The sequence below is a fragment of the Pelagibius sp. genome (genome assembly GCF_028289705.1).
In the GTDB taxonomy this organism is placed as follows: Bacteria; Pseudomonadota; Alphaproteobacteria; order Kiloniellales; family Kiloniellaceae; genus Pelagibius.
In genome coordinates this window covers 1-55,323 of the sequence record NZ_JANQOI010000180.1, presented here as the reverse complement: position 1 = coordinate 55,323, position 55,323 = coordinate 1, and the positions used below count along the sequence as shown (strand labels likewise).

The window sequence follows — 55,323 nt, the reverse complement described above, 5'->3', positions numbered from 1 at the left end:
TTCGCTTTCAGCTTTCCAACCTGGCGCACCGCCTTGGCGGTCGCCTCGGCGAAGCGCTTTTTCTCTCGGGGCACCCGGTTGGCGGCGATCTGGTACTCGGGGACGTGGAGGTCCCCGGCTTCGCGGACATAGGCGGGGCCGATACCGACGCCGGGCGAGACGCCGAGCCCCTCGAAGACCTGTTCGCGGCCGCGCCGCCGGCTTTTGCTATCCGCCTTCATCGAATTTGTTGTCGACCAGACTGGCCAGCGCCTCCACGGCCTGGGCGGCGCCGCTGCCGGTCGCCTCGACGTCGATATCGCATCCGGGGCCGGCGGCCAGCATCATCAGACCCATGATCGAGCAGCCGGACACCCGGGTGTCGTTCTTGATCACCGTGACCTCGGCATCGAAGGTCTCCGCCAGCTTGACGAACTTGGCGGCCGCGCGGGCGTGCAGGCCCTTCTGATTCTGAATCGTCAGGCGGCGCGATACCATCGCCTCCGCCAATGCCCCTTCTTTTGTCTCGACCGGCTTGTCCATCAGTCCTTGTCCGAATCGAGAAGCTGCGAGGCGACGTTGATGTACTTGCGCCCGGCAAGCTGTGCCTGGGTCACCGCCTCGGCCAGACTCGCGGTGCTGCGCAGACCGGTCAGCTTGATCAGCATCGGCAGGTTGATGCCGGCGATCACCTCGACCCGGTCCTTGTCCAGCACCGAGATCGCCAGGTTCGACGGCGTGCCGCCGAACATATCCGTCAGCAGCACCACGCCGTCCCCCTGCTCGGCATCGGCGACCGCATCGATGATGTCTTGGCGGCGCTGCTCCATGTCGTCTTCCGGCCCGATGCAGATCGCCGCCACGTTCTCCTGCGGACCCACCACATGTTCCAGGGCCTGCACGAACTCAACGGCAAGGCGTCCATGGGTTACCAAGACCAGACCGATCATCCTCTACTCCCTGCCGACCCCCGCAGTATTGCCCTGCTGCTGTCGTCGTCCGCTGGCGGTTTTCTCTTTGGCGGCTTTCTTCTTATTGTCACGATAAGGACCCAAAGCAAAGCCGCCGGTCAATGACCTGTCTCAACCTTCGGTTTTTCATCGACCGCTGCCGCCGCGCGCCGGCGCTCATTTCCGGGCGGCCGAGCGCTGCGGATCGCGCGCAATATCGCGGTGGTCGAGGTGGACGGAACGCCCCTGCGCACCCAACCAGGCGGCAAGCCGCTCAGCCAGGAAAACCGAACGGTGCCGTCCGCCGGTGCAGCCGATGGCGATGGTCAGGTAGCTCTTGCCTTCACGCTCGTAGCGCGGCAGCAGCGGCGCCAGCATCTGTGTGAGGTGATCGAGAAAAGGTCCGAAGCCCGGATCGCGCCCGATGTAGTCGGCGACCGCCGCATCGCGGCCGGACAGCGGGCGCAGCTCCGGATCGTAGTGCGGGTTGGCCAGGAACCGCACGTCGAACACCAGATCCGCTTCGCGCGGCAACCCCTGGCGGAAGGAAAAGGAGGTGACGAAGACCGCCATCCCGCCGGCAGAGTCCAGGCCCACATGGCCCAGCAGCCAGGTGCGGAAGTCCGCCGGCGTCAGGTTCGAGGAATCGATCATCAGGTCGGCGCGCTCGCGCAAAGGCGCGAGCAGCCGGCGCTCCGCCACGATGCCGTCGGCCACCGGACGATCCTGGGCCAAGGGATGGCGCCGCCGGGTCTCGGTGAAACGCCGGCCGAGGACCTCGTCCTCGCAGTCGACGAACAGCAGGGTCGCGGCAAAGCGCGGGTCGACGGTGAGCGCATCGAGCCGTTCGAGCACCGGGCCGACGGCAAAGTCGCGGGTGCGGATGTCGACTCCCACGGCGATGGGGCGCTTCAGGCCGACCGCCCCCACCACCGCCTCGAGCAGGTTGAGGGGCAGATTGTCGATGGCCTCGTAGCCCTCGTCCTCCAGGATCCTCAGCGCCGTGGAGCGCCCCGCCCCCGACATGCCGGTCACCAGAACGAGACGCCGTGCGCCGCCGCTCTGAGTTTCGCTTTCGGACTGGGCCTGGATTTCGGTCTGGTCGCTCACGCTTTCCCCGCCTGCTGGTTCGCCAGCCCTCGCCGGGCCCTCGACAGCGTCGTCCGGCATTATAAGCGTGCCCAGGTCGCGCAGAGCAAGCTGCAGCCGTTCCGGCGCCGAAACGCTCGACGGATCGAGGGCAACAAGGGGGACCGGCAGACCGCAGAGCTCCCGCCAAGCGCGCTCGGGCAGCCGCTCGATCCGGTCCTGGGGCTGCAGTTCGGCCAGCAGCACCAGCGGTACCGGAGAGCGGAACGCCATCTCGACGATTCCCAGGCCGCGGACTTCAAGCTTGCCGGCGATGCTGTCGGGGGCGCGGGCGAAAAGCCGGCCGTCGCGCCGTTCCAACAGGGTCTGGTCGTCGCTGACCAGAACTGCGCCGCGGTCGATGAGCCGCAAAGCCAGGTCCGACTTGCCGGCGCCCGGCGGACCGAGCAGGGCGACTCCCCTGCCGTCCAACGCGACGGTCGTGGCATGCAGGTTCTCGGCCATGACCCGGCTGCCGCCCCCCGTCCGCCGCCTATTCGCCCGGCAGGGTGACGACGAAGCAGGCGCCGATCACCCCGCCGTCGGGATCGCGCCGGTTCTCCGCCCTGATGGTGCCGCCATGGGCCTCGATGATCTGTTTCGAGATGGATAGGCCGAGCCCGGAATGGGTGCCGAACTTCTCCCCCGCCGGGCGCTCCGAATAGAAGCGTTCGAAGACCGCCTCCAGCTTGCCGTCGGGAATTCCCGGCCCGTCGTCACAGATCGAAACCTTGATGTCGCCGCCCTGACGTTGAGCCGAGAGCCGGATCCTGCCGCGCGGCGGCGAGAAGGTGACGGCGTTGGCGATGAGATTGCGAAAGACCTGTCCCAAGCGGCCTTCCAGGCCCGGCACCTGCAGGTCCTGGTGTTCGAGCAGTTCCAGCGCGAAGCGCGGCGCCTCCTGGGACTCCACTGCCTCGTGCAAAGAAACGATCGCCCGCAGCATCTCGCCCACGTCGACCGGCTCGGTCTCCGCGCGGGACAGTTCGGCATCCAGGCGCGAGGCATCGGAAATGTCGCTGATCAGCCGGTCGAGGCGGTGCACGTCGTCCAGGATGATCGAGACCAGCCGGCGCTGCTGCTCCGGGTCCTCGACCCGGGCCACGGTCTCCACCGCGCTGCGCAGCGAGGTCAGCGGGTTCTTGATCTCGTGGGCGACGTCGGCGGCAAAGGCCTCGATGGCGTCCATGCGGTTCCACAGGGCCTCGGTCATCGACCGCAGCGCGCTGGAGAGGTCGCCGATCTCGTCGCCGCGGCGGCGGAAGTCCGGGATCTCGAACTGGCGGCCCTTGCCGTAGCGCACCAGGTCCGCCGCCTGGGCCAGCCGGCGGATCGGCCGGGCGATGGTGCCGGCCAGATAGAACGACAGCAGCACCGTCACGGCGAAGGCGACGCCGCAGACGATCAGGATGTCGCGGCGGCGGTCGTCCACCGCCGCGTCCACGTCGGCGCCGTCCTTGGACAGCATGAGCGCGCCCAGAACCTGGCGGTAGCGCTGCACCGGCACGGCGATGGAAAGCACCAGCCGGCCCTGGCGGTCGGCGCGCACCATGCCCGGGCTGTCGCCGGCGAGTGCCCCGGCGACCTCGGCATAGTGGGCAGCCTTCTGGACCCGCGCTTCCTGGTAAAGCGGAAAGTCGTCCTTGCCGGGCACCCATTTCAGCGCCATCTCGTAGAGCTGGCCGAGCAGACTGAGCCCGCCCTTCTCCGCCGGCGGCAGCGCCTGGACCTGCACCTGTCCGCCGGGCCCACCGAGCACGAAGCTGTCGGCCAGTAGCTCGCCGGAGCGCGCGAAGATCCGCGCCCGTACGCCGGTATCCACCAGCAGCACGCGCATCAGGTTGCGGGTGACCTCCGGCAGCAGTTCCTCGTCGCCCACCTGGGTGGCCACCACCGCGGTGCTGCCGAGGGAGAGGGAGAAGGCCCGGCCCTGGATGCGCAGGGCGTCCAGCTCTGCGGCGATCAGGCTCTGCCGGTATTGGTCGAGGTGCAGCAGGCCGAGGACCGGAATCAGCAGGACCAGTACGTTGATGGTCAGGATGCGCCGGGTCAGGGGGGAGCGCCAGCGCCGCCGGCGCCGCGGCACCGCCGCTTCGTCGGTCCGGCCTTCGGCAAGCCGGCGGGGTCGCTGCGCCGCCTCGCGACGGGCGCCGCCGAGCAGGGGGCCAAGGGCCCCGGGCTTCCCCTCGCTGCCGACCGTCATCGGCCTAGATCCGTCGCTGCGGTTCCCACATCGCCAGCCCTTCTTGCGCCGGTGAGAGCAAACCTAAGGCTCGCGGTAACGATAGCCGACGCCATAGAGCGTCTCGATCTGCTGGAAGCTGTCGTCGGCTTCGCGGAATTTCTTGCGCAGCCGCTTGATGTGGCTGTCGATGGTCCGGTCGTCGACATAGATGGATTCGCCGTAGGCCGCGTCCATCAACTGGTCCCGGTTCTTCACGTGGCCGGGTCGCTGCGCCAGAGCCTTCAGGATCAGGAACTCCGTCACCGTCAGGTTGATGCGTTCGCCTTTCCAGGCGCAGAGGTGGCGCGCCGGGTCCAGCACCAGGTCGCCGCGCTGGATGGAGGCCTCCGCCGTGGCGGCACCGGCGATGCCGTCTTCGCCGCCCTTCTCCCGCCGCAGCAGGGCGCGGATGCGCTCGATCAAGAGACGCTGGGAAAAGGGCTTGGTGATGTAGTCGTCCGCGCCCATGCGCAGTCCCAGGACCTCGTCGATCTCGTCGTCTTTCGAGGTGAGAAAGATGATCGGCAGGTTGGAGGCCTTGCGCAGATGCCCCAGGAGTTCCATGCCGTCCATGCGCGGCATCTTGATGTCGAGCACCGCGAGATCGACCGGATTGGCGGCGATGGCGCGCAGCGCCTCCGCCCCGTCGTTGTAGGTGCGCACCTTGAAACCCTCGGCTTCCAGCGCGATGGAGACCGAGGTCAGGATGTTCCGGTCATCGTCCACCAAGGCGATGGTGTCTTGCATGCGTCTGTTGCCCCGTCGTGTCCCGTCGTCCGGCCGGGCGGTCGCCGGACTGGGCATTAAATCAGATCTGGCGCCGGTTGCGCGATCTTCGCATTCACACCGGCGCCTGCGTCCGGTCTTTCCACTCGCGACCTTCGTTTCAGGTCATCCAAGCGCGCAGTGCCGAAGCCGCGCCGCGCGCGGTCCACCTAATCAGACCTCGGCGGCAACGGCAAACCACGTCGCCCCGAAGGGCCGGTTGGGGGGTGGAAAGGCAGGATCGAGACGTCGGTGATTCGCCGGGACCTTGCCCAGGGACTGTGGCGGTTTTGCGGCAAAGTGTGGAAACAATGGGACTACGGTCCTCAGTTGCCGCGCGCGGGCCCGGACCGCCGGCGCAGATTTTTTTCGCGCCTTCACCCCCGCGAAGCCAAGGCAAAGCCACCGTTTCAGTTGAATCGTTGATCCTCCAAGGCAAAGCATGAGAACAAATCTGGTGATGAACGGTTCCCTGGATGGAAAAATATTATATATATAGATGGCTGAGATATGTTCCCAAGTGGAGCGCCGATTGACAGACGGGCTATTCTACAAGACATTACTTTGCAATTGAGGATTGTAATTTTTTCGGTGTATTTGCCCCTCAAGAGTAGTTGCGGCCGAAGTATTGGGGCACGCCTTGGGGGTTCAGATGGCCGCGGGGGATACCGCCAGAGATCGGCTGCGTCGTGACATTGCGCGAAGACCTGCACAACACGCCCTACGATGCGCCGGTGCGGTGCACCGATCGCTCGTTCCTGGACCGTTGCCCGCCGCGCATTGCCGAGATCTTTCGTTACTGGGACGGGCTGCGCGGGGACCGGCGCATGCCGCGCCGGTCGGACTTCGATCCGGCCAGGGTGGTCCATCACCTGCCCAACATTCTGCTGGTGGATGTCGAGGGAAGCGACGACCGCGGATGGCCGGTCCTGCGCTATCGGGTGGTGGGTACGGAGGAATGCCTGCTGCGCGGCCAAGACCCGACCGGCAGACTGGTCAGCGACGCCTACTTCGGCCCGAGCCTGGAAAGCGTCATGTCCACCTATGGCATGGTCTACCGCGAAGGCAGCTTTCTCTACGAGCTGATCGAGTTCATGACCGACAATGGGCTCTGGCACAGCGAGTTCGGCCTGCTGATGCCGTTTTCAGAGGACGGCAGCAGCGTCAGCCAGATTCTGGTCTACTCCCAATCCAGCGACTTCGAAGCGGACGATTAGCTGGGTTGCGGCCTGCGTCGGGTCGGTTCCACCAATCCCTGGACACTTCTAACGTTCGTGCACAAGGGCCGGTGCGGCGGGCGGCACCGCTGCGCACCGCTCCTCGGCCTGTGCCAGATGGGAGGCGAAGGCGGCCAGAAGGCTGAGGAAGGTCGCCGCCAGCGCGGCAATCCACCAGCGTCTCGAACGTCTCATTGTTTTTTGTCCCCGGGTCTTTGTCCCGATATAGAAGGCGCGCGACCGAATCGCGCGCCCTCGGCTTGGGAGCCCCGGTTCAGAGGTCCCGGAACTCCCGATGCAACCGCGCCTCGGCGGAGGTTACGAAGGCCTCCATGGCGCGGACCCGCTGTTCCTGATCGCGGAACTTGTGACGCAGGCGGGAGAGCGACTCGCTCGGCTTCACCCGGACCTGGCGCCAGAACTCTTTTTCTTCTTCCGACTGATAGGTGAACTCAGGCGCCGGGTCGATGAGCAGTGTGGCCAGAAAATAGCAAACCAGGGTCGGGAAGGTGAACATGAAGAGCGAGATCAGGGCGATCAGCCGGACGATGAAGGTGCTGATCCCGAAGTAGTCGGCAATGCCGGCACAGACGCCGCTGATCTTACCCTTTGCCCGATTGCGGTAGAGGCGGCTGGGGCGCTGGGGCGGCGGGGTCTGCCCGCCGGGCCCACTCCCCGGGTGTCCACCGCCGGGCCCTTTGCCGTGATGGCCCCCTCTGGAATGGCCACCTCTGGGTCGACAGGGACCGCAGCTCATAGCTTCTTCCTCCAGTCCGTCACCTCCGCATCGAGGATGCGTTCCAGCGAATTGATCCGCTGCTCCATGCGTTCGGCGCTCTGCCAGAGCTCCTCCAGCAGTTGCTCCTCATCCGACGACAGCGATTTGGTCGCCCGCCAGCGGGTCGCATAGTGGGCGATGATCCAAATCGGTGCGACGACGGCGAGGAAGAGTATGACCGGTACTTCGAAATCCATGGTCCTTGGTCCCCCGCTGGCTTACTGGCCGTCCGCCGCGTCGCTCTCGCTGTCTCCGCCGCGGGCCGCCTTCTTCGCACCGGACTTGCCGATGCGGGCCTTGAGTGCCGCCAGCTCGTCTTCGATGGCGGACTCGGCGGCCAGTTCGGAAATCTCGTCGGCCAGGGACTTGCCACCGCGGCCCAGGTCATAGGCTTCGACCTGGCCCTCGGCCTCGTCCAGCTTCTTTTCGACCTGCTCGAAGCGGCTGAAGGCGTCCTCGACGCGGCCGTCATAGAGGGTGCGCCGCACCTTCAGGCGCGAGCCGGCGGTGTCGTGGCGGGCGGCCAGGGCCTGCTGCTTGGCCTTGGCCTCGCGCAGCTTGCTCTCCAGCTTGGCGATGTCGTCCTCGCCCTGGCGCAGCATGGCCTCCAGTTCGTCCAGCTCGTCCTGCAGCGCCTGCGCGGTCTCGGCGAGCTTGGCCTTTTCCAGGAGCGCGCCCTTGGCGAGATCCTCGCGGCCCTTGGTCAGCGCCAGCTCGGCCTTGTCTTCCCAGCTCTGCTGGGCTTCCTGCAGGCGCATCAGCCGGCGATTGATCTCCTTCTTCTCGGCGATGGTCTTGGCCGCCGTGCTGCGGACCTCGACCAGGGTGTCTTCCATCTCCTGGATCACCAGGCGGATGATCTTTTCCGGCTCCTCGGCGCGGTCGAGGATGGCGTTGAGGTTGGAATTGATGATGTCGGCGAGGCGGGAAAAAATACCCATGGTTCCGTCTTTCCTTGTTGCTGTCCGTCTTTGTCTCGGCTTGGGGTGTGCGCGACGCCGCGTTAGCTCAGGATGGCGCCGAGCAGCATGCCGGCGGCAAACATCATCCAGTGGTCGGCGGTGCGGGTGCGCAGATAGACGCAGGTGCGTTCGATCCAGTTGTCCTGGGATCGCGGTCTGTGGTCTTCGTGCATGTGGTTCATGGCAATCAGTCTCTGTCTCTCTGGGTTGGCCCGGCTCTCGGGGTTGTTCGGGTCGATGTGGTCCATCTCGCCCCTACCTTTGCAGGGACCGTGCCAAGTCCGCAAAACTCATCTATCTGATTGAAATACATAGAAATTTCGTAACAAGCCGGCAAACGCCAGTTGCCCTCCGAATGGTATTCAAAACCATTTATTGGTGAAATTTACCTTTTGTTAGCTATATTGAAGTGATGGCTCGACCCGACCTGCCGCCGTTGCTGGGCGAATCCACGGCCTTTCTCGCCCTGGCCGAACAGATCTCCCGCATCGCCCCGCTGGACCGCCCGGTGCTGGTGATCGGCGAGCGCGGCACCGGCAAGGAGCTGGTGGCCGCCCGGCTGCACTTCCTCTCCGCCCGCTGGGACGGGCCCTTGGTCCAGCTCAACTGTGCGGCCCTGGCCGAAAGTCTTCTGGAATCCGAGCTGTTCGGCCACGAGGCCGGGGCTTTCACCGGCGCCGTCAAACGCCGGCCCGGGCGCTTCGAGCTGGCCGACAGCGGCAGCCTGTTCCTCGACGAGATCGCCGCCGCCACCCCGGCGGTTCAGGAGAAGCTGTTGCGGGTCATCGAATACGGGCGCTTCGAGCGGGTCGGCGGCAACGCCACGCTGGACGTCGACGTGCGGGTGATCGGCGCCACCAACGAGGACCTGCCCGCCGCCGCGGCGGCGGGCCGCTTCCGCGCCGACCTGCTGGACCGCCTGGCCTTCGAGGTCATTACCCTGCCGCCGCTGCGGGCGCGGCGCGAGGACATCCCCCTTCTGGCCGGCCATTTCGGACGGGAGATGGCGACCGAACTGGCCTGCCCGGTGTTCCCGGGGTTCAGCGATGCCGCCCTGGAACACCTCCATGCGCACGACTGGCCCGGCAACGTGCGCGAACTGCGCAACGTGGTGGAGCGCTCGGTAGCCCGCGCCCTGGCCCAGGCGGAACCGGAGGACGCCCTCAGCCCCATCGACGCGGTGGCCATCGATCCCTTCGCCAGCCCCTATGCCCTGGCGCCGGCCCCGCGCGCCGGACAGCCGGTTGAACGGGCACCAGCGGAAGGGCCCGCTCAAACCATGAAAGCGCCAGCGCCGTCAGCCCTGGCCCTGCCGGAGCCCTCCGACCCCTACGACCTCAAAACAGCTTTGCTGCGCATCGAAGGTCGGCTGATCGAGGAGGCCTTGCGCAGCCAGCGCTTCAACCAGCGGGCCACCGCCAGGCATCTCGGCCTGACCTACGACCAGCTCCGCAACCGCCTGCGCAAGCACGGGCTGCTGAAGCGGAGTGAGCCCCCCATCGCATAGAGCGACGGGCTGTCAGCCGCTCTGTGCGTCTGTCTCGTCGAGAACCAGGGTGGAGCGGGCGCCCAGTTCCGCGGCGTGGCGCTCCAGCCAGGCAGCGGCGGCCTCCCGCCCGATGGACCTCAGCTCCTTGAAAAAGCCCCAGTCGGCGCGCTGTTTGCTGGAGACGTCCAGCGCCCTCATCGCTTCCCCGCCTTCCAGGAGGTGCAGGTTCAGGCCCCGCACCTTGCCGGCGAGGCCGCCGCGCCCCTGGCCGCGCCCGGCCATGCGCCCCATGTAACCGAGCGCTTCCAGCTCACGCATCAGCGGCGCATTGAACACGATCTGGCTGCGCCGGTTGTTGATCTGGCGGGCGCTCTGCGGCACCTCGTCGGTGGTCAGCGAATCGATCTGGATGATCATCACGTCGCGGCTGTCGCAGTGGAAGACCAGGGGAAAGATGGTCGGGTTGGCCATGAAGCCGCCGTCCCAGTAGTGGGCGCCGTCGATGGCCACCGCGCGATAGAGGTGCGGCAGGCAGGCGGAGGCCAGCAGCGTCTCCACCGTCATGTCCGGGTTCTCGAACAGCACGGCACGGCCCCGCTTCAGCTCGGTGGCGGAGACGAAAAGCCGCGGCGTCTCCGCGAGCTGAAGGGCTTCGAAGTCGATGACCTCCTCGAGCACCGCGCGCAGGGGATTGAGTCCCAGGGGGTTGAGCTGATAGGGCGAGAAGAGGCGGGTCATCATGTCCAGGGCCGGCGAAACGGCACTGGGCGGCCGGAATTCGCCCAGGCCGCTGACCCGCCGCCAGAGGGTCTCCAGGCTGTCCCGCGCGCCGCTGCGTCCGCCCTCCAGCCAACCTCCGGCCAGGGCGGCGGCATTCAGCGCACCGGCACTCGCGCCGCTCAGACCGTCGACCTCGAGCCAGTCCTCCTCCAGCAGGCGGTCCAAGGCGCCCCAGGTGAAGGCACCATGGGCGCCGCCGCCCTGCAGGGCGAAGGACAGGGACAAGCGGGCGCTTGGGGAGCGGCGACGGCGCGTGCGCCAGAGCGGGCCGGCCAGGGCCGAGTCGAGACGGGATACGCCGTTGCGTAATGCCATGATGCCTCCAGACAAGGTCCGGGGCATTCCCCACCAGAAGCGGTTTCTTGCCGACCGTATGGCGCTCATGCCCCACAACAAAGGGGCCCTGCGCGCGCCTCGCCAGTGTTCTAATTGTGATTTATGAACAAGAACTTAAGGCGATTCTGTGGCAGCCGATCAGGTCATTCATGTTGTGACGGCACCGGCCCGCTTCGACGCAAGGCGAACACACCCTAGAAATGATCGGCGCGGATCACCTCGACGTCGGAAAGCGTGATGACCGCGCTGTAGTCGCGCAGGAGTTCGCGGGCCGCGGCCATCACCTCGCGCGCTTTCTCCTCCCGGGCGATCACGATGATCAGGCGCTTGGAAAAGGCATCGCTGATCTCACCGCGATGCCAGCTCCCCTCGGCGCCCATGCCGGCCATGCAGGGCATGATGGTGTAGCCGCGCACGGCCTGATCCTCCAGCAGCGCCACGACGCGGCGCTGCAGCGGTGTTTCGACGATGATGTCCAGCCTCTTGCGGGGATGGGTTTCCATGGGTCTCGATCCTCGAACAGGCCCTAGGGCACCGACGATAACGCCGCGGCCGCGGAAAAGTAGAGCGGAATCCCCAGCGTCAGGTTGAAGGGGAAGGTGATTGCAAGGGACAGGGTGAGATAGATGCCGGGGCTGGCCTCGGGCACCGCAAGGCGCATCGAGGCGGGCACGGCAATGTAGGAGGCGCTGCCGGCGAGCAGCGCGAACAGCGCCATCTCGCCCATCCCCAGCCCCAGGGCCCAGCCCGCCGCGAGACCCAGGGACGCGCCGATCACCGGCATGGCGATGCCGAACATCAGCAGGCCGGGGGTCAGCTCCGTGGCGCCCCGCAGGCGCGTCGCGGCCACCAGCCCCATGTCCAGGAGGAACAGGCAGAGCACCCCCTTGAAGGGGGCGTCGACGAAGGGGGCGATCGTCTCGAAGCCCCGCGGTCCGGTGATCCAGCCGATCACGAAGGCGCCGATCAGCAGCACGACGCTGCCGTTGAGAAAGATCTCGCGCATCAGGTCACGGTCGATGAGGGCACGGCGCTCGGCTCTCGAGCGATTCCCGGCGCCGCCATTCATGCCGCGCCAGGCCAGCCAGATGCCGGTGACGATGGCGGGGGTTTCCATGATCGCCATCACCGCGACCATGTAGCCCTCGAAGCCGACCCCCATCAGGGTGAGGAATTCGGTGCCGGCCACGAAGGTGACCACGGAGATCGAGCCGTAGTGGGCCGCCACCGCCGCCGCATCGGCCTGACCGAGACGGGTGAAGGAGCGCAACAGGGCAAAGGCGATCAGCGGAATGACGAAGGAGAGCGCCGCCCCGGTCAGCAGCAGCGCCGCGATGGTCCAGTCGAGGCCCTGCTTGCTCAGCTCGACCCCGCCCTTGAAGCCGATGGCCAGCATCAGATAAAGCGCCATCGCCTTGGCCAAGGCCTCCGGCACCGAGAGGTCCGAGCGCAACAGCGCAGCGGCGAATCCCAGGGCGAAGAACAGGATGATCGGCGAGAGCAGGTTGTCGATGGCAAGGGGCAAGAGATCAGGCACGAAAGGGTATCCGGTCGCTTGGCGGAAGGGGACGCTGCCGGAAACAACGCAGCGATGTTCGATTTAGTCCATTCAACCCCGGAGACCAAGCCGCAAGCTGGCAACAGTTGCCCCAGAAAGGCCGCCGATTGGCGGCTGCATCGCCGGAAGCGATGCGCTAGCCTCTGGCCGGGCGCTCAGATCAGCCCGGCAATCGTCCGGGGAGCGACGCTTATTAGAGAATGCCAATAAACCCGTGGCCAAGTCTGCCGGGATAAACTATCTCTCAGCGGGTTCGTGGTCCGAAGACAGCAGGAAGACCCGGCGCCATAAGGGGCAGTTAACCAAGCCCGCCGCCGCAAAAGGGTCAAAGAGGGAAAACTCAACAGTGGGAGTTCATTCACTTGAACACAGTCGGCGCAGGTGTCAGCCGCCATGGCCTCGACCACCATGGCTTGGTGAATCTTCGAAACGTGTATTGGAACCAGGGCGTCTCGGCGCTCTACGCTGAAACCCTGCGGCGCGGCGAGGGCCGCCTGTCGGAGGGTGGCGCCCTGGTGGTGCAGACCGGCAAGCACACCGGCCGCTCGCCCAAGGACAAGTTCATCTGCCGCGAAGCCTCCAGCCAGGAGTCCATCTGGTGGGGGGATGTGAACATGGCCATGGACGAGGCCGGCTTCGAGCGCCTGCACCGCAAGGTCGCCGCCTACCTGCAGGGCCGCGATGTCTTCGTCCAGGACGTCTATGCCGGCGCCGACCCGGACTACCGCCTGGCGGTGCGGGTGGTGAGCGAATCGGCCTGGCACTCCCTCTTCGCCCGTAACATGTTCCTGCAGCCCGGAGGCGCGGAACTGGCCAACTTTCAGCCCGGCTTCACGGTGCTCCACGCACCCTTCTGCCACGCCGACCCGGAGGTCGACGGGACCAACAGCGAGTCCTTCATCGTCATCTCCTTCGCGCGGCGCCTGGTGCTGATCGGCGGCACGGTCTATGCCGGCGAGATCAAGAAATCGATCTTCTCCGTGCTGAACTACCTGCTGCCCGAGCGCGACGTCCTGCCGATGCATTGTTCGGCGAACATCGGCGCCGAGGGCGACACGGCGATCTTCTTCGGCCTGTCGGGCACCGGCAAGACGACGCTCTCCGCCGACGGCAGCCGCAGCCTGATCGGCGACGACGAGCACGGCTGGTCGCCCAGGGGCGTCTTCAACTTCGAGGGCGGCTGCTACGCCAAGGTGATTCGCCTGGACCGTGCCTCTGAGCCGGAGATCTATGCCACGACCGAGCGCTTCGGCACGGTGCTGGAAAACGTGGTGATGGACCCCGAGACCGGCCTGCTGGACCTCGACGACAACCGCCACACCGAGAACACCCGCGCCAGCTACCCCCTCGACTTCATTCCCAACGTCACCGCCAGCGGCGAAGGCGGCCACCCCAAGACCATCGTCATGCTGACCGCCGATGCCTTTGGCGTGCTGCCGCCGATCGCCAGCCTGACGCCGGAGCAGGCCATGTACCACTTCCTCTCCGGCTATACGGCCCGGGTGGCCGGCACGGAAAAGGGCATGGGCAACGAACCTTCGGCCACCTTCTCCACCTGCTTCGGCGCGCCCTTCATGCCGCGCCACCCCGCGGTCTACGCCAAGATGCTGGGCGACAAGATGGCCGCCACGGGCGCGCGCTGCTGGCTGGTCAACACCGGCTGGACCGGCGGCGCCTACGGCGTCGGCTCGCGCATGAAAATCGCCCACACCCGCGCCATGGTGCGCGCCGCCCTGGACGGGCGCCTCAGCGAAACGGTCATGGCCCGGCACCCGCAATTCGGGCTGGCCATGCCGGAGTCCTGTCCGGACGTGCCCGCCGAGGTGCTGAACCCGCGCAACACCTGGCCCGACAAGCGGGCCTACGACCTGACGGTGCGCGATCTCACCCAGCGCTTCGAGGCCAACTTCCGGCAGTTCGAGCCCTATGTCGGCGAGTCGGTGCGGGAGGCGGGGATTCGCGCCGCGGCCTGAACGGCACCGCCAGTCACCGCCCGCCGCTCAGCAAGGGGAGGCTGATCGGCGGGCTGCGTCCTTGCACCAGAATCGACTGTGGCGCTGGGACCTACCACTAACGCAATGGCCTCGGTGCCATTCAACGCAGTCTCCCCAGTATGGACCAACAGTCAGTTGGGGGCAGCGCGCCTATGACGGCGATCACAGCAGAGAGGGTTCTGGATTCGGCTCAGCGCCTCGTTCAGACCCGCGGCTTCAACGGCTTCAGCTACCGCGATATTGCCGAGGAGATCGGCATCAAGTCGGCGAGCATCCACTACTACTTCCCCAGCAAGAGCGATCTCGGCGTCGCCCTGGTCCAGCGTTACCGGGAACGCTTCGATGCCGAACTGCAAAGCATCACGACCCGCGACCAGGAGGCCTCGAAGCGGCTGAAGGCCTTCGTCGGTCTCTTCCGCCAGACATTGAACGACGAGCGGCTCTGCCTCTGCGGCATGCTGGGGGCCGAGAAGGACGGGCTGCCGCCAGCGGTGAGCCAGCAGGTCTGCGACTTCTTCGTGCTCTGCGAAAACTGGCTGACCAACGTGCTGAAGCGCGGCCGCAAGGACGGTGAGGTTGCCTTTCTCGGCAGTCCGCAGACCGTCGCCGATCAGTTCCTCTCGCTTCTGGAAGGGGCCATGGTGGTGGCCCGCAGCCTCAACGATCCCGGCCGCTTCGACAAAACCACCAACGCCTTCCTGCGGGTGCTGAAACCCTCCGACGAGGCCTGACCCGCATCGAAGCAGCGGTCACGCCAGGAAAGCCGGCAGACGCTCGAGGAACAACTCCACGTCGTCCTCATTGGTGAAGAGGTGGGCGGAGGCGCGGATGCGGCCGTTGTCGCCCCAGAGGAAGATATCTTCCGCTGCCGCCTTCCGCACCACCGCCGCCTCATCCGGGCAGGCAAAGGCGGCGTTGCCGGCGTGGTTCGCCGGGCCCGCCGGAGTCATGACGTCGAGACCGAGGTCGGTCATGCCGGCGATCATGCGTTCCGCCAAAGCGCGCGTGTGGGCGGCGATGGCGGCAATGCCGAAGCTTTCCAGATAGGCCAGGGATTCGCGCAGCAGATAGGCGCCGAGGTGGCCGGCGTTGCCGAACTCGACCCGCCGCGCGTCGTCCTTCAGGACATAATCGGCAGGCGTCTCGCCAGGCTCGGCCGCGGCCCAGCCGGCGCCGAAGGGCGTGAAGTCAGGCCGGCGCCGCCGGTTCCACACGACGATGCCGTCGTGGATGCCGAGCACGAACTTGTAGCAGCAGCTCACGACGAAGTCGCTGGCCCCGGCATCCACCGGCACCACCCCCAGGGCGTGGCTGACGTCCACCAGCAGCACGATGTCCGAGCCCTCCAGCCCGCGCGCGAGGGCAGCGATGTCGAAGTGCTGGCCGGTGAGCGCGTTCACCTGGCTGAGGTAGACCAGGCGGGTGCGTCCGTCGCAGGCGGCGAGCAGCTCACCGGGGTCGATCCACCAGCCCCGCGCCGGGACCAGCCGCACTGCCACCCCGCGCGCCTTGAGGCTCGCCAGCGCGTAGCGGCCGCTGGCGTAGTCCAGCGCCGGCACCACCACGCTGTCGCCGGGCCGCCAGTCGATGCCGGAGACGACGCGCATGATCCCCTCCGAAGCATTGCCGACGAAGCCGACATCGCCGGGCTCCGCCCGCAGCAGACGCGCCAGGTCCGCCCGCACGCGGTCGACCTCCGCCCAGTGGCGGTGGTAACCGTCGAAGCCGCCGGCCTTGTCGGCGGCGAAGCGCTCGAAGGCTTCGCGGTGCGCCTTCAGCAGGGGCGGCTCGCCGCCGGTCGCCAGATGCACCTTGCCCTCCAGGCCGATGAAATCGCTCTTCGGCGCGGGCAGGCTGCGGCTCGTGTCCTTGGGGTTCATCGCTCTCCGGCCAGATGAGGCTGTGGAGAGCAGCCTATCACGGGAGAGCACCCTACCAAGCGGGCGCGTTCAGAAGCAGCAGCCGTCGCCCAACTGAGACGGCGGGCAGGGCACCGTTCCGTAGGAACAGAAGACGCAGCAGTCGCCGGCCTTCGGCCGCAGGAGCACCCCGCAGCCCTTGCAGTCGTAGTACCACTGGCAGGCGTCGGTGGGCATGGTCTCGGTCTCGACATGCCCGCAGTGCGGACAGGTGAGGGTCGAGATCAGTTGGATGCGGCGCGTCTGCGTTTCCATAGGGCGTAAACCGTGAGGCCGACAAAAAAAGCCAAGGCCGGCAGCAGGATATAGTCGAGAACGCCGACCAGCGCCGACAGCCCCAGCGCACCAAGGACGACGACCAGCAACGGCGTGAAGCAGCACAGCGCGGCAACCACCGTTCCGATCACGCCGGTCTTGAGGAGGCTGTCTGCGCTCATAGCGCGATGCTACAATCTGAAGTCGCTCCAGATTCAAGCCAGATTCAAGAGAGACGTTATGGCCAGACAGTGTTCAGCCATCGGTATCGGGTCGCTTTCCGGGAAGACCGGCTGCGCCATCGAGACGATCCGCTACTACGAAAAGATCGGCCTGATGCCGCGGCCGCAGCGCAGCGCCGGCGGGCACCGCCTCTACGAAGCCGAAGATGTGAGGCGTCTTTCCTTCATCGTCCGCTGCCGCCGTCTGGGCTTCTCGACCGGGGAGGTTCGCCACCTGCTCAGCCTCAGCGATGCCGAGACCCCAAGCTGCCCTGAAGTACAGTCGGTCACCGAAGGGCACTTGGCCGAGGTGCGCCGCAAGATTGCCGAACTGCGGACGCTGGAAGACAGTCTGGCGCGCATGTTGGAGACCTGCCGCACGACACAGACACCCGGCTGCCCGGTGATCAAGGAACTCCTTGTCGACGCCTGAGTGAGGCGACGGGCGCTGCGCTTTGCCTAATGCGCCTCGGCCCAGTTGGCGCCGGTGCCGGCGTCGGCGACCAGGGGCACGGAGAGTTCGACGGCGGGGGCGCAGGCCTGTTCCATGACGGCGCGGACCACCGCCGAGGTTTCCTCGACCTCCGTCTCCGGCACCTCGAACAGCAACTCGTCGTGGACCTGCAGCAGCATCTTCGCGCCGAGCCCGGCCTTGGTGAGGGCCGGCGGCACGCGGATCATCGCCCGCTTAATGATGTCGGCAGCGGTGCCCTGGATCGGCGCGTTGATGGCCGCGCGCTCGGAGAAGCTGCGCCTGGCCGGGTTCTTGTCCTTGATGCCCGGGATGTGGATCTTGCGTCCGAAGAGGGTGGTGACGACGCCCTGCTCGCGGGCCAGCGTCTTGGTGCGGTCCATGTAGCCGCGGATGCCGGGATAGCGCTTGAAGTAGGCCTCGATATAGGCCCTGGCCTCGCCCTGGGGAATGCCCAGGTTCTGCGCCAGGCCGAAGGCCGAGATGCCGTAGATGATGCCGAAGTTGATGGCCTTGGCCTTGCGCCGGACCATGGGATCCATGCCTTCGACGGGAATGTCGAAGACCTGGGCGGCGGTGATGGCGTGGATGTCCTGGCCCTCATGGAAGGCCTGCTTCAAAGCGTCGACCTCGGCGATGTGGGCGGTCAGGCGCAGCTCGATCTGGCTGTAGTCCACCGACAGCAGCACGTGTCCCTTCTCGGCGACGAAGGCGGTGCGGATCTTGCGCCCCTCCTCGGTGCGGATCGGGATGTTCTGTAGGTTGGGATCGTTGGAGGAGAGCCGCCCGGTGGAGGCCACCGCCTGGGAGTAGGAGGTGTGGACGCGCCCCGTCTCCTCGTTGATCTGGGTTTGCAGAGCATCGGTGTAGGTGCTCTTCAGCTTGGCGAGCTGGCGCCAGTCCAGCACCCGCGCCGGCAGGTCGTGGCCCTGGGCCGCCAGGCCCTCCAGCACATCGGCGCCGGTGGCATAGGCGCCGGACTTGCCCTTCTTGCCGCCGGGCAGGCTCATCTCGTCGAAGAGGATCTCGCCGAGCTGCTTGGGTGAGCCGATGGTGAAGGGCCGGCCGGCCAGCTTGTGGATCTCCTCTTCCAGCTCGCCGATGCGCGTGGCGAAGTCGTTGGACATGCGCCTGAGGGTATCGCGGTCGGCCTTGATGCCGGTCAGTTCCATCTGCGCCAGCACCGGTACCAGGGGCCGCTCGATGGTCTCGTAGACCGTGGTCATGCGCTCGCTCACCAAGCGCGGCTTCAGGGACTGGTGCAGGCGCAGGGTGATGTCTGCGTCCTCGGCGGCATAGTCCAGCGCCTTGTCGAGGGGCACGTAGTCGAAGGTCACCTGGTTCTTGCCGGTCCCCGCCACCTCCTTGAACTTGATGGTCTGGTGGTCCAGGTGGATCTGCGCCAGATCGTCCAGTTTGTGGCCGTGCAGCCCGCCGTCCAGCACATAGGACAGCAGCATGGTGTCGTCGATGGGGGCGACCTGGATGCCCTGGCGGGCGAAGATCAGCATGTCGTACTTGATGTTCTGGCCGATCTTCAGAACGCCGGGGTCTTCGAGCAGCGGTTTCACCGCGGCGATGGCGTCTTTCAGGGGGATCTGTTTGGGCGCCTCGGCGTCGCCGCCCTCCAGGTCCAGGCCGCCGTCGCCCGGCGTTCCGCCCTTGTGGGCCAGCGGGATGTAGCAGGCCTTGCCCGCCTCGGTGGCCAGGGAGATGCCGACCAGTTCCGCGGCCACCGCATCCAGGGAGGTGGTTTCGGTATCGACCGCCAGCACCCCACGCTTCGGCGCCGCCGCCACCCAGCGCTCCAGCGCCGCAAGGTCCTGCACCAGCTCGTACTTGGCCTCGCCGGGGGGCGGCGCCTCGGGGGCCGCCTCCGCCGCCGCCTCGCCGCCCAGTTGGTCGGAGAGGCGGCGCAGCACGGAGCGGAACTCATAGCGCTCCAGAAAGGCGCGCAGGGTCTCCGGCTCCGGCTCCTGCAGGCCGAAACCGTCCAGCCCCTCCTCGACCGGGGCATAGCGCTCCAGGGTGACGAGTCGCTTGGAGATGCGCGCCATCTCTTGGTTGTTTCGTAACTTTCCCAGGAGAGAACTCTTCGCTCTTCCTAGGAGGCGCCCACGAAGCACCAAGTTGGCAAACTCAACGCCACTCGCGGCAAAGTCTTCGATAACCTCTGTCTTCGCCTTCGGATTCTCTGCTCCTTGACCTTTCGGTCTGGAAAGGCCGAGCTTGTCAAATAAGATTCGCCCGACCTGCTCGGCAGAGCCGAGTTTCACTGGCTCACCCGCCAACTCATCGGCCTGGGTCTGAACCACTTTCAGTCGTTCAACGACTTCGCCGTCGGTCAGGTTCAGGATTGCGTCAAGATCACCAAACTCCTGAACAAGCTGAATTGCTATTTTCTCACCAATCCCCGCAACGCCTGGAACATTGTCAATGTTGTCGCCTGCAATCGCCTGCACATCCACGACTCTCTCAGGTGCAACTCCAAATCTCTCTCTAACACCACTCTGGTCGATGGCCTTGTCCTTCATCGGGTCCAGCATGGCGATGCCGCCGTCGACAAGCTGCATCAGGTCCTTGTCGGAGGAGACGATGGTCACCTCGGCGCCGGCATCCTTGGCCTGGCGCGCGTAGGTGGCGATCAGGTCGTCGGCCTCGTAGCCCTCCATCTCGATGCAGGGCAGGTTGAAGGCCTTGGTCGCCTCGCGGATCGCCGCGAACTGGGGAACCAGATCCTCCGGCGGGTCCGGGCGCTGCGCCTTGTAGTCGCCGTAGATCTCGTTGCGGAAGGACTTGGAGGACTTGTCGAAGATCACCGCCAGGGCGTCCGCCTCGCTGTCCCGCAGCAGCTTGATCAGCATGTTGGTGAAGCCGAAGGTCGCGTTGGTCGGCGTGCCGTCGGCGGTGCTGCGCGGCGGAATGGCGAAATAGGCCCGGAAGATATAACCGGAGCCGTCGACCAGATAGAGGTGCTTGTAAGGGAGGGACGTCATCCCGGCGAGCATGCCGGAGGGCTCTGCCTGAGTCGAGGGCTGAAACCGCGCCCCCGAGGGGCCGCTGACAGACCCCTGACGGTCCGCCCCGGCTACTCCGCCGCGGTATCCTGCTTCAACACGAAACGGCGACCGCAGTAGGGGCAGTCGATCTGGCCCTTGCCCTCCATGTTGAGGAAAATGAGCGGGTGGCCGAGGGCACCCTTGCCGCCGTCGCAGGCAACCTGCTCGCTGTCCACGGTGATGATTTCAGGCGGCTCCATGGGCTTCACTCCAAAAGGCGTCTTGCAGGCGATGATAGCGCCGCGGGCGCAGGGTTCAATCCCCCTTGGTCCGCGGTTCCGCCGGCAAAGCCCAGGTTCACGCGATCTCGCTGCGGAAGTCCTCGAACTTGCCGCTGGGGCCGCGGGGGATTTCCCGGTGGTAGGTGATGGCGATGGCGAAGGGGTGGCCGCTGCGTTCGCGGAACCAGCCGCGCACCCGCTCTTCCTCCGCCGCCGTCAGGCTGCGCTCGGCGACCATCCTGATCTCGATGTCCCGCACCGTCTTCTGCACGATCTGGAACTGCCGGATCACCGGGATCTCGGTGTAGTACATGTCGCCCAGCAGGGCCCAGGCCTTGCGCCCGTCGGGATAGACCAGGACGTTGCGCACCCGCCCGAGAATGCGCCGCAGCACCGGCAGGCCGCGCCCGCAGGGGCAGGGCTCGCCCGGTTCCGCCAGGTCGCCCACCGCATAGCGGAACATCGGCATGGCGAAGTTGTGCAGGGAGGTCACCACCACCTTGCCGATCTCGCCAGGTCTGCAGGGCCGGCCATCGTCGTCCAGCACCTCCAGCAGGACCGATTCCGACTGCACATGATAGGAGCCCTCCTCGGCACACTGGAAGGCGAGGTAGCCGTTCTCCTGGGTGCTGTAGAGATCGGCGATGGGCAGGTCCCAGACCTCCCGGCAGAGGTCGCGGATTTCCGGGCTCAGCAGTTCGGAGAGGGTGCGCACCTCGCGGATGCTGGGATAGCGCAAGCCCTTGCGCTTGCAGTACAGCAGCAGCTCGCGCAGCGCCGAGGGATAGGTGAGCAGGTAGTCCGGCTGCTGGCGGCCCAGCCATTCCGCCTGGTCTTCGATCTTGGTGCCGATGTGCAGGACGGCGCTGGGCCCGGAGGTGAAGACGTCCTTGGTGGAGCGGCCCCAGTTCTTGGCTTTGGCGCCGTCTGGGTATTCGGCCGTCCCGCTGGGAAAGGAGCGGATGGCCGCCAGCTTGCCGCTGAAGTCGCGGCGGTGCCAGAGATGCTCCCGCAGGGTCATGGCATCCCAGAGGAACTGCACCAGACGGGTGCCCTTGGCCTTGATCGGCCGGCCCGTCGATCCGCTGGTGGAGATCTCGTAGGTCTGCCCGTGGCGCTGCGGGATCTCGCTGCTGAACAGGCTCTCGCCGGCGTCCTGCACCTCGGCGCGGCTCAGCACCGGAACCGCGGCCCAGATCTCCTCGGTCAGCGGATGCCCGGGCACGAAGCCGGCCTGCGCCAGGCGGTCGCGGTAGTAGGGCACCGTGCGGTAGGCATGGGTCATCAGGGCGCCGGCCTGGTTGAGCTGCTGGCGGCGCATCGCCTCGGGGGGCCACCACTGGCTCTGGTCGAGCTGCTGCAGCATGGCGCTCATCAGCGCCGCCTCCGGGCCCGGCAGCGCCGGCCAGGCAACGGACTGATGGGCGCTGGGCAGGGGCCGGTAGAGGGGCGGCGGGGCAACCATGAACCCCGGATAACAGAGGTGCGGTCGCCAGGTAAAGCCCGGGGGCGCCGTACTCCCGGTTCCTACGCCTTTCGGGCTGCGCCACTGCCCCCTCATTGACCCCCTCTGATTGACCACCGGGGAGAGCGGGTGCTACCCATGGCCGCCGCAGCAAGATCGGCGACGAGCCGCGCGGACCCGGCCCCGCGGCGCGCCTAAGGAAAGGCAGCCATGAACAGCGAGTCCCCCAGAGCCGAGCCGGCCGCCCGGCCGGCGCCCGAGAGCGCCGCGGCCGGCCTGTCGGGGCTGCCCGCCGCCCAGCCGGAGCAGGCGGTCTCGGTGACGGGGCTGACCAAGACCTACAAGGCCGCCGGCAAGGCGCCGGCCAAGCTGGCCCTCAGCGACGTCGACCTGGACATCCCCCGCGGCTCCCTCTTCGGCCTGCTGGGCCCCAACGGCGCCGGCAAGTCGACCCTGATCAACATCCTGGCGGGGCTGGTGAACAAGAGCTCCGGCAGCGCCGCGGTCTGGGGCTACGACATCGACCGCGACACCCGCCAGGCGCGCGCCGCCATCGGCGTGGTGCCGCAGGAACTGAACATCGACCCGTTCTTCACGCCGCTGGAGCTGCTGGAGCTGCAGGCCGGGCTCTACGGTGTGCCGCCCGCCGAGCGGCGCAGCCGCGAAATCCTGGCGGCCATGGGCCTGGCCGACAAGGAAAAGGCCTATGCCCGCACGCTTTCCGGCGGCATGCGCCGGCGCCTCATGGTGGCCAAGGCCATGGTGCACCAGCCGCCGGTGCTGGTGCTCGACGAGCCCACGGCCGGCGTCGACATCGAGCTGCGCCAGCAGCTCTGGGCCAATGTGCGCGAGCTGAACCGCGCCGGCACCACGGTGCTGCTGACCACCCACTACCTGGAAGAGGCCGAGGAGCTCTGCGACCGCATCGCCATCATCAACCACGGCAAGGTGATCGCCTGCGACCGCACCGAGAGCCTTCTGGCCCGCCTCGACAACAAGGCCCTCACCCTGATCTTCGACCGCGACCTGCCCGGCATCCCGGAAACGCTGACGGCCTTCAACCCGGAACAGACCGGCCCGCGGCGCCTGTTGTTCCACTACCACGCCAGCGACAGCCCGGTGCCCCAGATCCTCGATGCGGTCTGCGGCGCCGGCCTCTCGGTGATCGACATGTCCACCGAGGAGACCGACCTGGAGGACATCTTCCTGCAGCTCACCCGCGGCGCCCACGACCGGGAGGACAGCGACAGCCAGGGCGGCCATGAGGCGAGCGCGTAGTCCCGTCCGCCTTCTGGTCCTCAGCCTGCTGCTTCTGGCCGGCGCCTGCGCGCCGCGGCTGGCGCCGCCGGGCCCAGGCTTCGACAGTCCGGCGCGCCAGGGCCTGGAAGTCGCCGGGCCGCAGTTCACCGCCGAACATTTCATCACCGCCGACGCCACGGCGCTGCCGCTGAAGTCCTGGCAGCCGCCGGCGGGCGAGGCGCCCCACGGTGTGGTGCTGGCCCTCCACGGCTTCAACGATTACTCCAACGCCTTTTCCGCCTCCGGCCCCGCCCTCGCCGAGCAGGGCCTGCTGGTCTACGCCTACGACCAGCGCGGCTTCGGCGCAGCGCCCCATAGCGGGCTCTGGGCCGGTGTGGACCGCCTGACCGGCGACCTCGGCGACGCGGCGGCGCTCCTCAGGGCGCGCCATCCGGAGCTGCCGCTGTTCCTGCTGGGCGAATCCATGGGCGGTGCGGTGGTTCTGGCGGCGCTCGCCGGGCCGAACCCGCCGCAGCCCGCGGGGGTGATCCTGTCATCGCCTGCGGTCTGGGCCCGCACCACCATGCCGCTGGGCCAGCGCGTCGCCCTCTGGCTCGGCGCCCGGCTGATCCCCTGGGCCCGCTTCAGCGGCCGCGGCCTGGGCATCCAGGCCTCCGACAACATCGAGATGCTGCGCGGCCTCGGCCGCGACCCCCTGTTCATCAAGGAAACCCGGGTCGATGCGGTCTTCGGCCTGGTGAACCTGATGGATGCGGCCTACGAGGCGGCCCCGCGGATCGAGACCGACGCGTTGCTGCTCTACGGCGAGAAGGACGAGGTCGTGCCCGCCGATCCGACCTATGCCTTCTGGGGCCGCCTGCCGCCCGAGGCCGCCGCCCGCCAGCGCCGCGCCCTCTATACCGAGGGCTGGCACATGCTGCTGCGCGACCTCCAGGCCCAGGTGGTGATCGACGACATCGCCGCCTGGACCCGCGACCGCGCCGCCCCCCTGCCCTCCCAGGCCGAAGCCTACGCCGCCGAGGTGCTGGCGGGACTGGCGGCGGAAGGCGAGAAGGAAACCGCCGCCACAAAGCCCGAAGACTGCGCCGAGGTGGCCTGCTGAACCGCGCCTTGCGGGCGAAAAGGCCCCGTGCAAAGGGCTTTGCGCCGAGTCACGCAATGCAGTATGGTCGCCGCGCTCTTAAGAGCCCTTCCTCAAGCGGGACCCGTAGCTCAGCTGGATAGAGCGCTGCCCTCCGAAGGCAGAGGTCACAGGTTCGAATCCTGTCGGGTCCGCCACCCTACGCTCTTCGAGCTTCGGGCGGCTTACGCCAGGACACCGCGCGAAGTCGCTAGAGCTGGGCGTGTCCTCCGAAGCCGCGGCGAAGGGAGACTATCGTCGCTATGTGGTACACCTAGTTGCAACAGTCGATCAGCGGCGACATTTGTGTTGGGCTGACGGTCGATCTTCGGCGAAGAGTGACGTTCCATAAGAGGGGCTAAGTGAGGCTGACAATGACGCACTTGCCGTTGGACCTGAGACCAATCTTTTGTTTTTAGATCGAGGGGAATACGCACCAACTCGAGAAGTGCTTCAAGACGGGTTCGAGAGAAGTACTCACCAACAAGCTTCTTGATGATGCTCACAGCGCTCGGTTCGAATCTCGCCGTCTCCACCATACTCCAAGGCGCAATACTGTCTCTCGCGACACTCCATGACGGCAGTTTCCTTGCCGAATGAGGGAGTTTCCGAAGCCGCTGGATTTAATCCGCTATCCGGTCGCGATAAGTCATCCAACCAAACCGCCCAGACCACCGCCGCCAACTCATAAAGATCATAAGCTATCCTCAAGCTCGCGATGGGGCTGCGCAGGATGCCGACTTAACGTTCCGAGCACGGCGTCCTCCGGATTCAAACTGTTCAGCCCGGCTATGACGTTTTTGTTGGTCTACCGGCCTTCACGGTTAAGTGCTTAAGGAAATGGCCTCCTTGGCACAAAAACGTTACCACCCAATACCCATTTCTACGAAGATTACCGCATCGATGCTATAGGAATGTGGATACGGGATTGACAGGTGCTGAAAAATATGGCTTCTAGAACTGGTTGCGACACACAACATACTAAAATTAGTATTAACATAGCATTATAGTGGGCTCCCTTTAGGGAGCCTTTTTTCGTTCGGAGAACTGAAATGCCGAAACGTGAGGGCGACAGGTTCAGAATTGATATCATTTGGTTGTTGGCTTCCGTTGCCTCAATTGGAGCTATTACCTCAATAATCCTCTCCTACACGGGGAAATTCACTGGCGTTTCAGGGCTCTTCAGTGACCTATTGATCTTCATTGCCACTGTTCTAGTGTCCTATTTGATTACTAATAACAACGAGCGCGCACGGTTCGAGAAGGAAATGCAGAGACTCGCAAATTTTTCGGGACGTCGAGTGGATTTGACAACGGCGAATATCGAAGCGCTTAGCAACGAACTTCCAGAAATTGAAGATCTTCGCGAAATGCACAGGCTTGTTGCGTTCACATTGAAGAATTTAGCAGCCGACTCTGGCACCTCGCTGAAAGAAATCGAAGAAATGGGTTACGTGAAGAGTGATGAGCCGACCGAGATGGCTCGCCCACAGATAAATGTGCCCAGACGCAATGAAGCCCTCTTAGAACAAGCAAACAAGTCATCTGGCATCGATACAGAAGTATCATTCAATTGCATGAGTTGTGGAATCGTGAATTCCACAAACCTAAGAGAAGCACCAGGAACAACTAAAGCTGTAGAATGCAAAAACTGTGGTACGGATCTCAACGTTCATCGCCTAGGGGACGGAAGTACAAAGGTTGTTAACCGATGGTCCAATAGATCATCTGGGGTCGGCAGATCAATGAATGTTGGATCAAGGATCGGGGCTCGAGAGCTCCTTTCACATAAGGTAACGCCACGGTCAATCGAAGCAAACTGCCCAAGATGCGGTCATGTTGTAGACTTTCGAGGAAAGTACGGTCGAGTCGTTGACGACCGGTTTTGTGAGGGGTGCCGAGCAAACGTCCTGCATAATCAAGAAACAGGAGAAATTTTTCTAGGCCCAAGATATGAGGAGAAGCTATTAAACCGCATGCCAGATGGGCGATTTCATTGCGATTGTGGAAGGGAGTTCCTTCCAGCATTTAAGGAAACCGACGTAGGAAGTGTCTATTTTGTCTGCTTCTCCTGCCATACAATTTATGATGGCGAAGATGCCGCAAAGACGGTAGTTCGACGACCATGCCCCACCGAGAATTGTGAGACCAGTCTTACGTTCAAGATTGATCAGGAAAGGGGAGAAGGAAAGCAAATCTGCTACGATTGCAAAAAGCGCGTTCAGTATGATCGAGAAGAGGATTGTGTCTCAGTAATCGAAGAGCTCACAATTCCGATTGTGCAAAGAACAGAATGGCTTGATAGCGGTTCGTTGTGTCCTAAATGTGGCAACCCTGCTGGCCAAACTACATTAACCAACGGATTGGGCGAGAGATTTCACATGCATTGGGATTGCAAATACCCATTTCAAATTATTGACTAGATGCGTGCATTCTTAGGTTTTAACCGCCTCATGGGTAGTAGTGCATTCGATGCAGGACTATGATCCTAAATTGTTTTTGGACGAGGCGGAGACTGCGGACGGCCTATTTCTCTCCGATGTTGGTGAGGACGATCCGTTGGCACGGGCATCTCGCCGAGAACTGTCAACGGCATTCATGTCTGCTATTCCGTTGTGGCTGAAATGATAGTCACTTCTTTTTCTAATAAGCAATCGGCGGTCGAAGCATAGGTTGACTTGGCCGCTTTGGGAGATCTCGTTCGCATTTTCATCTCGTATGGCCCGCCATCCTACGCGTTGGCTTCGGGCAGCAAGTTACTGTTGTGGTCTGGAGCATGAAGGCGTTCATGCAAAGGAGGGCTGGTTCGAACATCCCCCATCGGCGGCGCTGGACCTTAACCTCCCTTTAAGCATCTTCTCCCTGATCTCGGCATTGGAGCGCCTCTCCGCCCGCCCAAAACCGCGGCAACTAATTGCCCGGGAGTATGGGAAAACTCACAGACCGGATCTTGGGGCCGTGGTTTCCTGCCCCCGGTCGTTCGCGGCCGAGGGGTTCAACGGGTCACCAAGGGGTTTTGAGGGAAGATGGGTTCTTCGGATGCTGCAGTCCTGACGTTCCGGCCGGCGGCCGAGCACACGCGCCGCCCGGATATCTTCGATCGCATGACGGCCGAACATGACCGGCTGCGCTTCCTGGCGGCCGCGCTGCGCCTGACCCAGGACGGCGCGCCGATGCAGTCCATGCGCCCGCTGCTGATCGACCGGCTGAGCGACGCCCTGGAGGCGCACAGCAGCGCCGCGGAGCAGTGCTTTTACGCCGAGCTTCTGGCGCGTACCGGCAACGAGCAGCCCGCCCGCCGCGCCGTGGAGGCCCACGGCGAAGCGGCCCTGCTGGTCGACGAACTGGCTGACATGGAGACGACCGACGCGGCCTGGCAGACGGCCGTCGAGCGGCTGACCGGGCTTTTCAAGGCGCAGTTCACCCAGGAAGCAGAAGAGGTCATCCCGCTGGCAAAGACCCTGCTGGACAGGGAGCGGGCCCTCCGCCTCGGCGAGCGCTACGATGACGCCCGGCGCGGCTGGATTGAGGCCTTCGGGCGCCAGCCCGTCCCAGCCCCGACTATCCCCGCCGCGTCTCTGCCCGCCTCGTCCGGACCGAATACGGAAACCCGCACAGACCGCCAAGCCCTCGCGTAAACAAAGCGCCGGCGCCTAGAGCGGATCATGTTTAGACAGAAACACTTTGGTGTTTGCGTCTAAACATGTGAATCCGCTCTACACTCAAGAATGAGAGCGGATCCGGGTCTGAGGGGATCGCGCCCAAAACGTCCAAGCGGTGCGATCCATCAACCTGATGACTCTGCCCCAGCGGTCTCTCAAGGCATAGTCTCGCCAATCAGAATGACGGCGCTTGTGCCGGCGCCCGTGCAGCCCCCTTCGTGACGCGGTACATCAGATAGCCCCCCGGCAACGCCCCCAGATACATCAGTATGCCGTACATGGCGGCGGGCAGGGCAATGACCGGCAGCGCCTCCGGCCCCGCGTGCAGGATGCCGGCCAGGGTGATGGCCACGGTGCTGTTCTGAATGCCCGTTTCCATCCCGATGGCCGCGCGGTCGGCGACCGGCAGGCCAAGAGCGCGGGCGACGCTCCAGCCAAGGGCAAGCAGACAGAGCACCATCAAGGCCGTCATCGGGGCCAAGGTGGCCCAGTTGGCGACCAGAACGTCCCAGGATGCGGCCACCGCAGCGATGACGATGATCACAAAGAGAACCGCCGCCATGAAGGAAAGTGCCGGCTCGATCCGGGTGGCAAAACGGTTCGCAGCCGCCCGTATGGCCATGCCAATCGCCACCGGCACCGCCGTGATGGCAAACATCTTCAGGGCAAGACTGGTGACATTGACGGTGACGTCGCCCGCATCCAGGAACAGCCCCGCCCAGAAGGCGGCCAACAAAGGCACGGTGATGACCGAGAGAAGGCTGATCAGCCCGGTCAGAGAAATGGACAGCGCCAGCGTGCCGCCCACCAGCTTGGTCAGGATGTTCGACGTCACGCCGCCGGGGCTGGCCGCCAACAGCATGAACCCGAAGGCGAGTTCACCGCTGACCCCGAAAGCAACCACAAAGCCATAAACTATGATCGGCAGCAGGATGACCTGCGCAAAGAGCCCCGCAAACACGGCGCGGGGCTGTTGGATAACACGGACAAAGTCCGCAACCCTGAGGCCGAGCCCCAAGGACAGCATGATGATGCCGAGGGACAGCGGCAGAAAAACTGAAACAAGTACGTCCACGGATGAATTCCCTGACAGTGACTTATCGGCATTGCCCATATCGGTGGAGGGGGCCGCTTTGTCAAACAGGAGGCTGCCTGCAGTCGCGTCTCCGCGACAGCAAAGGTCATAAGGTCAAATCCTGACGGGTCCGCCAGATCGATTCAGACCATCACAGCGTCGGGGCTAGCGGGCCGGGGCTATGGGCCGTTTGCCGTCGAAGAGTTCGGCATTTTCTCGGAACAGATCGACCAGTCTTTCGGTGACGGCGCGGATGCGCGGGACGCGGCGCAGGTCCTGGTGGACGACCAGCCAGGTGCTGCCGCGCAGTTCCGGGATCGGCGCGCTGACCCGCTGCAGGGCGGGATCGCCGTCGGCGGCATAGCAGGAGAGCAGGCCGAGGCCGGCGCCGCCCTTGACGGCGTCCAGCTTTTCCGCGGGGGTGCTGCAGGCCACCCGGCGCCGCGCGCCCTTGGCCCTGGCCGCCAGCCAGCGCGCCGTCGCGAGGTGCTGGCGCGCCTCGTCGTAGTCGACCCAGTCCCAGCGCGCCCAATCCGCCGGCTCCCGGCTCTCTGAGCCCAGCTCCACTTGGTGCCGGGCGACATAGTCCCGGCTGGCGTAAGCGGCCACGGCGGGATGGGCGACCACCCGGGTGATCAGGTCGCCGCGCTCCGGCAGCCGGTTGCGGATGGCGATGTCGGCCTCCCGCCGGGAGAGGTTGGTGAACTGGGAGGAGGCGGCGATCTCCAGCGAGAGCGCGGGCAGGCCGTCCAGCAGGGTGCCGACCCGGCTGCATAGAAAGCGGCAGGCCGAGGCACCGGCGCTGATCCGCACCGTGCCGGCCAGCTCATCGCTCTCGGCGCGGCGCCGCGCCACCGCCTCCGCCGCCGTGGCCATGGATTCCGCCAGGGGCACCAGCGCCTCCCCGGCGGCGGTGGGCGTATAGCCGCTGCGCAGCCGCTCGAACAGCCGCTTGTCCAGCGCGCGCTCCAGCGCCTGGACCCGCCGGCCAACGGTGGGCTGGCTGAGCCCAAGCCGGCGCGCCGCGGCAGAGAGGCTGCCGGTCTGCACCAGGGTGAGGAACACCCGGAGGTCATCCCAGTTCAAGGCTCCATTATTCATCCATGAATAATATCTTACGCATATGACAGCTATCCATAGGAAACTGAATAACAGATGCTCGCGATCCTGTTCGACAGGCCATGGAGGAAACGATGGGGGAGAGCCTTGGATTGCAGCGTGGAGGATCGGCCCTGCGGCGGCTGTGGTTACGGATCCTGGGCTTGCGGGTCCTGGGCCTGCGGGTCCTGGGCCTGCAGGTCCTGGCCCGGCTGGGAGCCAGACTGGGGGCGCGCCTCAGGCGCCGCCGCCGACCGGCACGCCCGGAGGCCATGAGCGAGCACATGCTGCGGAACCTCGGACTGAGCGAGATGGTGCGCGGCGCCCCACAGACCGGTGAAGCCGACTTCGGCCGCTACGGTCTGTGAGCGGACTGGCGCCGCTAGAACACATCGGCCCCTATGGCCTGTTCTAGTCGTCGATGGACTGCACGCGCTCCAGGCCGTGGCGCATGGTGTTCATCACGAAGTCGGCCCGTCGCCTCGGGCCACCGACGTCCGGGCGCGGAAAGCGTTCGCTCCAGGCGTCCAGCTTCACGCTGGTGAAGCAGAGCGCGCCGCCCACCTTTTTCTGGTAGTCGGTGATCATCTGCTCCATACGCCGGAACTTATCGGAGGACATGTCCGTCCACATGTCCTCGGTGCGGTCGCGGAACATGGCCAGGATGTCGCCCACCTCCTCGACCACGTTTTCGACATTCTCCTGGACCTCCCGGCAGGCGGCCATGACGCCGCGGTCCTGGGCCAGGTTGCGGTCCTTCTTCAGTTCGGCCAGCGCCTCCAGAAAGGCCTCCAGCTTCGGCCGCGAGGCATCAAGGCAGGACTGGTAGTAGGCCAGGGAGAGATAGACGTCGCCGTAGTCCTGCAGGAACTTCGGAATGGCGGGGATCTCGATATCCACCTGTTGTGCCAGCTTGGCCAGGTTGTTCTGGGTGGTTTCCACATCCGGCGCGGCGAAGAGCTGCATCAGATCGCCCGGCGACTGCTCGTCGCCGGCGCTGCCGAAGACGGCCCGTACCAGCGGGCGGGTGAAGGCCGCCATGTGGGGGGTGACCTCACGCGCCTTGGCCTCGGAAAGGCGCAGGTCGTCGACGTTCTCAACGTCGACGCCCAGGCGCCGCAGCTCGCCCCGCAGGCTGTAGACGTCATAGCTGGAACTCTGGCTGAGGTTCACCAGCAGCGACAGGTCCCCAAGGTTATCGGCACCGAACTGAAACACCCGGGGCAGATCCTGCGGCGCGACCTGGCCGCTGCCGGTCTGGACATCGGCGAAGAGCTCCACGACCCCGTCGAAGTGGGCGTTCTTGATCAGCCGCGCCCGGTGCAGTCCCGGGGTCGCCAAAGGAAGGCTGGAGAGCGGCAGGATGTGCAGTGAATCTTTCGCCGCCACCCCCGTGCAAGCGGGGTCCGCGGAGGCTGCAGCGAATGATGAGGCGTTGCTAACCGACAAGACGCAGCGTTCCTTTCCCGACAGTCCCGATCGCCGCCTCGTGGCAGCCTCCGCGCGCCGCGCCAGAGGCCCCGCCCCCGCGCAGGCAGCCCACGGTGGGACTCAACAACCGGTCGCAGACATCCGACCAACTGGTCAAAACAATTAGCTCTTTTTGATTGGTTCTCTGAGAGTCGATTTAGCCAGACAGGAGTGAACTATTCCTAAACCCCAGGATGTTAGCGGCAGAGCCCCTGTTGCCGCGGTGCCCGGGGCCAAGGCAGCGGGCGGCGGTTCCGAAATGACAGCCCGACGCTTTGATATCGAGAGTTTCTCGCGTAGGCTGCGGCTCAATCCAGGGTTCATGTCAAGTCTTCGGGGACGGCCTCCATGCACATCCTGCTCGGCATCCTGGGCGTCGTCGGCGTCGCCCTGTTCTGGTACTGGCGCATGCGCAATGCCGCCACAGCGGCCCGCGAGGTCGTCGAGATCGCCGACGACATGCGCGCCGCGGTGCGCCGTTTCGGCTACCGCCGCAAGGCCAACCAGAACCCGCTCGACGGCATCGAAGACCCGCGCCTCGCCGCGGCGGGCATCCTCGCCGCCTTCGCCAATATGGACGGCGCACTCAGCCGCGAGGAGATCGACGCCATCGACGAGGCCTGCGGCAAGGCCTTCGCATGCAGCGCCGAGGATGCCCGGCAGATAGGCGCCTACGGGCGCTGGCTGGTGCAGCAGTCCGCCGGCAACATGGACGAGGTCATCCGCCGCCTAGCGCGCAACCTGATCGGCCAGTTGACCGCCGAGGAGCGGGGCCAGTTGCTGGCAACGATCCGGGAGATCGCGGAGATCGAGGACGGCGCGCTCTCCGATGCCCAGGAAGACAGCTTCCGGCGGCTGGAACACCAGCTCGTTTAGAGACCTTTACGGTGAGGGCGCGCGGGCCGGTGCCGTCAAAACAGGAAAGACTCTAGACCGCTCCGTTGCGCGACTCTGACAGGATCCAGTCGCGGAAGGCCTCGGCCTGGGGCGTCATCGGCTGATCGCTGGGCACCAGCAGATAGAACGCCCGTTCGGAGCGCAGGCGCGCCTCGATGGGGCGGACCAGACGGCCCCGTGCGAGGAAGTCCTCCGCCAGGCGGCCGCCGCCGAGGGCGATGCCCTGGCCGTCGAGCACCGCCTGGGTGAGCACCAGGTAGTTGTCGAACTCCAGGCTGGGCCCGCGGGCCGGCGCGCGGATCCCGAGCGCCGCCAGCCAGGCCTCCCAGGTGACCCAGTTGCTGTCGTACTCGATGAGATGCAGCAGCGTCTCGTCGAGAAGGTCGGTGAGCGCGGCAAGCGGCCGCCGGCCGGCCATGTAGCCGGGCGCGCAGACCGGGAAGACCTCGTTGTCCATCAGGCGGGTCGCCTCGGCGCCATCCCAGGCCCCGCTGCCGTAACGCACCGCCAGATCGATGCCCGAAGCCGCGAGGTCGCGCACCGGCGCCGAGGCCACCAGACGCAACTGCACCTGCGGGTGGGTGGCGCGGAACTTGGCGATGCGCGACATCAGCCAGTAGTTGGCGAAGGTCACGGAGGTGGAGACGGTCAGCTCCCCCGGCCGGCGCACCCGCCGCAGGTCGGCCGCCGTGGTGGCGATATGACCGAGCCCCATGGTCACCGCCTCGCGCAGGCGCCGCCCGGCCGCGGTCAGCTCCAGCCCCCGTGGCCGCCGCTCGAAGAGCGTGCAGCCCAGGTTGTCCTCCAACAGTTGCACCTGCCGGCTGACCGCCGCCTGAGTCACCGAAAGCTCCGCCGCCGCGCGGGTGAAGTTGAGATGCCGCGCGGCCGCTTCGAAGGTGACGAGGCTGTTGGCCGGGGGCAGCCGTCCGCGCAGTGCCGTCATGATCTGAAGTTATCGCGTCATGATCTTTGGTGCAATTTACAAAGCAATCGGCTTGTTGTTTCATGAGCTGAGGTTGTTTCAGAAGACCTTGAAACAGACTGCTTAGGCGCTGCGGCCGCCCGCCGCAGGCGCCCCGGTGGGCAGACGCCGGGCCACGACACCCAGGGAGTTTCAGACATGAAGATCGCGATCTACGGAGCCGGTGCCATCGGCGGATACCTCGGCGTACAGCTGGCCCAGGTCCCCGGGGTTGAGGTGTCGCTGATCGCCCGCGGCGCCCATCTGGCGGCGATGCGCGAGAACGGGCTGAAGCTGCTGATCGGCGAGCAGACGCGGGTGGCCCAGATCACCGCCACCGACGACCCGCAGGCCCTGGGGCCGCAGGACTATGTGATCGTCGCCTTGAAGGCTCATCAGGCCTGGGAGGTGGCGGAGCGCATGAAACCTCTGCTGGACGCCAAGACCGCGGTGGTGACCTGCCAGAACGGCGTGCCCTGGTGGTACTTCCACGCCCTGGAGGGCCGCTTCGCCGAGCAGCGCCTGGCCAGCGTCGACCCTGAAGACCGGCAATGGCGGGCCATCGGCCCGCAGCGCGCCATCGGCTGTGTCGTCTATCCCGCCACCGAGATCGTGGCGCCGGGCATCATCAAGCACACCTACGGTGACAAGTTCGCCCTGGGCGAGCCGGACGGCAGCCTCTCGCCGCGCAGCCGGGCGCTCAGCGAGGCACTGTCCGCCGGCGGCCTGAAGGCGCCCTTGTTAGACAACATCCGCGACGAGATCTGGCTGAAGCTCTGGGGCAACCTCTGTTTCAATCCCATCAGCGCGCTGACCCGCGCGACCCTGGAGACGGTGGCCACCGATCCCGGCACCCGCGCCCTTTCACGGGCCATGATGACCGAGGCCGAGGGCATTGCCCGCACCCTGGGGGCCGATTTCCGCGTGGATATCGAACGCCGGATCAACGGCGCCGCAAGAGTCGGCGCACACCGGACCTCCATGCTGCAGGATCTCGAGCGGGGCCGGCCCCTGGAGGTCGGCGCCCTGCTGACCGCTGTCCAGGAGATGGGCCGCCTGGTGGGCGCCGAGACTCCCTACATCGATGCCGTGCTCGCCCTGGTGCAACAGCTTGGCCGGACCCAAGGCCTCTATCCCGTGTTCCCCGAACACCGCACGGCCGCCGCCGCCTGACCCGCCAGACCGCGGCCGCCTGCCGGCGGCCGGACGCGCGGGCAAGAATCCCCAGGCCCGCCCCAACACTTCAGTCTGGCCCGAAAACGGGCCCGACAACCCAGGCCCGCGGCGGCGAATATAGTCATAGCGCGATGATGGACGATCGCCCTCTCGGCTGACCGATCGGGTCTTGGCCTCTATACCATTTAAACTTGAGTCAGCGGGCCTGTTTTCAGGCCGAATCACGGCATCCCGCAGCCCCGCGCACCATAGCGCGAGCCATTGAAAAACCTACATTTCCCTGTTCGAGTCGACCCTTGACTCGGCCTCACCACTCGCCTAGGAATGAGTCCTTATGATTGTTAATAATTAATTCCTTTACTCTGAATACGCGAATCTTGTAATAGGTGTTTAGTCAGTATCTTTAGACAAAATGTCTAGTCATTATTGGTGGGGACCAATGATTCCAGACGTTAACGTTTACCGTACTGCGAGCCTGCTTATCCGTGAACACGGCTTCGATGCAGCCCAGGCCGCCGAACGGCAGGCCGACCGCTTCCTGGATTCGGACGACTGGGACGAGCACCGGGTGTGGCGCCGCGTCGTTGCCGCGGTCCAGGAGTTGCAGCGCACGGCGCCGCCCATGAGCCTGCAACACCACTGACCGCGTAAACCTGACCCTTCAAGGCGATTGATCCCGGCCGCCGCGGCAGGGCCCGCGCCCCGCCGGAGGCGGTGATCACTACGTTCGGTGTGCGGGACGCTACCACGAGCCTGCCTTCAGCCCAGATCGTTGTAGCTGATGTCTTTGACCATCTCGAGGCCGGGACGCATGTTGGTCATGAGGAAGTCCGCCCGGCTCCAGGGACCCCCGCTTTCCTTTTGCGGAAACTGCTGGTTCCAGGCGTTCATCTTCACCGTGATGATGCACAGCGCGGAGCCAATGGCGGTCTGGTAGCCGATGATCATGGATTCCATGCGCCGGAAGGTTTCCTCCGACATCTTCTCCCACATGTCGACGGTGCGGATTCGGAACATCTCCAGGATGCTGGCGACGTCCTGGACAATGCCGAGGATCTTGGTCTGCAGTGTCTTGCAAGTGGCCATCAGGTTCGCCGATTGCTTCAGACTGGCGGAGCGCTGCATCTCCTCGATGGCGTCGAGGAAGCTGAAGATCTGCGGCTTGTTCTGGTCCAGGCAATACTGGTAGTAGGCGAGCGAGAGATAGACGTCGCCATAATCTTCAATGAACTTGGGAATGGCGGTCACGTCGATGCGCATGCGCTTCGACAGCCGGTCGAGGTTTTCCCGCGCCTTGTTCTTGTCCGGCGATATGAAGAGACTGATCAGGTCTTTCAGATCCTCCGGCTCCTCGGTGGCCGACCCGTAAACGGCATGGAGCAGCGGCTGGGTGAAGCTGCGCATGTGCGGCACCAGTTGGGTGCGCAGTTCCGGTGTGAGCTGCAACGTCTCCACGTCTTCCACCTCCAGCCCCAGGCGCCGCAGCGCGACGCGCACCGTATAGACATCGTAGCTGTTCAACAGGCTGAGGTGCTTGATCAGGTCGAGGTCATCCTGGTTGTGGGAGTCGAATTGGAAGACTTCGGTCAGGCGGTCCGGCGAGATCTGTCCGCTGCCCGATTTCTCGTCATTGAACAGCTCGACGACGCCTTCGAAGCGGGCGTTCTTGATCAGCCGCGCCTCGCGCAGCCCTTTGGTGACCAGGGGCAGACCCTTCAGCGGCAGTCTGTGGAGGGTGTCCTTGTCCGGCGGTTCGATCCCCAGCGGGACGTCGGTGCGCACCGGCGGTTTCGAATAGGACCGCAGGTGCGATTGAGCAACTGAGCCGCTCCGACCGGACATCGCAGAGTCGACCATGAAAACCTGCTCTCCTTTGATCTCTTTTTACGTGTTGATAAGAGACAAAACCGAACCTGACCGAGAAGATTTCCCGCTTATGCAGTCATGTTATATTTTCTTCTATTATTCCGCGCAATGGATAATAAACAATAAATCAGTATCTATAAATATCTCAACTACGCGCATAGCGTAGACCAGTTCTCGCTCGAAGGTCGATTGCCGGAGGGAGACGGGGGTGCTGCCGCACCATCCGAATCGTCTCCACCCCGCTCCGCACGGTGTGAATCCTCGCTGCCGCTGGCGCGCCACCACGCCCGAACCGCAGCAGCATTCCTCCAGGGACGTCAGCTTCAAGACGAGCGGTGGGAGTCTCCTATTAACCACTGGTCTTGCCGGAGCCAGCCTCTTAAGGTTGTGGTGAACATCTTCCCGGCGCAGCGATGCGCTTTTCGCGCGCATCGCGAGTGCCGACAGGCTTCCTAGACGCCGCGGCAGAACGGCGTGCGGAGGGCTTGGCGTGAAGGATGCAGACACTCAAGCCAGGGAGGACAAAGAGGACATGAGGGCGATGCAACCCGGTCTGCGCGCGGCTTTTGCGGGCGCCGCGCTGGCGCTTGGCGCGGCCGTCTACCAACCGCCGGCCAAGGCGGCCGAGATCTCCATTGCCTGCGGTGCGCTGGGCGTCGAGTTTCAGCTTTGCAAGGAGGGCGCCGAGGCCTGGGCCGCCGAAAGCGGACATACGGTCAGGCTGGTCAATACGCCGAACTCCACCACCGAGCGTCTGGCGCTCTACCAGCAGCTCCTGGCCGCCGGCGCCGAGGACATCGACGTGTTTCAGATCGACGTGATCTGGCCCGGCATGCTGGCCAACCACTTCATCGACCTGAGGCCCTACAGCAACGGCGCCGAGGCGGAGCACTTTTCGGCAATCGTCGAAAACAACACCGTCGACGACAAGCTGATCGCCATGCCCTGGTTCACCGATGCCGGCATCCTCTACTACCGCAAGGACCTGCTGGAAGCGCACGGCAAGACGGTGCCCGAGACCTGGCAGGAGCTGACCGAAACCGCCGCCGCCGTGCAGGCCGCCGAACGGGCCAAGGGCAACGACAAGCTCTGGGGCTTCGTCTGGCAGGGCAAGGCCTACGAGGGCCTGACCTGCGACGCGCTGGAGTGGATCGATTCCTTCGGCGGCGGCGCCATCGTCGACGCCAAGGGCAAGATCACCATCAACAATGACAAGGCCGCCGCGGCCCTGGACATGGCGGCGGGCTGGGTCGGCACCATCTCGCCGCCCGGCGTGCTGAACTACGCCGAGGAAGAGGCGCGCGGCGTGTTCCAGTCCGGCAATGCCGTGTTCATGCGCAACTGGCCCTACGCCTGGGCCCCGGCCAACAGCGCGGATTCGCCGGTGCGCGACAAGGTCGGGGTGGCGGCCCTGCCCAAAGGCGGACCCGACGGCAAGAACAGCGGCACCCTGGGCGGCTGGCAATTGGCGGTCTCCAAGTACTCCGCCAACCCCGAGGCGGCGGCCAGCCTGGCGATGTATCTGACCAGCGCCGCCGAACAGAAGCGCCGCGCCATCACCGGGTCCTACAACCCGACCATCGCCAGCCTCTACCAGGACGAGGAGGTGCTCTACGCCAATCCCTTCTTCGGCAGCCTCTACGACACCTTCACCTCGGCCGTCGCCCGCCCCTCGAAGATTGCCGGGGCCAAGTACAACCGCGTCTCCAACGAGTTCTGGAACGCCACCCATGCGGTGCTGTCCGGCAAGATGGACGGGGCCACGAGCCTGGCGCAGCTCGAGAAGAAGCTGAAGCGGATCAGCCGTAACGAGAGGTGGTAGCAGGCCAGACGCCCAGAGGCCCGGCGCCATGACGCAACAGACGCTCAGCCCGACAGCGCCCGCCAAGGCCAAGGCCGGCGGCGCACTGTCGCTGAGCCGCAGCCGGGTGCGGGCGGCCTGGCTGTTCCTGGCGCCGATGCTGCTGGTGCTGGCACTGGTGGCCGGCTGGCCCCTGGCGCGCACCATCTTTTTCGGCTTCACCGATGCCGACCTCTCGGACCTGGCGAACTATGAGTTCATCGGCTTCGCCAACTACCTGGAATACGACGAGGGCGAGTGGTACGGGCTGCTGACCGATCCGGAGTGGTGGAACGCCGTGCGCAACACCCTGGTGTTCTCCGCGGTTTCGGTCACTTTGGAGACCGTCCTCGGCCTCATCATCGCCCTGGCGCTGAACGCCAGTTTCCCCGGCCGCGGCATACTGCGGGCGGCCATCCTCATTCCCTGGGCGGTGCCCACGGTGGTCTCGGCCAAGATGTGGGGCTGGATGCTGCACGATCAGTTCGGCGTCCTGAACGACATGCTCATGGGCCTCGGCATTCTCTCGCAGCCGGTGGCCTGGACCGCCGACCCGCAGCTCGCCATGTCCGCCGTCATCATGGTCGACGTCTGGAAGACGACGCCCTTCATGGCACTCCTGATCCTGGCCGGTCTGCAGATGCTGCCGTCCGACTGCTACGAGGCGGCGCGGGTCGACGGCGTGCATCCGGTGAAGGTCTTCTTCAAGGTGACCCTGCCGCTGATCCGCCCGGCGATCATGGTGGCGGTGATCTTCCGCCTCTTGGACGCGCTCAGGATCTTCGACCTGATCTACGTCCTCACCTCCAACAGCGCCGACACCATGTCGATGTCGGTCTACGCGCGCCAACAACTGGTCGACTTCCAGTCCGTCGGCTACGGCTCCGCCGCCTCGACACTGCTGTTCATGGTGATCGCTGTGCTGACGGTGGTCTACATCGTCGCCGGGCGTGTCAACCTGGGCGAGGGAGGGCGCTGATGCCGGCCATGGCGATCCGCAAACTTCTGCTCCGCGGCGCCTTCGTGCTGCTGCTGGTCGCCATCATTCTCTTTGCCGTCTTTCCCTTCTATTACGCCATCGTCTCTTCGTTCAAAGTCGGCTCGGAACTGTTCCGCGTCGACTACTTTCCCCTGAACTGGAACTGGGACAACTACGCCTCGGTGTTCCGCGAGCAGCCCTTCGCCCGCAACATCGCCAACTCGGTCCTGGTGGCCGCCGCCGTCGTCGCCCTCTCCCTCTTCCTCGGCATGACCGGCGCCTATGCTCTGGGCCGGGTGAAGTTCCGCGGCCGCGGCCTGTTGTTGCTGACCATCCTCAGCGTTTCCATGTTCCCGCAGGTCGCCGTGCTGTCGGGCATGTTCGAGATGGTCCGCCTCTTCGGCCTCTACAACAACCCGCTGGGCCTGATCCTCGCCAACATGATCCTCACCCTGCCCTTCACCGTCTGGGTGCTGACCACCTTCATGCGCGAAATGCCGGTGGAGCTGGAGGAGGCCGCCCTGGTGGACGGCGCCACGCCCTGGGTGATCGTCACCCAGGTCTTCATGCCATTGATGTGGCCGGCCATGGTGACCACCGGCCTGCTCGCATTCATCGCCGCCTGGAACGAGTTCCTCTTCGCGCTCACCTTCACCCTGACCAACGACCAGCGCACGGTGCCGGTGGCCATTGCCCTGATCACCGGCGCCAGCGAGCACGAACTGCCCTGGGGCAACATCATGGCGGCCTCGGTCATCGTCACCCTGCCGATCATCGCCCTGGTGCTGATCTTCCAGCGCAAGATCGTCTCCGGCCTGACCGCGGGGGCGGTGAAGGGATGACAGTGACCGGCAACGGCACAGGCACGGGCACGGGGGCCGAATGGTGGCGCGGCGCCGTGATCTATCAGATCTATCCGCGCAGCTTCCGCGATGCCAGCGGCGACGGCCTGGGCGATCTCGCCGGCATCACCGAGACGCTCGACTACGTCGCGGGGCTGGGGGTCGAGGCCATCTGGATCTCGCCCTTCTACAAGTCGCCGATGCGCGACTTCGGCTACGACATCGCCGACCACCGCGCCGTCGATCCGCTCTTCGGCACCCTCGACGACTTTCGGCGTCTGCTGGACAAGGCCCATGATCTGAACCTCAAGGTCCTCATCGACCTGGTGCTCAGCCACACCTCCGACGAGCACCCCTGGTTCGCCGAAAGCCGACAGAGCCGCGACAATCCCAAGGCGGACTGGTACGTCTGGGCCGACCCCAAGGCCGACGGGACAGCGCCCAACAACTGGCTGTCGGTCTTCGGCGGTGTGGCCTGGAGCTGGGAGCCGCGGCGACGGCAGTACTATCTGCACAACTTCCTCGCCACCCAGCCGGACCTCAATCTGCACAACACGGCGGTGCAGGACCAGTTGTTGTCCGACGCCGCCTTCTGGCTCGATCTGGGGGTCGACGGCTTTCGCCTGGATGCCGTCAACTTCTGCACCCATGATCCGGCGCTGCGCGACAACCCGCCGCTGCAGCCCGGCGAGCGGCCCACCGACGGGGTTCACCTCGACAATCCCTACGCCTATCAGCGCCATCTCTACGACAAGACCCAACCGGAAACCCTGACAATCCTGAAGCGCCTGCGCAGCCTCACGGACCGCTACGACCGCCGGGCGACCATGGGCGAGGTCAGCGGCGACAATTCCCTGGCCATCGCCGCCGACTACACCAAGGGCGGCGACCGCCTGAACATGGCCTACACCTTCAACCTGCTGACGCCGACGTTCTCCGCGGCGCACCTGCGCGCCGTGGTCGAGGAGATGGAGGGCGGCATCGACGACGGCTGGCCCTGCTGGGCCTTCAGCAATCACGACGTGGTGCGCGCGGTGTCTCGCTGGTCAAATGATGGCGACGGAGACGACGACTTTGCGCGGCTTCTGATGGCTTTGCTGCTCAGCCTGCGCGGCTCCGTCTGTCTCTACCAGGGCGAGGAACTGGGGCTGCCGGAAGCCGAGGTGCCCTTCGAGCGCCTGCAGGACCCCTATGGCAAAGCCTTCTGGCCCGAGTTCAAGGGCCGCGACGGCTGCCGCACACCGATGCCGTGGCGTGCCGCCGAGGACCATGCCGGCTTCTCGCCGGCCGAACCCTGGCTGCCCATCGACCCGCGCCATCTGGAGCGGGCGGTCGACCGGCAGGACCACGTGCCCGGCTCGCTGCTCAACGCTTACCGCGGCTTTCTCGCCTGGCGGCGGCGCCAGCCGGCGCTGCGCTGGGGCAGCCTGCGCTTTGCCGATCTCGACGAACCGCTGCTCGCCTTCGAACGCCGCCATGCCGGCCAGCAGCTGCTCGCCCTCTTCAACTGCAGCCCCGAGCCGCAAAGCGCCAGGCTGACGGCCTGGCCGGGGCTGGCAGCCCTCGACGGGCACGGCTTTGCGGCCAGCCTGGAAAACGCTAGGCTGCAGGTACCCCGCTACGGCGTGTTCTTTGGCGCCATACAACAAGCATCCGGCAACGGAGATTAGGGAGGAAGACCATGGCTGAGGTGGTCCTGACGGGAATCCGCAAGTCCTTCGGCGAGATCGAGACCATTCACGGCGTCGATCTGACGATCGCCGACCGGGAGTTCGTCGTCTTCGTCGGTCCCTCGGGCTGCGGCAAGTCGACCCTGCTGCGCCTCATCGCGGGCCTGGAGGAAATCACCGCCGGCGAGATGACCATCGACGGCGCGCTGGTCAACGAACTGCCCCCGGCCCAGCGGGGCATCGCCATGGTGTTCCAGTCCTATGCGCTCTATCCGCACATGACGGTCTACGACAACATGGCCTTCGGCCTGAAGCTGGCAAAGGCCAGCAAGGACACCATCGAATCCCGCGTGCGCCGCGCCGCCGGCATCCTGCAGATCGACCACCTGCTGGAGCGCAAGCCCAAGGAGCTGTCCGGCGGCCAGCGCCAGCGCGTCGCCATCGGCCGGGCCATCGTGCGCGAGCCCAAGGTCTTCCTGTTCGACGAACCGCTGTCGAACCTGGATGCGGCGCTGCGCGTCCAAACCCGGATCGAACTGGCCAAGCTGCACGAGGAGATGGCGGCCACAATGGTCTATGTGACCCACGATCAGGTGGAGGCCATGACCCTGGCCGATAAGATCGTGGTGCTGAACGCCGGCAACGTGGAGCAGATCGGCTCCCCGCTCGATCTCTATCATCATCCCGACAATCTCTTCGTCGCCGGCTTCATCGGCTCGCCGAAGATGAACTTCGTCAAGGGCTCGATTGCCGCCGTCGACGAGGCGGCGGTGGAGGTGGCGCTGCCGGGCGAGGTGAAAACCCGCATCGCCGTCAGGGTCGGCGACGCGCGCAGTGGCGACGAGGTCACCCTCGGCGTGCGGCCGGAACACCTGCTGGCCGGCGGCGGCGCCTCACAGTTGGTCGGCCGCGTCGATGTGGTCGAGCAGTTGGGCGATTCCAATCTGGCCTACGTCACCCTGCCCGACGGCGCGACCGTGGTGGTGCGCAGCGAGGGCGATGCCAAGGTGCGCGAAGGCGATCAGATGCCGGCGGGCCTGGACGCTGCCCAGTGCCATCTCTTCAATGCCTCCGGCATCGCCTTTCAGCGGGTGATGCAGTAGCGCGCAGCAGCGATCGCGGCTGGCGCGGCGGCCGGCTCAATCCTGCGCCGAGGCCAAGTTCAGGCGGCGCCGCAGGGAGGCGAAGCGCACGTCCTGGCTGCGCAGCTCTTCGGGCACCTGCAAGAGCAGGGCGGCCGCCTCGCTTTCGTGGCTGAGCTGCAGGTGCGCCTCGATGCGGGCGATCATCAGGTCGGTGAGATGACTGTGATGGCGCGCCGCCTCCAGCCAGGGCAGGGCGCCCTCCAGGAATTCCAGAATTTCGTGGTAGCGCGACAGGCTGCGCAGGGCGGTGATGACGAAGTGCGCGCTGCGCCCGGCGGTGTTGACATAGACCTGCGCCGGCCCGGCGCCGTGGTCCTCGTAAAGCCGCCGGCAGACCTGGTAGCAGGCCGTCGCCAGGCTGAGGCAGAGCTCCGGGTCGCGATCGCCGACATGATCGGCGGTGATCTGGTCCAGACCCACTACCGCAATGCTCGGTTCGTCCGAGCCGGCAAGCTGGATCGCCACTTCCCGGGTCATGGTCGGCGGCATGGCGGCCAGCACGGCCTGCCGTTCGTTTGGCGAGCCCTGCGTAAAGGCCCTCACGATCTTCTCGGTCGTTGCTCCCATGAACACTACCCCCGCGGCACGACAAAGCTGTCTCCAGACCGCAATCTGCGGCACCCCCCGATGCCCGAACCTGACGGAACGTCAACTGAGAGTATGAAAAGGGGCGCGTGCGGGGGCAATCGCGCCGTGGGGGTAGTTCCTTTGGGGGTAGGGCCGCGCGCCACGCTATGCGCAGATGAAGCCCGGTCTACCCCTTTTGCTCAGCAGCAGGTGGGCGTCCTCCGCCGCACCGGCGGGCAGCGGCCGGACAGCTTTGCGAATAAGGGGAAACCACGATTTATCTACTGATTGGTAGGGATCGCTTGAAAACCCGGCACGGCCTGCAGGCGGGCAGGGCGGTGGTCAACCCCGAAGTGCTCGCTGAGGTAGCTGAGAATGATCTCGCGCTCCTCGGCGTCCAGGGGCTCCATCTCCTGCTCCTCGACCATCCAGTCCAGGGTCTCGTCCCAGTCGCGGCGGGAGAGCCCCTGTTGGGTGACCAGGCGCAGGGAATGACAGGCGCCGCAGAGGTAGCCGGTTTCCTCACGGCCCGGCCCCTCGGGCCAGTCGCTGCCGAAGGGATCGTCCTCGGCCAGCGGCTGGCCCGGCGCCGTCAAAAGCCCGATCACAAGACCAGCCACCAGCATCAGCGATCCGGTCCGCCGCCGCTGCGGCAGGAACACCCGCAGCCTCATGCGCTCACAGTCACCGCGATGCGGTGCATGGAGTTGTTGAGATAGCCCTTGGGGTTCCAGTTCACGGCAAAGGGCTGCATGTGGCCCTGGTCGTCGGTCGCCCGGGCCCAGATCTCGTAGTAACCCTTCTCGGGAAAGCGGACCGTGGCACGCCAGTCCTGCCACGAGTAAGGATTGGGCGGCGCGTCGAGATCGGCTTCGATCCAGCTTGCACCGAAGTCGACGGAGATGTGCATCCTGGCGACGCTGCGGTCGCCGGCCCAGGCATGGCCGCGCACCTGCAGCTCGCGCCTATCGAGGGTCAGGTTGCTCTGCGGCGCGGTGATCAGGGACTTGACCGGCATCGACTCGATGATCTTGAAGTCCTGCTTGTCGACCTTGGTGCCGGGGGCGACGTTGTAGTACGGCACCCGGTAGGAGGTGCCTGTCATCTTGGGCCCGTCGTGCACCACATCGCGCAGTTGGATGCGCCGCAGCCACTTCTGCGAGGTCGAGCCCGGCCAACCCGGACAGATGGTGCGCACCGGAAAGCCGTTCAGCGCGGGGATCGGCTCGCCATTCATCTCGAAGGCGATGAGCGAGTGCGGTTCCATGGCCTTGGCCAGGGGCACGCCGCGGGAAATCGGCAGCTTGTCCGGATTGCCGGAAAGATGGCCGTCCATGCCGTAGTGGGCGGTGTAAATCGCGTCGCCCTTCACCCCGGCGGCTTTCAGCACGTCGGCATAGCGCACGCCGGTCCACTCCGCGTTGCCCACGGCGCCGAGGGTCCATTGGTTGCCCTTGGCCGGCGGATTGAAGCCGGCGCGGCCATTACCGCCGCATTCGATCTGCAGCTTGAGTTTCACCACCTCGAAGCGGCTGCGCAGATCGTCGAGGCTGAGTTCCAGCGGCGTGTCGACGGCGCCGTCGACGGTAAGGCGCCAGCCCTCGGCGTTCATCGCCAGCGCCATGTCCGGCACGATGCCGTTGTTGCGCACGAAGTGCCGGGCGTTGGGGGTGACCGAATCATCCAAGAGGTGGGGCGGCGTTTCGGCGTTGACCGGACGGTCGTTCAGCAGCACCAGGCCATCCTTGCCCTCGAAGAGCTCAAGCTCGGTCTCCGCCGCGAAGGCGGCAGGGATCAGACCAGCCGGCATATTCCGATGAAAGGGAATGCCCGCCCCGACAAGGGCACCCATGGCCGCAAGCCCCGCACCGCGCAGGAACCCACGCCGGTCGGCATGGGACACGCGCCCGAATACGAGATAGTCGGCGCGCTCGGGATCCTCCTCATAGAGTTCGTAAAGACCACGTTCACCCATGCGACGTGCCATCTCACTCCTCCTCTCTGTCGTGCGGGACTTTCATTGCGGCGAGCCCCCTGAACCATCGACGCAGTCATCGAAAGCGGACTGCAGGCAGCCCGCGGATAAGGGAGGAAACGCCGCCGGGCAGCGAACTATTCCAAGAAACTTCGGTTCAGCGACGAATTGCCCGACTGCGGCAGCGCCATCGGAACGCGTCCGGGCTCAGGCGCGGCAGCGTTCGCTTTCGCTGTGGCTGCGCTGCAGCGCCTGGCGCGTTTCCGCATCGAAGGTGCGCTGCTCCAGACTGGCGTGAAAGATCCGTCTGGCAATCTCGGCAAAGCGCAGGGGGTCCATGCCCTCCGCCAGCAGCAGCGTGCTGACGCCGCCGGCCTGCCAGGCCACGGCCTGACGGCCGGGGACCTGGGTTTCCGCCACGCCGAGATCCTGCATCTGCGCCGTCAGGCCGATGCTGCCGGGCAGCATGAAGAGGCTGAGGCGGCATCCCCGGGCGCCGCGGTAGCCGAGATGAAAGGACAGGCGGCCATCGATCTTCGGGCCCTGGGCGACCCGTTCCAAGACCAGACCGGCGGACAGCAGATCAGGCACAAAGGCGGCCGGGCCGACCTTCTGCTGCGCGGCGCGCAGGGCCGCCGGCTGATCCTGCGGCCGGTGCTCCGCCGCCACGTCCCACAGCGCGTGCGCGTCCCAGGCGCGGTCGGCCCAGACCTCATGCGGATGCGGCGGCGGCTTCACGAAGATCCACAGAGAGCCGACCAGCATGACCAGAGCGACGGCCGCCGCAAGGGCGATGCCGGAGCGGATCCAGGCCGCGGGGCGAGACTGGACCGCCGGCAGCGCGGCCGTCAGATCGGCCGGCGCGTCCTGGGCCAGATCCCGTGCCATGTCCTGCGTCGCCCCCTTCAGGCGGTGCAGCACGGCGAGCTGGTCCGCCAGCTCCGGGTCCCGCCCCAGGGCGGCGGCCACCTCGGCGGCGCGTTCGTCGCTCAACTCGCCGTCGGCGTAGGCGTTGAGATCTTCCCAGGTGGGCTCGTCGGGATTCACGACGCGGACCCTCCACTTGCGCGCCTCGGCAGGACGCGGACATTGCTTTCACCGAGCACCGCAAGCAGAGCATGGCGCGCCCGGCTGATGCGGCTCATCACCGTTCCCACGGGTATGGCCAGAACCTGCGCGGCTTCGCCGTAGGTGAGCCCCGCCACGTCGATCAAAGCGATGATCTCCCGGTCGCGGTCGTTCAGGCGATCCATCGCCAGCTTGACGGCGATCCGGTTGACCAGCTCCTGGTCGCAGCGCCAAAGGGCGGCCTCCTCCCTGACCTGTGGCAGCGGCGCCTCTTCACCGTCCAGTTCGACGGTCTCCGGCCGGCGCCGATCGCGCCTCAGACTGTCGATGAAACCGTTGCGCAGCACCCGGAACAGCCAGGCCCGGTAGGCCGGCTCGTCGCGCGGAACGCGCCGCGCGGAGAGCGCCTTGACGGCGCAATCCTGAACCAGGTCGCGGGCCATCTCGCGGTCTCCGGCCAGGCTGACGGCAAACCCGAAGAGGCGGTCCAGATAGGCCTCCAGCCGGTGGCTCCCCGTTTTGTGCACCCAGGTATCTCCTCTCGACGAACCGGCATCCTGACCGACATGGCGGACCGCTGACAAGCGACGCACCAGGCCGCCGCCATATCGTGCCATGTCTGCCAACCGTCCGCGGGCCACAGAGGGGGCTGCGAATTCAAGCGGTTCACGCGCGGAGGTGCCGCCCGGTCGGAAGTCCACAAAATTCCGCGATTCCCGTAAAAGTCTTGTGTCGTGGCAAGAATATCACTTGCCGGCTGCAGATACAGAGAAACGCCGGCCGCCCCCGTTAGGATCTCCTTTACGAAATCGCACCGATACTTCCCGCTCATCGGCCGGGGTTTAACCCCGGGTAAAGAAGCCTTTCCCAGGTCCGGAGCGGACGTCGCCATGCCCCCCTTCATCCGCAGACCGGACTCCGCAAGCCCACAGCCAGCAACCGCAGACGAAGACGGCGCTCTTCTACAGGCCGCTCTGCATCAGGCCCTGCGCCTGCGCGATGAAGAACCCTCACCCCAAGACGCCGCGGCGGCGGCTGGCCTGCTGCGCCAGGCCTTGCGCGACAGCGACGAGGCCGGACGGCGGCGTCTCTGCGATGCCGTCAAGTCGCTCACCGTGCTGCCCCACGACATCGTGCTCGCCCTGGCCAGCGACCAGCCCTCCGTGGCCTTGCCCTTCATTGCCCATTCGCCGCTGCTCACTGACGAGGACTTGGTGAAGCTGGTGTGGAGCGGCGATGCCAGCCAGAGGGTCACCATCGCGGCGCGGCCGGGCCTGCCGGCTGCGGTCGGCAGCGCGCTCATCGAGCTCGCCGGTGCCCGGGTGGTGCTTTCCCTCTTGGGAAACCGCAGCGCCGAGATCGACGAGGCCTCCTTGCAGCGCTGTCTCAGCCGTTTTGCCGACGACGAGACGGTGCACGAGAAGCTCGTCGAACGCGACTGGCTGCCGCAGTCGGTGGGTGACGCCCTGCTCGGTCTTTTGGGCCCGCGCCTGCGGCAGGCCCTGCTGGCGCGCCATCCGGTTTCGCCCGCCGCGGCCCAGGACGCAAGGCGCCAGGAGGGCAGTCAGACCCCCTGGTGGCGCACCCAAATCTTCTCTCATTAGAGCGCTTTCGTCGGATCGCGGGCTTCAGGAGGCTGGCGCGCCGTGCTGTCGCCCGGCGGCGGTTGTACTCCATACGGCCCGGCCGGACCCTCCAAGGCCTCGAATCTACAGAGACTGCTTAGAAACGCTCAGGAATAGGACATGAAATGGGAAGTATGGCCTAATTAACGCTCTTATTGCGGGAATAACGTATCAGTAATCAATTTTGCAACAAATCTGCCATAATTCATCTTGGTATTTTGCGAATCGCCGAAGTAACTTAAGCCAGTGGTTGAGTCACAGGTTTTCGAACCTGCGGCTTGTATTTGCGAATCAAGAACTTGGGGGGGCGCTCGCCGCAGGGGTCTTCCGGATGTTCAGATCGATCAAGTAGAGAGATGGCGCCTATATGGAAGACCTGCCGCAGGATCTGCTGACCACCCTGGAGCTTGCCCCGAGTGTTACCCTGACGGACCTGGTCCTTGCCCTGGTCACCAGTGTCGTTCTGAACTTCGCCCTGGCCTGGCTCTATATCCGCACCCATGGCGGTTACTCCTACTCCAAGTCCTTCGTCCAGGCGATCGTCCTGGTCGGCCTGATCGTGTCCCTGATCATGATCGTGATCGGTTCAGAGATTGCCCGGGCCTTCGCACTGGTCGGCGCGATGTCCATCGTGCGCTTTCGCACCCCGGTCAAGGACAGCCGCGATCTGGTTTTCATCTTCGCGGCCATCGCCGTGGGCATGGCAGCGGGAACCGGCTTCCATCTCTATGCCGCGATCTTCACCGGCTTCCTCGGCGCCGTCCTGCTCGGCTTCCATCTGCTGAAGTTCGGTGATCTCGACCATCGCTCCTACGTGCTGAAGCTCAGTCTGCAGCCCCAGGACAAGGAGGCCGTGGCGGAGATCTGCCGCCAGCACTGCCGGCACTTTGCCGTCGTCTCCATCAGCCGGGCCGGCGACGACGCGGCCACCGAGGACGTGGTCTACGAGATCGAGCTGAAGCCCCGCACCAGCTACGACGACTTCGTCGAGCAGCTGCGCAGCAAGATCAATCCCCAGTCCATCAATCTGCTGGTCGGGGAAGGCGCGGTGAATGTCTAACCGGCGCCATCCCAAGCGCGATGCCGCCATCGATCAATTGGTTCTCGGCGGCGGCGGCGCGCCCAATGGTGCCACCGCGCCGGGCGCGCTGTCCGGCCCCAGCCTGCCCCAGGCCTATACCAATCGATACGAAATCAAATACCTGGTTGCGGCGCGCGACGTGGCGCGGGTGCGCGGGGCGCTTGCCGGGCTTCTGGAGCCCGATGCCAACAACGGCGAGAGCGGCGGCTACATCAACCACTCGATCTACTTCGATACGCCGAACTACCGCTACTACAGCGAAAAGCACGAAGGCCAGCTTGCCCGCATCAAGCCGCGCCTGCGCTTCTATCGTCCGGCCTACGGCGCGCCGGCCAAGGCGACCTTCCTGGAACTGAAGGGCCGCTACGACCGCATTGTCGCCAAGCGGCGCACGGGCTTGGACCAAGGGATGGCCGAAGCGCTGCTGAACGGGGCCAGCCCCGGGGCCGTTTTCGGCGACAGCCGGGATGCCGTCGCCATGGAGTTCGCCTACCTTGCCGACCGCTTCAACCTGCAGCCCGCCACCACGGTGATCTACCACCGCGAGGCCTTCTTCAGCAGCCTGTACAAGAGCCTGCGAATCACCCTGGACAGCAGGCTGCAGTGCAGCCTCGCGACCCGGCCCGACACACCCCCGGACAGCTGCGTCGAAGGTCTTCCGGGCGGGGAAACGGTCCTCGAGGTCAAGTACAACGATCAGATCCCACGGATCCTGCTGTCCCGTTTCCATGCTCTGGGCCTGCAGCAACGCACCTTCTCGAAGTACGCCGTGTCGCTGGAACGTTGCTTCGACCAGTTCCGCAGCCGCCGCCTGCGGGCAAGCCGCACGCTCTGAGGCGACAAGACTATGGTCTTCGTTCCACAGAGCTTGCCTGCGCGTGCTTTGCGCCAAACCAATCAGGAGATTCAATGAACACTCAGCCTTTGGGTTTGAAGCAGACTGCGCGGCGGCTTACGGCTGTCCTCGGCTGCGCGGGCCTGCTGCTTCTGGGACACGCCGGCGACGTCAGATCCCAGGATGGAGCGTCGGCACAAAACGACAAGGAAACGCTCCGCGCCGCCGCCCTCCTATACCGGCACGGCATGATTTCGCCGAAGTACGCGCCGCCGAAGAACGCCACCGAATGGCCCATGGGCTTCAGCCAGCTCACCTCGCTCGGCGCGCGGCAGATGTTCGACCAGGGGGTCCGGCTGCGAAAGCGTTATGTCGAAGAGCTGGGCCTCTTGAGCGAGCGCTATCACCGCGACGAGCTCTATGTGCGTGCCAGCAACACCGAACGCGGTCTGCAATCGGCACAGATGCTGGTGCTCGGCCTCTATCCCTTGGGAACCGGTGCCGACCCCTCGATCTACGATTCCAATGCCGAGGCCGCGCCGCGCGCCGACCTGGCCTTCACGCCGGTGCCGATCCACGCCGTCGCCCTGGAAAACGACGCGGTGATGCGGCCCTGGACCGGACGCGCCGCCTGCAAGCGCTACCGCGACTTCGTCAAGCGGCTGCCCAACACCGAGCTCTACCAACAACAGGGCAAGGAGCACGAGCCCTTCCTGAGGCGCGTGTCCGCGGTCATGGGGGTCAACGAAGGCAAGAGCCCCGGTGCCGCCCTCTATCTGATCAACGAGGTCTACGAACCCCTTTCCGCAAACCTGCAGCACAACCTGCCGCTGCCCGAGGGGATCACCCGGGAAGACATGGATCGGATGCGCGCGCTGGCCGATTGGAATTATCACCATCAGTTCCTCGGTCCCAGCGTCGGCAGACTGACCGGCGGCTCTTTCGTCGGTGAGGTGCTGAAGCGTTTCGCCAGGGTCACAGAGGCCCACCCCGATGCCCGACGTCTCTATCTCTACTCGGGCCATCAGCGCACCATGCTGGGCGTCGATGCGGCCCTGGGCATCGAGACCGCGCGGACCAGCGGGCCGTTGTTCTCAGGCCGGGTTCCGGCCCTGGCCTCCCACTACGCCTTCGAGCTCCATGAGCTCTCGAAGGGTGACTTCGCCGTGCGCCTGAAGTTCGTGACCGACGAGGCCGCCCAGGCAATTCTGGTGCCCGGCTGCGACTCGGTGATGTGCCCCTTGGGAGACTTTGCCAAGGCCGTCGCCGACGCCATTCCGCGCAACTGGCGTCAGGAATGCGGCGGCTGATCACGGCACCGCGGCGCCCTTCGACAAGCAGCTCCCGCTAGCTGTAGCGTCCGCCGATCGCGACGGCTTGGGGCCGCTCCTCCGCGGCCGGCGCGTCGCTTTCGTGCTTGGCCAGGCTGGCCGGCAGGACGAAGGTCACGGTGGTGCCGATGCCCGGGGCGCTTTCGATCGCCAGCTCGCCGCCGTGGAGCCGGACCAGCGCGGCGGCCATGGGAAGCCCGAGGCCGGTGCCCTCGTGCTGGCGCGTGTAGGCGTTCTCGACCTGGCCGAAGGGCTGCATCACCGTTTCCATCTTGTCGTCGGGAATGCCGATGCCGTTGTCCCGCACCATGACCCTCAGGCCCTTGGCCGCCGACCACTGGGTGGCCAGGGTGACCTCGCCGCCAGGCTTGGTGAACTTCACGGCGTTGCTCAGCAGATTGAGGAGAACCTGGCGCAGGCGGCGCCCGTCAGCGCGCAGGATCGGCAGGCCTGCCGCCATGTCGACCACCAGGCGCAGTGAGTTCTGACTCGCCCGCTCCTGAATCAACTCGATACAGGCGACGGCCTCGGCCTCGAAGTCCACATCTTCGACGGAGAGGTCCGCCTTGCCCGCCTCGATTTTCGAGATGTCGAGGATGTCGTTGATCAGCGCCAGCAGATGTAGGCCGGAGCCATGCACCTGTTTGGCATAGTCGGCATAGCGCGGATCGCCCAGCGGGCCGAAGATCTCCATCACCATGATCTCGGAGAAGCCGTTGATGGCGTTGAGCGGCGTGCGCAGCTCATGGCTCATGTTGGCCAGGAACGAGGTCTTCGCCCGGTTGGCAGACTCCGCAAGGTCGCGGGCCTCCTCCAACTCGACTTCACGCTGGGCCTTCTGGGCCAGCAGGGCGCCGACCGACTGAACCGCCTCGTCGAGCTGCGCCAGCTCCGCCGAGGTGAAGGACGGCATCGAGCGGGGCGCCGAGAAGATGCCCAGACTGAAGCTGCGCAGGCGGTCCGAAAGGTGGTTGACCGGGCGAATGGCAAAGGCGTCCACGAGAAGAAAGATGAGCAGTGAGAGCAGCAGACAGGCGCCGCCGACCGCGGCGGCGATCAGGAAGGTGTGCTTGGCGATCTGGGCCTGCAGACGCGAATGGTCCCAGGAAAAAGTCATCCGCCCGAAGGTTTCACCGGCGAAAGCGACCGACTTGGAGATCCGGAAGAGTTCCTCCGGCTGGCCGAGGGCGCGCTGCCAGGCATAGAGCACCGTGCCGTCCTCGTTGACGATCTCGGCGGCAAAGAGATCGGGGTCGCGGACGATCATCTGGCTCATGGTCGTTTCGAGCCGCGGCAGGTCTTCGCTGATGATGTCTTCGAGGGAGGAGAGACGGATGAGGTCGAACTTCTTCTCCGCCTCCTGGGCGGCCTGTTTGGTCAGGTAGCCCTGTTCGGTGTGGCGGATGATATAGCCCGCCAGCGTGGCGAGCAGGATGGCCAAGGCCGCCAGACCCAGAAGCAGCTGTGTGCCGAGACGAAGGCGATGCCGGTGTTCGGCATCGCCTTCGGGCCCGGTAATTCTGGGCATGGAAGCATGTGGTTTCATATACCGCTTGCGGGTGCCGTCGGCCCCCCGGAGCTACTGAAACTGGGCGAAGAACTGCGGGTTCTGCCGGATGGCATCGCGCGTCGGCTCATAGTCGCTGTCGCTGCCTTCGAAGAAACCGTCGAACCGCAAGGCCTGGAGGGCAGTGCGGTCATCGACGTTCAAAAGCGCCTGACGCAGGGCATCGCGGACGCGCGGAGCCAGGCCGGCGCGGGCAACCCAGGGCCGGGTCGAGTTGGGGAAGGTCTTCAACGCCCGGATCGGAACGCCTTTCTTCACCAGCTTTTCGAAGGTGGTTTCTTCGAGGGCGCCGGCGTCGAACAGGCCCGATCCGACGGCGCGGCCGACCTTGTCATGGCGGCCGAGGTACTCGTAGCGCTCCAGGTCGCGGGCATAGAGCCCGGCGCGCATCAGGGTGAGCTGCGAGAAGTATCGCCCAAGGGTCGAGCGCTTGGAGCCAAACGCAAAGCTGTGGCCGCGGAGCTGCTCAACGCTGCTGAGATCGCTGTCGCGGTGAACGGCGATCACCCCGTTGAACGATTTCGCCCCGTTCTTGCTCTCCATCGCCAGCACCGAAAGCCCAGGATTTTCCTCCTTGGCGAAGACGTAGGAGGCAGGACCAAGGCGGGTGAAATCGACCTCGCCGTTGACGATGAGGGCGACGCCGGCTTCATAGCCCTTCACGAGCTGCATCTTGATTTCAACGTCCTCGCCCAGGATCTCCGAAGCTTCGCGGGCGATGGCATTGAGCGTGGGCCGAAGTTGGGCAACCATCGCCGAAGGCTTGTCCGGCGCGTAGGTTCCGAAGGTCAGCACCACCTTCGCTTCGACCGGCCCGGGCGCAAATCCTGTGATCGCGGCAAGGACCAGGGCGGCCGCCAGCGGGCGCAGGGCGCTCCTGCGCAAGGCTGAGAATATCATGATATGTACCCCGTCATGACACCATGGGTCTGCATGCTTAGGGGTACGTTAGGAAAGCTGCGGTTAATAAATGCTGAAAGTTACTAAGTTACCTCAAGCAGATAGAATAAACTCCAAGTCCGACAACCATGATTATTGAGGCCCGGCTCCGTAGAGCGGTCTGAAATCCAATCCAGGTCTATTTTCCTTTAATCGCTGACGCCGCCGGAGCCCTGTCCTTGCTCCTCTTCTTCCAGGTTCATCATGTGGTGACGCATGAAGAAGACTTGGGAGATCACGAAGACGAAGGTCAGCCCCATGATGCCGAAGACCTTGAAGGTGACCCAGAAGTCGGTCGACTGGGTCCGCCAAACCGCTTCGTTGAGGCCGGCCATGGCCACGAAGAACCAGGCAAAGCGGCTGGAAAGCTTGTTCCAGCCCGCCTCGTCCAGCGGCCAGGCCGAACCGAGCAGCGGCTTCAGCAGCGGACGCTTGAACAGCAGTCCGGCGAAGAGAACGGCCGCGAACAGGACCTGCACGATGGTCGGCTTCATCTTGAAGAAGGTCTCGTCCTCAAGCCAGAGCGTTAGGCCGCCGAAGACGCCCACCACGACCGCGGTGACCAGCGGCATCGGCGCCAGCCGGCGCTCGCTGAGGTAGGAAAGCGCCAGGGCCGCGGCGGTGGCGATCATGATGGCGAGGGTCGCCGTCATCAGATCGCTCAACCAGTAGACCGCAAAGAACACCGCCAGGGGCCCGTAGTCGACGGTGGGCCTGATCCAGGGGCTCGCCTTTGCTGTCATGCTCGGTCCTTTCAGTTCGACCCGCGCCTGTCGATGGTCCCACGGGGCCCCGGCGCGGCCACCTCAATATAGGCACGCCGCCAGCCGCTTGCACCCGTCCCGCCACAGCCCTGCGCAATGCCCGGGAATTAAACGAAGTTCGGCGAAAAGTCCGCAAGTCCTTAACAGCTTCTTAGAGGCTGGCGTGACATTTTCCTTGGGACTATTCAACCTGACCATGGGGCCCATTCAGAATGTTCCAGCAGTCCGCCGCTTCGGATGACGTCGCAAGCCCGGCGCAGAACGAGCCCAAAGGACCGTCGGACCCGCGAACTGCCCCGCGCGACCCCTTTCTCGAACACTATTTCAAACGCATCGATCCGCGCCTGGCGGCCAGCTTCACCCCGGATCAATGTGCCGCCATCAAGACGATGTTCGGCGCCCGCGGCGTCGCCAAGCATGCGGTCGAACTGCGCCGCTCCATCCCGATCGGCAAACGCCGCTACTACCTTGTCCTGCTGATGGGCCGCGAACGCCGGGCCTTCGGCCGGCTGTTCAGCGAAGGCGCGATCACCGGCGCTTTCAATGTTCTGGGCTATGCAATCACCGCGGCCCTGTGGCTGGTCCCTGCCGTTGCCGCGGCCTTTCTCTTGCAGGCATTCCTCTAGCCCGCACTTCTCCCCCCCTCCACGGTCTGCGTCGTGTTCAGGCGTCCGGGCCGCCAGGAGCGGTCCGAAAAGCGTAGCGGGGACTACGGTTGAGGACCGCGACGCCGCG

At 65.4% G+C, this 55,323-nt stretch carries 56 protein-coding genes and 1 tRNA gene (1 of these 57 only partly in view); 24 read left to right on the top strand and 33 right to left on the bottom strand.

Annotated features, from left to right (window positions below; translation table 11 throughout):
* The 6 genes from Q0996_RS22900 to Q0996_RS22875 form a co-directional block, all read right to left on the bottom strand.
* Positions 1–221 carry part of the coding region annotated (locus Q0996_RS22900) for a phosphoenolpyruvate-utilizing N-terminal domain-containing protein (RefSeq protein ID WP_299625581.1) on the bottom strand (this coding region is incomplete at its 3' end). Its footprint begins 258 nt before the window's first position, so 221 of the 479 annotated nt are shown.
* Positions 208–522 carry an HPr family phosphocarrier protein gene (locus Q0996_RS22895; protein WP_299625578.1) on the bottom strand — a complete coding sequence of 105 codons (315 nt, stop codon included), beginning with the start codon at positions 520–522 and terminating at the stop codon, positions 208–210. The genes Q0996_RS22900 and Q0996_RS22895, both read right to left, overlap by 14 nt.
* A complete protein-coding gene (locus tag Q0996_RS22890; protein WP_299625575.1) occupies positions 522–929 on the bottom strand; it encodes a PTS sugar transporter subunit IIA in 408 nt (135 codons plus the stop codon). The genes Q0996_RS22895 and Q0996_RS22890 overlap by 1 nt, the downstream gene beginning before the upstream one ends.
* 177 nt (positions 930–1,106) lie before the next feature.
* Positions 1,107–2,522: an RNase adapter RapZ gene (gene rapZ / locus Q0996_RS22885; protein WP_299625572.1), complete on the bottom strand. Its 1,416-nt coding sequence runs from the start codon at positions 2,520–2,522 to the stop codon at positions 1,107–1,109.
* A gap of 28 nt (positions 2,523–2,550) precedes the next feature.
* Entirely contained in the window at positions 2,551–4,260 is a 1,710-nt protein-coding gene (locus Q0996_RS22880; protein ID WP_299625569.1) for a stimulus-sensing domain-containing protein, read from the bottom strand.
* Positions 4,261–4,323: 63 nt separating this feature from the next.
* Positions 4,324–5,028, bottom strand: coding sequence for a response regulator transcription factor (locus Q0996_RS22875; protein WP_299625566.1), 705 nt, complete (start codon positions 5,026–5,028; stop codon positions 4,324–4,326).
* A 707-nt stretch (positions 5,029–5,735) separates the two neighbouring features.
* Between Q0996_RS22875 and Q0996_RS22870 the strand changes: the two genes are divergently transcribed.
* Positions 5,736–6,263, top strand: a complete 528-nt coding sequence (locus tag Q0996_RS22870) for a PAS domain-containing protein (protein WP_299625563.1) — start codon at positions 5,736–5,738, stop codon at positions 6,261–6,263.
* A gap of 48 nt (positions 6,264–6,311) precedes the next feature.
* Here Q0996_RS22870 and Q0996_RS22865 read toward each other — a convergent pair whose 3' ends face one another.
* The 5 genes from Q0996_RS22865 to Q0996_RS22845 form a co-directional block, all read right to left on the bottom strand.
* Complete coding sequence (locus Q0996_RS22865; RefSeq protein ID WP_299625560.1) at positions 6,312–6,458, bottom strand: hypothetical protein; 147 nt, start codon at positions 6,456–6,458, stop codon at positions 6,312–6,314.
* 79 nt (positions 6,459–6,537) lie between these two features.
* The gene (gene pspC / locus Q0996_RS22860) at positions 6,538–7,020 is read right to left on the bottom strand and encodes an envelope stress response membrane protein PspC (protein WP_299625557.1); all 483 of its coding nucleotides are present in this window, start codon (positions 7,018–7,020) and stop codon (positions 6,538–6,540) included.
* The gene (gene pspB, locus Q0996_RS22855) at positions 7,017–7,238 is read right to left on the bottom strand and encodes an envelope stress response membrane protein PspB (RefSeq protein WP_299625554.1); all 222 of its coding nucleotides are present in this window, start codon (positions 7,236–7,238) and stop codon (positions 7,017–7,019) included. The genes pspC and pspB overlap by 4 nt, the downstream gene beginning before the upstream one ends.
* 21 nt (positions 7,239–7,259) lie before the next feature.
* Positions 7,260–7,982, bottom strand: a complete 723-nt coding sequence (pspA, locus tag Q0996_RS22850) for a phage shock protein PspA (protein ID WP_299625551.1) — start codon at positions 7,980–7,982, stop codon at positions 7,260–7,262.
* Between the two features lie 62 nt (positions 7,983–8,044).
* Complete coding sequence (locus Q0996_RS22845) at positions 8,045–8,251, bottom strand: hypothetical protein (protein ID WP_299625548.1); 207 nt, start codon at positions 8,249–8,251, stop codon at positions 8,045–8,047.
* A 164-nt stretch (positions 8,252–8,415) separates the two neighbouring features.
* On the opposite strand from Q0996_RS22845, the gene pspF reads away from it, so the two are divergent.
* The gene (pspF, locus tag Q0996_RS22840) at positions 8,416–9,510 is read left to right on the top strand and encodes a phage shock protein operon transcriptional activator (RefSeq protein ID WP_299625545.1); all 1,095 of its coding nucleotides are present in this window, start codon (positions 8,416–8,418) and stop codon (positions 9,508–9,510) included.
* Positions 9,511–9,522: 12 nt separating this feature from the next.
* On the opposite strand, the gene Q0996_RS22835 is transcribed toward pspF, so the two are convergent.
* The 3 genes from Q0996_RS22835 to Q0996_RS22825 form a co-directional block, all read right to left on the bottom strand.
* On the bottom strand, positions 9,523–10,587 hold the full coding sequence (locus tag Q0996_RS22835) for a patatin-like phospholipase family protein (protein ID WP_299625542.1): 1,065 nt from the start codon (positions 10,585–10,587) through the stop codon (positions 9,523–9,525).
* A 215-nt stretch (positions 10,588–10,802) separates the two neighbouring features.
* Positions 10,803–11,111 (bottom strand): DUF190 domain-containing protein, encoded by a 309-nt coding sequence (locus Q0996_RS22830; RefSeq protein ID WP_299625540.1) that lies wholly within the window; start codon positions 11,109–11,111, stop codon positions 10,803–10,805.
* A 23-nt stretch (positions 11,112–11,134) separates the two neighbouring features.
* Positions 11,135–12,145: a sodium-dependent bicarbonate transport family permease gene (locus Q0996_RS22825; protein WP_299625538.1), complete on the bottom strand. Its 1,011-nt coding sequence runs from the start codon at positions 12,143–12,145 to the stop codon at positions 11,135–11,137.
* Between the two features lie 383 nt (positions 12,146–12,528).
* Here Q0996_RS22825 and Q0996_RS22820 point away from each other — a divergent pair, with 383 nt between their 5' ends.
* Together Q0996_RS22820 and Q0996_RS22815 are read left to right on the top strand one after the other, a co-directional pair.
* A complete protein-coding gene (locus Q0996_RS22820) occupies positions 12,529–14,139 on the top strand; it encodes a phosphoenolpyruvate carboxykinase (protein WP_299625536.1) in 1,611 nt (536 codons plus the stop codon).
* Positions 14,140–14,312: 173 nt separating this feature from the next.
* The gene (locus tag Q0996_RS22815) at positions 14,313–14,891 is read left to right on the top strand and encodes a TetR/AcrR family transcriptional regulator (RefSeq protein ID WP_299625533.1); all 579 of its coding nucleotides are present in this window, start codon (positions 14,313–14,315) and stop codon (positions 14,889–14,891) included.
* A gap of 18 nt (positions 14,892–14,909) precedes the next feature.
* On the opposite strand, the gene Q0996_RS22810 is transcribed toward Q0996_RS22815, so the two are convergent.
* The 3 genes from Q0996_RS22810 to merF all read right to left on the bottom strand — a co-directional run bounded on the left by Q0996_RS22810 (position 14,910) and on the right by merF (position 16,516).
* The gene (locus Q0996_RS22810; RefSeq protein ID WP_299625530.1) at positions 14,910–16,040 is read right to left on the bottom strand and encodes an aminotransferase class V-fold PLP-dependent enzyme; all 1,131 of its coding nucleotides are present in this window, start codon (positions 16,038–16,040) and stop codon (positions 14,910–14,912) included.
* Positions 16,041–16,109: 69 nt separating this feature from the next.
* On the bottom strand, positions 16,110–16,334 hold the full coding sequence (locus Q0996_RS22805) for a GDCCVxC domain-containing (seleno)protein (RefSeq protein ID WP_299625527.1): 225 nt from the start codon (positions 16,332–16,334) through the stop codon (positions 16,110–16,112).
* Entirely contained in the window at positions 16,304–16,516 is a 213-nt protein-coding gene (gene merF / locus Q0996_RS22800) for a mercury resistance system transport protein MerF (RefSeq protein ID WP_299625524.1), read from the bottom strand. Before merF ends, Q0996_RS22805 begins: the two co-directional genes overlap by 31 nt.
* A 58-nt stretch (positions 16,517–16,574) precedes the next feature.
* On the opposite strand from merF, the gene Q0996_RS22795 reads away from it, so the two are divergent.
* Positions 16,575–16,988 carry a helix-turn-helix domain-containing protein gene (locus Q0996_RS22795; RefSeq protein ID WP_299625521.1) on the top strand — a complete coding sequence of 138 codons (414 nt, stop codon included), beginning with the start codon at positions 16,575–16,577 and terminating at the stop codon, positions 16,986–16,988.
* A 26-nt stretch (positions 16,989–17,014) separates the two neighbouring features.
* On the opposite strand, the gene polA is transcribed toward Q0996_RS22795, so the two are convergent.
* From polA to Q0996_RS22780, 3 genes are all read right to left on the bottom strand, one after another.
* Positions 17,015–20,023: a DNA polymerase I gene (polA, locus tag Q0996_RS22790; RefSeq protein WP_299625519.1), complete on the bottom strand. Its 3,009-nt coding sequence runs from the start codon at positions 20,021–20,023 to the stop codon at positions 17,015–17,017.
* 92 nt (positions 20,024–20,115) lie between these two features.
* A complete protein-coding gene (locus tag Q0996_RS22785) occupies positions 20,116–20,286 on the bottom strand; it encodes a zinc-finger domain-containing protein (protein ID WP_299625516.1) in 171 nt (56 codons plus the stop codon).
* Between the two features lie 97 nt (positions 20,287–20,383).
* A complete protein-coding gene (locus Q0996_RS22780) occupies positions 20,384–21,772 on the bottom strand; it encodes a phenylacetate--CoA ligase family protein (protein ID WP_299625513.1) in 1,389 nt (462 codons plus the stop codon).
* A gap of 210 nt (positions 21,773–21,982) precedes the next feature.
* Between Q0996_RS22780 and Q0996_RS22775 the strand changes: the two genes are divergently transcribed.
* The 5 genes from Q0996_RS22775 to Q0996_RS22755 all read left to right on the top strand — a co-directional run bounded on the left by Q0996_RS22775 (position 21,983) and on the right by Q0996_RS22755 (position 27,790).
* A complete protein-coding gene (locus tag Q0996_RS22775) occupies positions 21,983–23,050 on the top strand; it encodes an ABC transporter ATP-binding protein (RefSeq protein WP_299625510.1) in 1,068 nt (355 codons plus the stop codon).
* Positions 23,034–24,134, top strand: a complete 1,101-nt coding sequence (locus Q0996_RS22770; protein ID WP_299625507.1) for an alpha/beta hydrolase — start codon at positions 23,034–23,036, stop codon at positions 24,132–24,134. Before Q0996_RS22775 ends, Q0996_RS22770 begins: the two co-directional genes overlap by 17 nt.
* 99 nt (positions 24,135–24,233) lie before the next feature.
* A tRNA-Arg gene (locus tag Q0996_RS22765) sits at positions 24,234–24,310 on the top strand.
* Between the two features lie 894 nt (positions 24,311–25,204).
* A complete protein-coding gene (locus Q0996_RS22760; RefSeq protein ID WP_299625504.1) occupies positions 25,205–26,575 on the top strand; it encodes a hypothetical protein in 1,371 nt (456 codons plus the stop codon).
* Between the two features lie 681 nt (positions 26,576–27,256).
* Positions 27,257–27,790, top strand: coding sequence for a hemerythrin domain-containing protein (locus tag Q0996_RS22755; protein ID WP_299625501.1), 534 nt, complete (start codon positions 27,257–27,259; stop codon positions 27,788–27,790).
* Between the two features lie 199 nt (positions 27,791–27,989).
* On the opposite strand, the gene Q0996_RS22750 is transcribed toward Q0996_RS22755, so the two are convergent.
* A complete protein-coding gene (locus tag Q0996_RS22750) occupies positions 27,990–28,928 on the bottom strand; it encodes a bile acid:sodium symporter family protein (RefSeq protein WP_299625497.1) in 939 nt (312 codons plus the stop codon).
* A 126-nt stretch (positions 28,929–29,054) separates the two neighbouring features.
* A complete protein-coding gene (locus tag Q0996_RS22745; RefSeq protein WP_299625494.1) occupies positions 29,055–29,975 on the bottom strand; it encodes a LysR family transcriptional regulator in 921 nt (306 codons plus the stop codon).
* Between the two features lie 107 nt (positions 29,976–30,082).
* Here Q0996_RS22745 and Q0996_RS22740 point away from each other — a divergent pair, with 107 nt between their 5' ends.
* Positions 30,083–30,355 carry a hypothetical protein gene (locus Q0996_RS22740; protein ID WP_299625491.1) on the top strand — a complete coding sequence of 91 codons (273 nt, stop codon included), beginning with the start codon at positions 30,083–30,085 and terminating at the stop codon, positions 30,353–30,355.
* Positions 30,356–30,398: 43 nt separating this feature from the next.
* Here Q0996_RS22740 and Q0996_RS22735 read toward each other — a convergent pair whose 3' ends face one another.
* Positions 30,399–31,376 carry a hypothetical protein gene (locus tag Q0996_RS22735; RefSeq protein WP_299625488.1) on the bottom strand — a complete coding sequence of 326 codons (978 nt, stop codon included), beginning with the start codon at positions 31,374–31,376 and terminating at the stop codon, positions 30,399–30,401.
* Positions 31,377–31,805: 429 nt separating this feature from the next.
* Between Q0996_RS22735 and Q0996_RS22730 the strand changes: the two genes are divergently transcribed.
* Positions 31,806–32,333, top strand: a complete 528-nt coding sequence (locus Q0996_RS22730) for a TerB family tellurite resistance protein (RefSeq protein WP_299625485.1) — start codon at positions 31,806–31,808, stop codon at positions 32,331–32,333.
* 52 nt (positions 32,334–32,385) lie between these two features.
* Here Q0996_RS22730 and gcvA read toward each other — a convergent pair whose 3' ends face one another.
* Entirely contained in the window at positions 32,386–33,300 is a 915-nt protein-coding gene (gene gcvA, locus Q0996_RS22725) for a transcriptional regulator GcvA (RefSeq protein ID WP_299625482.1), read from the bottom strand.
* Between the two features lie 177 nt (positions 33,301–33,477).
* Between gcvA and Q0996_RS22720 the strand changes: the two genes are divergently transcribed.
* Together Q0996_RS22720 and Q0996_RS22715 are read left to right on the top strand one after the other, a co-directional pair.
* Positions 33,478–34,491 (top strand): 2-dehydropantoate 2-reductase, encoded by a 1,014-nt coding sequence (locus Q0996_RS22720; RefSeq protein WP_299625479.1) that lies wholly within the window; start codon positions 33,478–33,480, stop codon positions 34,489–34,491.
* 442 nt (positions 34,492–34,933) lie between these two features.
* Positions 34,934–35,137, top strand: coding sequence for a hypothetical protein (locus Q0996_RS22715; protein WP_299625476.1), 204 nt, complete (start codon positions 34,934–34,936; stop codon positions 35,135–35,137).
* 116 nt (positions 35,138–35,253) lie between these two features.
* On the opposite strand, the gene Q0996_RS22710 is transcribed toward Q0996_RS22715, so the two are convergent.
* On the bottom strand, positions 35,254–36,276 hold the full coding sequence (locus Q0996_RS22710; protein ID WP_299625473.1) for a hypothetical protein: 1,023 nt from the start codon (positions 36,274–36,276) through the stop codon (positions 35,254–35,256).
* Positions 36,277–36,892: 616 nt separating this feature from the next.
* Between Q0996_RS22710 and Q0996_RS22705 the strand changes: the two genes are divergently transcribed.
* From Q0996_RS22705 to Q0996_RS22685, 5 genes are read left to right on the top strand one after another with little or no spacing between them, the layout of a single operon-like run.
* The gene (locus tag Q0996_RS22705) at positions 36,893–38,182 is read left to right on the top strand and encodes an ABC transporter substrate-binding protein (RefSeq protein ID WP_299625470.1); all 1,290 of its coding nucleotides are present in this window, start codon (positions 36,893–36,895) and stop codon (positions 38,180–38,182) included.
* 28 nt (positions 38,183–38,210) lie between these two features.
* Positions 38,211–39,179 (top strand): sugar ABC transporter permease, encoded by a 969-nt coding sequence (locus tag Q0996_RS22700; RefSeq protein WP_322096784.1) that lies wholly within the window; start codon positions 38,211–38,213, stop codon positions 39,177–39,179.
* Positions 39,180–39,187: 8 nt separating this feature from the next.
* A complete protein-coding gene (locus tag Q0996_RS22695; protein WP_322096785.1) occupies positions 39,188–40,021 on the top strand; it encodes a carbohydrate ABC transporter permease in 834 nt (277 codons plus the stop codon).
* A complete protein-coding gene (locus tag Q0996_RS22690) occupies positions 40,018–41,691 on the top strand; it encodes an alpha-glucosidase family protein (protein WP_299625464.1) in 1,674 nt (557 codons plus the stop codon). Before Q0996_RS22695 ends, Q0996_RS22690 begins: the two co-directional genes overlap by 4 nt.
* Positions 41,692–41,702: 11 nt before the next feature.
* Positions 41,703–42,794: an ABC transporter ATP-binding protein gene (locus tag Q0996_RS22685; protein ID WP_299625461.1), complete on the top strand. Its 1,092-nt coding sequence runs from the start codon at positions 41,703–41,705 to the stop codon at positions 42,792–42,794.
* Positions 42,795–42,830: 36 nt separating this feature from the next.
* On the opposite strand, the gene Q0996_RS22680 is transcribed toward Q0996_RS22685, so the two are convergent.
* The 5 genes from Q0996_RS22680 to Q0996_RS22660 all read right to left on the bottom strand — a co-directional run bounded on the left by Q0996_RS22680 (position 42,831) and on the right by Q0996_RS22660 (position 46,973).
* Positions 42,831–43,403, bottom strand: a complete 573-nt coding sequence (locus Q0996_RS22680) for a hypothetical protein (protein ID WP_299625458.1) — start codon at positions 43,401–43,403, stop codon at positions 42,831–42,833.
* 281 nt (positions 43,404–43,684) lie between these two features.
* Entirely contained in the window at positions 43,685–44,077 is a 393-nt protein-coding gene (locus Q0996_RS22675) for a hypothetical protein (RefSeq protein ID WP_299625454.1), read from the bottom strand.
* Entirely contained in the window at positions 44,074–45,390 is a 1,317-nt protein-coding gene (locus tag Q0996_RS22670; RefSeq protein WP_299625451.1) for a sulfite oxidase, read from the bottom strand. The genes Q0996_RS22675 and Q0996_RS22670 overlap by 4 nt, the downstream gene beginning before the upstream one ends.
* Positions 45,391–45,585: 195 nt before the next feature.
* Positions 45,586–46,425, bottom strand: a complete 840-nt coding sequence (locus Q0996_RS22665) for an anti-sigma factor (RefSeq protein WP_299625448.1) — start codon at positions 46,423–46,425, stop codon at positions 45,586–45,588.
* Positions 46,422–46,973, bottom strand: coding sequence for an RNA polymerase sigma factor (locus tag Q0996_RS22660; protein WP_299625445.1), 552 nt, complete (start codon positions 46,971–46,973; stop codon positions 46,422–46,424). Before Q0996_RS22660 ends, Q0996_RS22665 begins: the two co-directional genes overlap by 4 nt.
* A 363-nt stretch (positions 46,974–47,336) precedes the next feature.
* On the opposite strand from Q0996_RS22660, the gene Q0996_RS22655 reads away from it, so the two are divergent.
* The 4 genes from Q0996_RS22655 to Q0996_RS22640 all read left to right on the top strand — a co-directional run bounded on the left by Q0996_RS22655 (position 47,337) and on the right by Q0996_RS22640 (position 51,297).
* The gene (locus Q0996_RS22655) at positions 47,337–48,050 is read left to right on the top strand and encodes a DUF2336 domain-containing protein (protein ID WP_299625442.1); all 714 of its coding nucleotides are present in this window, start codon (positions 47,337–47,339) and stop codon (positions 48,048–48,050) included.
* Positions 48,051–48,438: 388 nt separating this feature from the next.
* Positions 48,439–49,131: a DUF4956 domain-containing protein gene (locus tag Q0996_RS22650; RefSeq protein ID WP_299625440.1), complete on the top strand. Its 693-nt coding sequence runs from the start codon at positions 48,439–48,441 to the stop codon at positions 49,129–49,131.
* A complete protein-coding gene (locus Q0996_RS22645; protein ID WP_299625437.1) occupies positions 49,124–49,987 on the top strand; it encodes a polyphosphate polymerase domain-containing protein in 864 nt (287 codons plus the stop codon). Before Q0996_RS22650 ends, Q0996_RS22645 begins: the two co-directional genes overlap by 8 nt.
* A gap of 74 nt (positions 49,988–50,061) precedes the next feature.
* Positions 50,062–51,297, top strand: a complete 1,236-nt coding sequence (locus Q0996_RS22640; RefSeq protein WP_299625434.1) for a histidine-type phosphatase — start codon at positions 50,062–50,064, stop codon at positions 51,295–51,297.
* 37 nt (positions 51,298–51,334) lie between these two features.
* Here the strand turns inward: Q0996_RS22640 and Q0996_RS22635 are convergent, their stop codons facing one another.
* From Q0996_RS22635 to Q0996_RS22625, 3 genes are all read right to left on the bottom strand, one after another.
* Entirely contained in the window at positions 51,335–52,846 is a 1,512-nt protein-coding gene (locus tag Q0996_RS22635; RefSeq protein ID WP_299625431.1) for a HAMP domain-containing sensor histidine kinase, read from the bottom strand.
* Between the two features lie 51 nt (positions 52,847–52,897).
* Positions 52,898–53,770 carry a PhnD/SsuA/transferrin family substrate-binding protein gene (locus tag Q0996_RS22630; RefSeq protein ID WP_299625428.1) on the bottom strand — a complete coding sequence of 291 codons (873 nt, stop codon included), beginning with the start codon at positions 53,768–53,770 and terminating at the stop codon, positions 52,898–52,900.
* A gap of 203 nt (positions 53,771–53,973) precedes the next feature.
* Positions 53,974–54,567, bottom strand: coding sequence for a septation protein A (locus Q0996_RS22625; protein WP_299625425.1), 594 nt, complete (start codon positions 54,565–54,567; stop codon positions 53,974–53,976).
* Between the two features lie 233 nt (positions 54,568–54,800).
* Between Q0996_RS22625 and Q0996_RS22620 the strand changes: the two genes are divergently transcribed.
* Positions 54,801–55,214 carry a hypothetical protein gene (locus Q0996_RS22620; RefSeq protein WP_299625422.1) on the top strand — a complete coding sequence of 138 codons (414 nt, stop codon included), beginning with the start codon at positions 54,801–54,803 and terminating at the stop codon, positions 55,212–55,214.
* Positions 55,215–55,323: the final 109 nt, after the last annotated feature.

Bases quoted from the DNA above. Each gene is read 5' to 3' on its own strand.
- Q0996_RS22675 (WP_299625454.1), bottom strand. From the start codon at position 44,077: ATGAGGCTGCGGGTGTTCCTGCCGCAGCGGCGGCGGACCGGATCGCTG.
- rapZ (WP_299625572.1), bottom strand. From the start codon at position 2,522: ATGGCCGAGAACCTGCATGCCACGACCGTCGCGTTGGACGGCAGGGGA.
- Q0996_RS22795 (WP_299625521.1), top strand. From the start codon at position 16,575: ATGGCCAGACAGTGTTCAGCCATCGGTATCGGGTCGCTTTCCGGGAAG.
- Q0996_RS22805 (WP_299625527.1), bottom strand. From the start codon at position 16,334: ATGGAAACGCAGACGCGCCGCATCCAACTGATCTCGACCCTCACCTGT.
- Q0996_RS22770 (WP_299625507.1), top strand. From the start codon at position 23,034: ATGAGGCGAGCGCGTAGTCCCGTCCGCCTTCTGGTCCTCAGCCTGCTG.
- pspB (WP_299625554.1), bottom strand. From the start codon at position 7,238: ATGGATTTCGAAGTACCGGTCATACTCTTCCTCGCCGTCGTCGCACCG.
- Q0996_RS22740 (WP_299625491.1), top strand. From the start codon at position 30,083: ATGGGGGAGAGCCTTGGATTGCAGCGTGGAGGATCGGCCCTGCGGCGG.
- Q0996_RS22695 (WP_322096785.1), top strand. From the start codon at position 39,188: ATGGCGATCCGCAAACTTCTGCTCCGCGGCGCCTTCGTGCTGCTGCTG.
- Q0996_RS22890 (WP_299625575.1), bottom strand. From the start codon at position 929: ATGATCGGTCTGGTCTTGGTAACCCATGGACGCCTTGCCGTTGAGTTC.
- Q0996_RS22845 (WP_299625548.1), bottom strand. From the start codon at position 8,251: ATGGACCACATCGACCCGAACAACCCCGAGAGCCGGGCCAACCCAGAG.
- Q0996_RS22720 (WP_299625479.1), top strand. From the start codon at position 33,478: ATGAAGATCGCGATCTACGGAGCCGGTGCCATCGGCGGATACCTCGGC.
- pspF (WP_299625545.1), top strand. From the start codon at position 8,416: ATGGCTCGACCCGACCTGCCGCCGTTGCTGGGCGAATCCACGGCCTTT.
- Q0996_RS22760 (WP_299625504.1), top strand. From the start codon at position 25,205: ATGCCGAAACGTGAGGGCGACAGGTTCAGAATTGATATCATTTGGTTG.
- Q0996_RS22775 (WP_299625510.1), top strand. From the start codon at position 21,983: ATGAACAGCGAGTCCCCCAGAGCCGAGCCGGCCGCCCGGCCGGCGCCC.
- Q0996_RS22755 (WP_299625501.1), top strand. From the start codon at position 27,257: ATGACGGCCGAACATGACCGGCTGCGCTTCCTGGCGGCCGCGCTGCGC.
- polA (WP_299625519.1), bottom strand. From the start codon at position 20,023: ATGACGTCCCTCCCTTACAAGCACCTCTATCTGGTCGACGGCTCCGGT.
- Q0996_RS22835 (WP_299625542.1), bottom strand. From the start codon at position 10,587: ATGGCATTACGCAACGGCGTATCCCGTCTCGACTCGGCCCTGGCCGGC.
- Q0996_RS22875 (WP_299625566.1), bottom strand. From the start codon at position 5,028: ATGCAAGACACCATCGCCTTGGTGGACGATGACCGGAACATCCTGACC.
- Q0996_RS22880 (WP_299625569.1), bottom strand. From the start codon at position 4,260: ATGACGGTCGGCAGCGAGGGGAAGCCCGGGGCCCTTGGCCCCCTGCTC.
- Q0996_RS22700 (WP_322096784.1), top strand. From the start codon at position 38,211: ATGACGCAACAGACGCTCAGCCCGACAGCGCCCGCCAAGGCCAAGGCC.
- pspA (WP_299625551.1), bottom strand. From the start codon at position 7,982: ATGGGTATTTTTTCCCGCCTCGCCGACATCATCAATTCCAACCTCAAC.
- Q0996_RS22685 (WP_299625461.1), top strand. From the start codon at position 41,703: ATGGCTGAGGTGGTCCTGACGGGAATCCGCAAGTCCTTCGGCGAGATC.
- Q0996_RS22730 (WP_299625485.1), top strand. From the start codon at position 31,806: ATGCACATCCTGCTCGGCATCCTGGGCGTCGTCGGCGTCGCCCTGTTC.
- Q0996_RS22780 (WP_299625513.1), bottom strand. From the start codon at position 21,772: ATGGTTGCCCCGCCGCCCCTCTACCGGCCCCTGCCCAGCGCCCATCAG.
- Q0996_RS22635 (WP_299625431.1), bottom strand. From the start codon at position 52,846: ATGCCCAGAATTACCGGGCCCGAAGGCGATGCCGAACACCGGCATCGC.
- gcvA (WP_299625482.1), bottom strand. From the start codon at position 33,300: ATGACGGCACTGCGCGGACGGCTGCCCCCGGCCAACAGCCTCGTCACC.
- Q0996_RS22815 (WP_299625533.1), top strand. From the start codon at position 14,313: ATGACGGCGATCACAGCAGAGAGGGTTCTGGATTCGGCTCAGCGCCTC.
- pspC (WP_299625557.1), bottom strand. From the start codon at position 7,020: ATGAGCTGCGGTCCCTGTCGACCCAGAGGTGGCCATTCCAGAGGGGGC.
- Q0996_RS22670 (WP_299625451.1), bottom strand. From the start codon at position 45,390: ATGGCACGTCGCATGGGTGAACGTGGTCTTTACGAACTCTATGAGGAG.
- merF (WP_299625524.1), bottom strand. From the start codon at position 16,516: ATGAGCGCAGACAGCCTCCTCAAGACCGGCGTGATCGGAACGGTGGTT.
- Q0996_RS22650 (WP_299625440.1), top strand. From the start codon at position 48,439: ATGGAAGACCTGCCGCAGGATCTGCTGACCACCCTGGAGCTTGCCCCG.
- Q0996_RS22690 (WP_299625464.1), top strand. From the start codon at position 40,018: ATGACAGTGACCGGCAACGGCACAGGCACGGGCACGGGGGCCGAATGG.
- Q0996_RS22655 (WP_299625442.1), top strand. From the start codon at position 47,337: ATGCCCCCCTTCATCCGCAGACCGGACTCCGCAAGCCCACAGCCAGCA.
- Q0996_RS22715 (WP_299625476.1), top strand. From the start codon at position 34,934: ATGATTCCAGACGTTAACGTTTACCGTACTGCGAGCCTGCTTATCCGT.
- Q0996_RS22705 (WP_299625470.1), top strand. From the start codon at position 36,893: ATGAGGGCGATGCAACCCGGTCTGCGCGCGGCTTTTGCGGGCGCCGCG.
- Q0996_RS22865 (WP_299625560.1), bottom strand. From the start codon at position 6,458: ATGAGACGTTCGAGACGCTGGTGGATTGCCGCGCTGGCGGCGACCTTC.
- Q0996_RS22645 (WP_299625437.1), top strand. From the start codon at position 49,124: ATGTCTAACCGGCGCCATCCCAAGCGCGATGCCGCCATCGATCAATTG.
- Q0996_RS22640 (WP_299625434.1), top strand. From the start codon at position 50,062: ATGAACACTCAGCCTTTGGGTTTGAAGCAGACTGCGCGGCGGCTTACG.
- Q0996_RS22830 (WP_299625540.1), bottom strand. From the start codon at position 11,111: ATGGAAACCCATCCCCGCAAGAGGCTGGACATCATCGTCGAAACACCG.
- Q0996_RS22750 (WP_299625497.1), bottom strand. From the start codon at position 28,928: ATGGGCAATGCCGATAAGTCACTGTCAGGGAATTCATCCGTGGACGTA.
- Q0996_RS22680 (WP_299625458.1), bottom strand. From the start codon at position 43,403: ATGGGAGCAACGACCGAGAAGATCGTGAGGGCCTTTACGCAGGGCTCG.
- Q0996_RS22810 (WP_299625530.1), bottom strand. From the start codon at position 16,040: ATGAACCCCAAGGACACGAGCCGCAGCCTGCCCGCGCCGAAGAGCGAT.
- Q0996_RS22620 (WP_299625422.1), top strand. From the start codon at position 54,801: ATGTTCCAGCAGTCCGCCGCTTCGGATGACGTCGCAAGCCCGGCGCAG.
- Q0996_RS22895 (WP_299625578.1), bottom strand. From the start codon at position 522: ATGGACAAGCCGGTCGAGACAAAAGAAGGGGCATTGGCGGAGGCGATG.
- Q0996_RS22785 (WP_299625516.1), bottom strand. From the start codon at position 20,286: ATGGAGCCGCCTGAAATCATCACCGTGGACAGCGAGCAGGTTGCCTGC.
- Q0996_RS22625 (WP_299625425.1), bottom strand. From the start codon at position 54,567: ATGACAGCAAAGGCGAGCCCCTGGATCAGGCCCACCGTCGACTACGGG.